The sequence below is a fragment of the Embleya hyalina genome, from assembly GCF_003967355.1.
In the GTDB taxonomy this organism is placed as follows: Bacteria; Actinomycetota; Actinomycetes; order Streptomycetales; family Streptomycetaceae; genus Embleya; species Embleya hyalina.
Genome location: NZ_BIFH01000016.1, coordinates 350881 through 408551, shown reverse-complemented (window position 1 = coordinate 408551; position 57671 = coordinate 350881). Strand labels below are relative to the sequence as shown.

Here is a 57671-nt window from a genome sequence, read left to right as displayed (position 1 = left end):
ACGTCCTTGCCGTAGAAGGACAGCCCGCCCAGCGCGATCCCGCACATCGTCAGCCCGACCACCAGCGGTACCCGCGGCCCGATCCGGCCCGCCACCCGCCCGGAGATCGGCGCCGCGATCATGATCGCCAGGGTCGACGGGAACGACGCGAACCCGGCCTCCGTCGGCGTGTACCCGAGCACGTCCTGGAGGTAGAGGCCGAGGAAGAAGAACGCGCCGAACATCCCGAAGCTGACCGCGAATCCGACCCACACGGCGGCGCCGATCACCCGGTCCCGGAGGAATCCGACATCGAGCATCGGTTGGGCGGCGCGCAGTTCGACCCCGACGAAGCCGATCAGCGCGACCACGGCCAGTGCGCCGGCGCCGAGCACGCGGGCCGAGGTCCAGCCCTGGGCCGGGCCCTCGATCAGCGCGAACACCAGCGCGCCGACGGCGGGTACGCCCAGGAGCACGCCCGGTACGTCGAAGCGCCCGCGACGCTCGGCGAACTCCGGGAGCACGAGGGCGCCGATCACGATCCCGGCGACGCCGATCGGCACATTGATCCAGAACACGCTCGCCCAGCCGAACGTGTCCACCAACGGACCGCCGATCGCCGGGCCGAGCGCCAGCCCCGCGCCGGAGACCCCCGACCAGACGCCGATCGCCCGGGCCCGCTCCCGGTCGTCGGTGAACACGTGCCGGATGATCGACATGCTGCCCGGCAACAACAGCGCGCCGCCGACGCCCTGGACCGCGCGACCGGCGATCAGCGCCGCCAACGACCCGGCCAGGGCGCAGGCCACCGATCCCGCCGTGAAGATGCCGAGGCCGATCAGGAACACCCGGCGTCGGCCGTACCGGTCGCCCAGCGTGCCGCCGGTGAGCAGCAGCGCGGCGAAGACGAGGCTGTAGCCCTCCATCACCCACTGGAGCCCGCTGACCCCGGCGTCGAGGTCGCGGTCGATGCTCGGCAGCGCGTTGGACACCACGACGTTGTCGAGCATCGCCACGAACAGCGCCACACACAGCGTGGCCAGGATCAGCCCCTTACGCGGCGCGCCGGCCCGATCCGACCCGGATATCGGCCCCGCCCCCGACTCGTGCGACATGACTCTCCCTAACAGCGTTAGTCGATCCCTAATGGTGTTAGATTGCATTGCGTCGCCCCCCGGCGCAAGAGGATTGATCCGAACCCGCGCCCGAAGTTCGCGGCGCGACCGGAATGCGGAAGGGAATCGACCTGATTCCGAGGGAGGATCGACCGAACGAGGTCGACGACAATGCCCTCGGCGGAGTCGACGACGAGGAGTGGGTATGACGGGCAAGGGCCGGGCGCGACCGGACGGCACGCGCAAGCGGCCGGCGGTGACCCTCGACGCGCTGGTCGAGGCGGGCCTGGCCGTGCTCGAACGCGACGGCCTCGACGCGCTGTCGATGCGCTCGGTGGCGGCCGAACTCGAGGTACGGGCACCGTCGTTGTACTGGCACGTGCGGGACAAGGAGGAATTGCTGGACCTGCTCGCCGACGGCCTGCTCGGCCGCGGCGCCCGCGAACTGCCGCCGACGCTCGGCGACTGGCGCGTGGATCTGCGCGAACTCGCCTGGGCCTTCCGGAGGTTCCTCAAGAACAACCGGGATTCGACGCGGGTCCTGATGGGTCGTTTCCCGTCCGGACCCGGGATGGCGGCGGTGATGGAGCATCAGCTCGCCATGCTGCACGAGGCGGGCTTCGGCCGGCAGGACGCGGCCTACATCACCTACGGCCTGAGCCTGCTGGTGAGCGGATTCGTGTACAGCGAACAGCGGCCGATCACCGCGGCCGTGGCCGCCGGGGTGCCCGTCGGCGACGCGGTGTCCGCGATCGGCGACACCATCGCGGCGTTCCCCGCGGACACCTACCCGCACCTGGTCGCGGCGGCTCGCGAACTCACCGGCCCGGACATCGACGAGCGCTTCACCTTCGTCCTGGAACGTTTCCTGGACGGCCTGGTCGCGCTGCCCCGCCGACCGAAAGCGGAGCCGACGGCGGCCCCCGACGCATGACCGATGGCGACCCCATCCGTCCGCTGCGTCACGATTCGCCCGTCGATCAGCCCCGCCGATTCGACGAGTTCACCAGCTATTAACCCGCCCTGTGCCCAACTGGGCGGTATTCGGTGGACGGTGGGGCAGTCCGTCCAGGACAATCCGCCGTCGGACCGCCGGCAAGCGATGAGTTTCGGGGCGCCGGACGGTCCGAATCTCGGTATGGCACACAGCAATAACAGCACCGCACGGTTGGCTACGCGTGGTGCTGCGGACAGCCTTGGTCGCGTGTTCTCGAACCCGGCACAGAGCTGAATCCGTGAAGTCGATCGACCGCTGCTTCCGTTCGGAATCAGCCCATCAGCTGGGGGATACATGAACCGGATCAAGGCGCTTGCGGCGTTGCCGTGCGGGCGCCGATCCAAGTGGGTCGTGCTGGCTCTGTGGGTGGTGCTGCTCGTTGCGGCGGCGCCCCTGGCGAGCAAGCTGACCGACGCACAGAACAACGAGGTCTCGTCGTGGCTACCCGCCGAGGCCGAGTCCACGAAGGTGATCAACGAGCAGAAGGACTTCCGTCCCGACACCACGGTGCCCGCCGTGGTGGTCTACGAACGTTCGTCGGGCCTGACCCAGGCGGACAAGGACGCGATCGTCGCCGACCGCACGATGTTCGGCACGGCCAAGGGCGTGACCGGCAAGGTCGAGGACACGACCTTCGACAAGGATCAGAAGGCCGCCCAGATCCTGGTCCCGATCAGCGTCAAGGACGGCGGCTGGAACGATCTCGGTGACGCGGTCGACCAGCTCAAGGAAGCCCTGAAGGACAACCCGACGGGCCTGAAGTCGTACGTCACCGGCCCCGCCGGGCTCGGCGCCGACCAGGCCGAGTCGTTCGAGGGCATCGACGGCACGCTGCTCTACGCCACCCTCGGCGTGGTGGTGCTGATCCTGCTGTTCACCTACCGCAGTCCCGTCCTGTGGCTGCTCCCGGTGATCTCGGCGGTGGGGGCGCTGTTCAGCGCCCAGGCCGTGGTGTACCTGTTCACCAAGGCCGGCCTGGTCGTCAACGGGCAGAGCGCGGCCATCCTGACCGTGTTGATCTTCGGTGCCGGAACCGACTACGCGCTGCTGCTGATCGCGCGCTATCGCGAGGAGTTGCACCGGTACGAGGACCGGCACGAGGCCATGGCGGCGGCGATGTTCCGCGCCGGACCGGCGATCGTGGCCAGCGCCGCCACGGTCGGCGTCGGCATGTTGTGCCTGATGGCCGCCGAGATGCAGTCCACCAAGGGCCTGGGCCCGGTCTGCGCGCTCGGTGTCCTGGTCGGCCTGATCGCGATGACCACGCTGCTGCCCGCGCTGCTCGTGATCGTCGGCCGCTGGGTGTTCTGGCCGGTGCGTCCGCAGTTCGAGCCGGACGCGATCACGCACGACGAGAAGGGTGTCTGGGCCCGGGTCGGCCGGAAGATCTCCGGTGGTCCCCGCGTGGTCTGGATCATCACCGCGGTCATCCTCGGCGTGATGACCATCGGCCTGACCAACCTCAACGGCGACGGCATCGCCAACAAGGACTCCTTCACCAACAAGCCGCAGTCGATCCACGGCCAGGAGGTGTCGGAGCGCTACTTCCCCGCAGGCTCCGGCGACCCGATCGTGGTGATCGGCAAGGAGTCCGCCGCGGCGGCGCTGATCCAGGCGATCCAGGGCACCCCCGGGATCGCTCCCGGCCAGGTGCACCAGACCGGTGCGGTGGGCGGCCGGGTCCAGATCGAGGCGACGATGATCGCGTCGCCCGACTCGAAGGCGGCCAACGGCACCGTCGAGCGGGTACGCGACTCGGTGCACGGGGTCCCGGACGCCGCGGCCAAGGTGGGCGGCGGTACCGCGACCCGCATGGACATCACCTCGGCGTCCGAACACGACGACAAGGTGATCATTCCGCTGATCCTGCTCGTGGTGCTGATCGTGCTCGGCCTGCTGCTGCGCGCGGTGGTGGCGCCGCTGGTGCTGATCGCCACCGTGGTGCTGTCGTTCGCCGCGGCCCTCGGGATCAGCGTGTTCACCTTCGAGCACCTGCTCGGCTTCAAGGGCACGGACGTCGGCTTCCCGCTCTTCGTGTTCGTGTTCCTGGTGGCGCTCGGCATCGACTACAACGTGTTCCTGATGAGTCGGGTCCACGAGGAGTCGAAGCGACACGGCACCCGACGCGGCATGCAGATCGGCCTGGCCGCGACCGGTGGCGTGATCACCTCGGCCGGCCTGGTGCTGGCCAGCACGTTCGCGGTGCTCGGCACATTGCCGATCGTCGCGTTCGCCGAGATGGGCTTCACCGTCGCGCTCGGCGTGCTCCTGGACACCTTCATCGTGCGCTCGGTCCTGGTCACCGCACTGACCCTGGACATCGGGCAGAAGATCTGGTGGCCGAGCAAGCTGGCCCGACACCCGGACGAGGACGACCCGGAGCCGGGCGGCGACGACGCCCGCGAGAGCGTACTGGTCGGCTGATCCGGTAGCACCCGACCGGAGGGTGGCGGGCGGATCTCCTCCGCCCGCCACCCTCTTCGCGTTTCTCGGATCGGGTCACGGGATCGGCTCGTCGAGGCACGAATACTTGTCGACGGTCGAGGCGATCGGCTTGTAGTTGCTGATCCAGCCCGGGGCCTGGATCGGTATCTGGGGCAGCGACACCCGGATGGCCTCGATCCAGGCGCTGCTCTCCACGTACTCCTTGATGATCCCCTTCAGCCGTCGGCAATCGTCGCGATGGCCCTTCGGGAGCCCGATGCCGTAGTGCTGCGGTGCCCCGATGGTCAGGTCGGGGACCACCCGAAATCCGGCCGCGGCGTTCAGGTTCGCGTAGCCGTACAGGATGGTCTGATCCGTCGAGACCGCGGCCACCCGACCGCTTTTCAGGTCCGCCATGCACGTCGTCGCATCGGCCTCGATCAGCATGTCCACCTTTTGCGTCCGCAACTGTTCCAGCGCGTTCTCCGACGTGGTTCCCTCCCACGTACACACACGCTTGCCGTTGAGGTCCGCGAGCACCTTGATGTTCGCGTCGTCCGGGCCGACCAGGAATCCCTGTCGGGTGGTGAGGTAGGGACCGACGAAATCGATCTGCCTCATGCGTTCGGGGGTGATGGAAAAGGATCCGACCACCAGGTCGACCTGGCCGGAGCGCAGCTTGGTGATCCGGTCCTTGGAGGACACCTCCGTGGGGGAGATCTCGACCTTCAGTTTCGTCTTGAGCATCGTGGTGAGCAGCACATCGGTACCGGATCGCTGGTAGTTCTCCAGGAGCGAGACACCCGGGAGGTCGTTGTGCATGCCGACGACGAGCAGGGACTTGCCGAAGAATCGCCGGTCGGTGGAATCGTTCGTGCAGGCGACGGGCGCCAGTGCGACGAGCAGCAGGCACGCGACCCGGCGTCGAAGGGCCTTCGTGTTCATCCGGTTCGTTCGTCTCCCTCGGTCGTGCGGGATCAGTCGTGCAGGATCGCGGTCGTCACGGACACGTTCATCGCACAGCCCGGGTCGGTGTGCACCGTCACCGTGGCCTCGACGGTGCTGCGGGAGCCGCCGAGCGCGAGATCGACGGCGGTGCCTCCGGGGATGCCGTCCACCGCGACGGGCCGCCCCGGGCCGGTCAGGACCAGGTCGAGCCTGGTCTGCGGGACACACGCCTGGGCTCGTTCGTCGGCGTCCCGGACCGCGAGGGTCAGGCGCAGATGGGTACGGTCGGGCACGCCCACGACCTTGATGTCGACGCGACCGCCGTCCGGAACCGACATCGCGTGCGCGACCTCGACCCGCCCGGTGACGTCGACCTCGCCGTGCACGCGCAGGTATTCGGTCCACACGAAGGCGGCCATCACGCAGATGAGGGAGACCACGGTGATCGACACCCGGCCCCGCTCGGAGCCCACGAGCGCCAACGCGCGTAGCACGGTGGCCGGAAGGGCGATGCCCATCAGTACGTAGATCCCGACGAACTGGTCCTCCGGGCCGCCGGGATTGCGAAGCAGGGCCGTGGTCACCAGCGCGATGACCACGCAGAAGAGCGGCAGGCGCCACCTTCGGGAGTCGTCGGCAAAGATGCTGACGATGACGTTGCCCACCACCTGGGCGATGGCGATGGCGCCGCGGCTCTTGGGCTCGGCCGACAACCGATCCGGGGGGTCGCCTTCGCCGATCGTCGGTTCCGGCGCGGCATGCCTGCCGCGTTTCGCGTCCGGGGTTTCGTCGGCGTCGGATCTCGCGTTCACGGGCCCTGGACCGGTCCCGGTCGGTATCCGCCGTGGACATCGCCCACGACCCGACCGCGGTGCGCGGCACCGTCGGCGAGCCGCTCCCGGGTCGACGCGAGTACCTGCATTCCCATCGTGGCCGCGGCGGCGGTGACATGGGGGACGATCCGGGCCGCCGCGGTCGGCAGTTCCGTCATCGGGCACTCCGATTCTTGGACGCGATCGCGCGCCCGGAAACGCCCTCCCGGGTCGGGAGGGGATGAGGCTGCTTCCCGTACCGGGATCCGACGGCTTTTTTTGCTGGAACTCGCCCGATTCCCTCACCATGCGTCGATCGCGCACGTCGCCGTGGCGGGTCGTGCGTAAACCGGCTCGTCACCCGTGGTGTCGAGTGTGCTGCATGCCGCGATCCGCGGGGTGAAAACGGGGAAATTACCCGCGCGAAAAGGAAGTTGCCCGATCGCCGAGATCGTGAGCCGGACCGCCGAACCGGATTCCCCGGGGGCGGACCATGTCCGCCCCCGGGCGTGGGTCTACCCCCGGGCGCGAAGGGCCTTCGTGAACCAGGTGAAGATCGGGGCCGCGCTGGGCCATGTGGGCCAGGCGTTGATGACGCCGAGCAGGGCCCAGTAGCGTTCCGCGCGTGGGTCGCCGCCCACCTCCATCCGCTCCACCAGTGACGCGACGAAGGCCGCGTCGGCCGGGCGGCCGAAGGCCGTCGCGTAGGCCGCGACCAGCTCGGTGACCACCGGCTCCGCCGCCGCCGAGGTCGGCTCGATCCCGGCCGCGCGGGCCGCCTCGACCCGCTCCCGGGTGAGTTCGGACAGCCGCTCGTAGGTGCCCCGGGGGAGGTCGTTCGGACGGTCGCGCGCCTGGTACTCCGCCATCCGCCGGATCGACGCGCGGAAGTCGGGGTCGGTGACCAGTTCGCCGAGGTCGACCCACGCCTCCAACTGCTCCTGGGTCGGATCGTCCGGCAGGCTCGGCAGCCCGCAGCGCATCCTGGCCAGGAAGTCCGGATCCACCTCCAGGTCGGCGAAGGTCGCGTCGAGGAAGTCGGTGATCAACTTCCGACGTTCCTCGTCGGACAGTCGGGCGAGTTTGTGCATCAGGTTCGTCTCCTCGGGACTCGAACCCCGCCCGGCCACCGCGCGCAGCACGGCCCGACGCAACCGCAGCGTCTCGATCCGCGTGTCCAGCGCCCGCGCGTGCGCGTCGGCGACCTCGGCGACGGTGACCTCGCGGGCCAACACCCGTTGGATGGTCGCCAGGTCGATGTCGAGGTCGCGCAGCGTGCGCACGAGTTCGAGACGGGCCAGTGCGTCGACGTCGTACAGCCGGTAGCCGGCGGGACTTCGTCGGGTGGGCGGCACGACCCCCGCGTCCGCGTAGAACCGGATCGTGCGGACCGACAGACCGGTCCGCCGGGCCAGGTCGCCGATCGAATACAGGGGCGCGCCGTCCATGTCCCTCACCGTGCCGTCTCCACCCGGTGGAGACTCAAGTCCGAACCCCGAGGGTACGGCCGCCGAGGCTTGGGCCGGATCGGCACCCGGGCCCCGGCCCGGATCAGCCCTTGAGCCCGATCCGGTCCATCAGCACCATGCCGTCGTTGCTCAACACCATGCCCACCACCGTCGACCGGTGGAACGCGGTGACCACCGACGACTGGTACGTCCACAGCGGCGCGTCCTGCTTCAACTGCGCGGCGACCGCGGTGTAGGCGGCCTTGCGCTGCGCCGGGTCGTTGGTCGTCCGGGCCCTGTCCAGGTTCTGGTCGACGGTGGGGTTCGTGTACAGCAGGTAGTTGTTCGGGCTGGTGCTGTAGAGGTTCACGTACAGCCCGGGTTCGGCGTCCGAGAGGTAGTAACTGAACATCGCGGCCTGGTAGTTCTTGTTGATCACGATGTCGGTCTGGAACGCGGCGATCGGCATCGGCGCGATCTTGACCGAGATGTTCCGCAGCGCGCGGAGCGAGGTCATGATGTATTCGGCGGTCCGCTGCGCGTTGGCGTTCTGCGGGATGGAGTAGGTGAAGTCGAGCGGCTTGCCCGCCGCGGCCAACTCGTCCAGCAGCCGCTGCGCCTCCGCACGGTCGGTGCGCTGGACGGTCTCGGTGCCCGCGTCCACGAGCGGGCTCTCCGGCGGGAAGATGCTGCGCGTAGGCGTGCCGTTGCCGCTGAACGAGATCTTGTTCACCTCGTCCGCGTCGAGCGCGAGTTGCACCGCGCGCCGGGCGCGCACGTCGTCGAACGGCGCGCGCTTGTTGTTGAAGTAGATCGACTCGCCGCCGATGATCGTGACGATCTTGGTCTCCAGGCCCTTTTGCTTGGCCTTGACCGGGTCCTCGGCGTTGACCGAGACCTTCATGTCGGCGCCGCCGGAGTAGACCGTCTCCAGGCCCTGGGTGCTGTCCTGGATGATCTTGAACACCACCGTGTCGGCGTACGGCTTGGCCGCGCCCTGCCAGTAGCCGCGGTTCTTGACGAAGGTCATGTGGTCGCCGGTGGTCCACTCCTTGAAGGTGTACGGGCCGGCGCCGACGGGGTTGCGGGCGAAGCCGGCCGGGTCCTTGCGGTACGCGGTCGGGGAGACGATGAACGACAGGTTCGAGGCCACGATGTGGTCGAAGTTGGCGTTCGGGCCGGTCAGGGTGATCTTCAGGGTGGTGGGATCGACCACCTCGGTCGCCTTGACCGCCGCGATGGTGCCCGCCTGATACGACTTGCGCGCCGGCGCGGCGTGCTCGTCCCAGGTGAACTTGACCGCCGCCGCGTCGTAGGGGGTGCCGTCGGAGAACTTGACGTTCGGCTTGAGCTTGAGCGTCCAGGACGCGTTGCCCGGGTCCGGGGTCAGGCTCTCGCCGACCTGCGGCATCACCTTGCCGGTCTTGGCCTCGTGCCAGAACAGCGAGTCGTAGACCGCGTTGAGTCGGCTGTTGTCGGTGTACGAATTGCTCAGCGCGCCGAACGGGTCCATCGAGCGCATGTCGCTCGCCATCGCCACGGTCAGCGTGCCACCGGACTTGGGCGCCACCGTGGAGGTGTCCGCGTCCTTGCCCGCCGCCGCGTCGTCGCCGCCACCGCACGCGCCGAGCACCAGACAGGCGGCTACGGCGGGCACCACGGTGCGCACGATTCGCCCGACGGGTACGCCCGCTCGGGCGCCGGGGCGGGTGGGGCCGGGATGCTCACGTGTGATGTCCATGCGTGCGCCTCGTTTCGCTCGGTGCCTCGACCCCTTAGGGGCGGTCGGAGGCGGAGCGTAATCGAAGCGGCGAACGATCTTTGTCGCGCTTTTTCGGGTAGTGATGGACGTTTCGCCGTATGCATGGCGCCAGTTGCCCGCCGGACGGGAGTCCTCGTCGGCCGACGAGGACTCCCGTGACGGTGTGTCAGCAGTGTGAACTGACGGTGCGTCAGCGAGTCGGGCGCAGGGTCTTGCTCCACAGGACGGTGGACGCGGCGTCCCGCAGGTTGACCGTCAGGTTGCCCGACGGGCCGTCGATCTCGACCTCGCCGAAGTGCTGGAAACCCTCCAGCGGCGAGAAGTTCGCGCGCGGCGGGGCGTGTACGAACTCGGCCTTGGGGCCGAAGGTGCCGTCCAGCGCGTTGGGGCCGAACGCGCCCGCGTTCAGCGGTCCCGAGACGAACTCCCAGAACGGGTCGAAGTCCTGGAACGCGGCCCGCGACGGGTCGTAGTGGTGCGCCGCGGTGTAGTGCACGTCGGCGGTCAGGAACACGATGCCCCGGACACCGCGACGCTGCGCGGTGCGCAGGACCGTCGCGAACTCCATCTCCCGACCCAGCGGCTTGCCGGGGTCGCCCTGCGCGACACCCTCCTGCGCGTTGGCGCCGTCCGGCACCACCAGGCCCAGCGGCAGGTCGTTGGCGATCACCTTCCACGTGGCCCGACTGCGCGAAAGACCCTCGATCAGCCACTCGCGCTGCCGGTCGCCGAGCATGCCGCGCTTGGGGTCGGCGTAGCGGTTGTCGTCGTTGCGGTCCTTGTAGGTGCGCATGTCCAGGACGAACACGTCCAGGTGCCGGCCGAAGGACAACTTGCGGTACACCCGGTCGTCGCCGATCGGCACCCACTCGCGGAACGCCTGCTTGGCCCGCGCGGCGAGCACGTCGATGCGCTTCTCGGTGTAGCGCGCGTCGTCGAGGATCTGGCCCGGGTACCAGTTGTTGCGCACCTCGTGGTCGTCCCACTGGTTGATCTGGGCGACCTCGGCGGTGAACGCGCGGTAGTTGCGGTCGAGCAGGTTGTACGCGAACTGGCCTCGGTACTCGGTCAGCGACTCGGCGACCTTGGACTTCTCCGGGGTGACCACGTTGCGCCAGATCCGGCCGTCGGGCAGCGTGACGCTCTCCACGAGCGGGCCGTCGGAGTAGACGGTGTCGCCGCTGTGCAGGAAGAAGTCCGGGCGCAGTCGGCGCATCTGCTCGAATATGGTCATCCCGCCCAGGTCGGGGTTGCTGCCCCAGCCCTGGCCGACACAGTCGCCCGACCACAGGAAGCGCACATCGGAGCGGCTGTGCTCGTGCGGCGCGGTGACCAGCGAGCCGGTGATCGGCTCACCGGCCGCGCCGCGCTCGCCCTCGACCCGGACCCGGTAGTGGATCCGCCTGCCCGCCGGCAGGTCGCGCAGCCGGACCCGGCCGGTCAGGTCGCCGTCGGGGGTCAGCCACGGCCCGCGGACACGGCAGGCGTCGCGCAGGTCGGGCCGGGTGCCGTACTCGACGATCAGTCGACCGAGCCGGTCGGCGCGGCCCCACACGATCGCGGAGGACGCGGTGACGTCGCCGCTCTGCACGCCGTGGCTCAGCGCGGGCCGGCCGGACGCGACGAACGCGGGCGCGTCCGACGTCGAGGCCGAGGCGGAGCCGGCGCCCAGGACGGGGGCGATCGCCAGGCCGGCTCCGACGACGGAGCCGGTGCGCAGGAGGGTCCTTCTGTCCACTGATGTCATGGATACGTGTGTAGTGGCGCCGGGCGACGTGGGGGCGAACGCCGGTTTGACGGTTCGTCAAGACTGGTCGGCGGGCCGGGGGTGGATCCGCCCGCCGACCTGCGGTCGAGGGGGCGGCGGATGTGCGGGGCGGCGGCCCGCCGGGGTACGCGCCGACCTGCGGCCGAGGAGGCGGCCGGTGTGCGGACGGCGGGCGGCCCCGGTCCTTCGGAGGGGTGATCGTGGTCAAGTCGGGCGGCTGGGCGGCCGATACCTCCGACGACGTGCCCACGTTCCGGAGGAGACCCACCCGTGCCCTCGCTCGCCCGTGTCGCCGCCCCCCTCGCCGCCGCCGGCCTCGTGCTCGGCGGGCTCGCCGCGCCCACCGCGCATTCGGCGCCGGCCGCGCCGACGTCGAGCTACGCGGCGCTGGGCGATTCGTACAGTTCGGGGGTGGGCGCGGGCGACTACCTGCCCGACGGCGGCGACTGCAAGCGCAGCGCCAACGCCTACCCCTCGCTGTGGCACCGGGCGCACCCGGCGGCGGAGTTCGCCTTCGCCGCCTGCTCCGGCGCGACCACCGCGCAGGTGCTGGGCGGGCAGACGTCCGTGTTGAACGCCGACACCACGCTCGTGACGATCAGCGTCGGTGGCAACGACGTCGGCTTCGCCGACACGATCCGCACGTGTGTACTCGGGGACGACAGGGACTGCGCGGACGCGGTGGCGACGGGGACGGCGTATGCGCGCGACCGGCTGCCGGCCGATCTGGACGCCACCTACGCACGGATCCGGCTGCTCGCGCCGCGTGCGCGGCTGGTGGTGCTCGGGTATCCGCGCCTGTTCGAGCCGGGCGGTTGCCTGTTCGGGCTGAGCGAGGCCAAGCGGCGGGTGCTGGACGAGGCGGCCGACATCCTGGACGAGACCACGGCCGGGCGCGCGGCGGCGGCCGGCGCGGACTTCGCGGACGTACGGGAGCGGTTCGCCGGCCACGGGGTCTGCGGGGCCGACGAGTGGCTGCACGGGGTGACGTTGCCCCTGGACGAGTCGTACCACCCGACGGCGACGGGGCAGGCGAAGGGGTATCTGCCGGGGTTGGTCGCGGTGGTGGGGTGAGCGGGGCCGCGCGGGGGCGGGGTGCGTGGCGGGTCGCGCGTGGTTCAGGTCGGGCCCTCGGTCAACACCTCGCCGAGCGCGGTGCGTTGGTAGCGCACCGAGCGGCCCACGCGCAGGCCGGTGACCAGCCGGGCGCGGCGCAGTACGGCCAGGTGGTCGCCGACGGTGCCCAGGGGTAGGTTCAGCCGGGCGGCGAGTTGTGTGGTGGTGGCCGGGATGTGCAACGCGCGCAGGATCAGCGCGCGTGTGCCGCCGAGCAGGTCGGCCAGCGCCGCGTCGTCGGAGGGAGCCGGGGCGCCCATGAGTTCGGCCACGCCTCGGGCCGGATAGACGATGGCGTACGGCCACGGCGGTTCCACGTAGACGATGCTCGCCCCGAACGCCGAGGGCACGAACAACAACCCCGCGCCGCCGAGCACGATCGTGCCGGTGTCCTGGTGGCCGGCCACCTCGATCGCGCCCTCGTCGTGCCAGCGCAGCCGGGGCGACAGATCGCTCAGCGCGGCGCCCCAGCCGTAGGTGGTCAACCGCCCGGCGGTGCGCACCAGATCGTGCTGCAACACCGCGTGCAGCGCCGGCCACTCCGGCTCCAGGAGCGCCGTCCAGGCCGCCTCGATCGCGTCCGCGAGCCGCGCGACCACGTCGGGCGCCTCGAACAGCGCGCGCGCCGCCGCCGACGGCGGGCGCAGCCCGGCCAGATTGCGCGCCAACTCGCCCCGGGCCCGGTCGAGCGGGGTGGCCCGTACCGCCGCGAGTTCGTCCCCGATGCCGGTCGGTATCCCCGCCGGCGGCGGATGCAGGAAGTCGGCGTTGTAGCCGCCGCGCCGATACAGCGAGGTCATCGCGGCGACCGCCGGCATCTCCCGACGCAGCCGCTCGTACGCGGGCCGCAGCCGCTCGATCCACGGCCGCAGCGGCCCGGCGTGATGACTGCCCGAAAGGGTCCGCAGCACCAACACGGCCTCGCCCAGCGGGGAGATCGCGAACCTGCTGCGCGCCACGTCGGCCGGCCCGACCTGGATCCTGAGCACCCGACACCTCCCGCCCGCAGCCTGCCAGGTTTCGGTCTGTGCCGAAAGTTTGGCCCGCGTCCGGCGCGCCTCGGCAGGCTCGCCGCATGATCGGTGACGACGTCAGACCGGCGACCTATCGCGAGATCTTCGCGGTGGGCGCCTTCCGGGTGCTCTTCGGTTCCTACGTACTCCTGCTGGTCGGCGACACCGTGCGGATGCTCGCGCTCGCGGTGCTCGTCTACGAACGCACCGGGTCCCCGGCGCTGTCCGCGCTCGCGTACGTGGCGGGCTTCGTGCCGCAGGCGTTCGGCGGGGCGCTGCTGCTCTCGCTCACCGACCGGCTGCCGGTACGGGCGGCGATGGTGGGCTACGACCTGATCCGCTGTGTCATGGCGCTGGTGCTCGCGGTCGACGTGCTGCCCGTGTGGGCGGTGTTGGTGCTGCTCGCGAGCGTCGGCCTGGTCAGCCCGGTCGCGGGTGCGGCCCGGCAGCGCACCCTGCCCGAACTGCTGCACGGTGACGCCTATGTGCTGGGCCGCTCGGTGTTCGGGGTGACCGCCGGGGCGATGCAGGTACTCGGGTACGCGGTCGGCGGGGTGCTGCTCGCGCTGGTCGGGCCGGGCGGTGCGCTGGTGTTCGCCGGGGTCGTGGCCCTGGTGTCGGCGCTGGTGGTGCGCCTCGGACTGGCGCGCGGGACGCCGGCGGAGGGGGTCGCGTCGGGTGGCGGGGCCGAAGTGGGCGGCCGGGGCGAAGCCGGCGGCGGGGCCGAGGCGGGTGGCGGGGCCGAGGTGGATGGCGGGGCCGGGGCGGGCCCTCGGCCCGAAGGCACGATACGGGCGACGTGGCGGGTCAATCGCGAACTGCTCGGCGATCCGGTCGTGCGCGGCCTGCTGCTGGCCCAGTGGGTGCCGGCGAACCTGACCGTGGCCGCCGAGGGGGTGATCGTGCCGTACGCGCCCGATCACGCGGGGCTGTTGTACGGCTCGACCGCCGCAGGGATGTTGCTCGGCAATCTGCTCGTGGGGCGCTTCGTCCGGCCGACCCGACGGGAGCGGCTGGTGCCGTGGCTGGCGCTCCAACTCGGTATCCCGCTGCTGTTCGTCGCCGCGAGCCCGCCGGTGGGGGTGACGGCCGCGCTGTTCGTGCTCTCCGGCGCGGGCTTCGCCTACCAACTCGGCCTGCAACGCCGATTCCTGGCCGCCGTCCCGAAGGCGGGCACCGGGCAGGCGATGGGGCTGGCGATGACCGGGACGATGACCCTCCAGGGCGTGAGCATGGCCGGGGCCGGCGCACTGGCCGGAGTGTTCGACCCCGGGCATGTGATCGCACTGTCCGGCGTGGCCACGATCATCGGGACGGCCATGGTGTGGCGGATGTTGCGGCCCGGAGGCGTGCCGACGCCGGAGGCCGCGGTGGTGTGAGCGGGAGTGCCGGCGCCGTCGTGGCTCCCGAGGTTGTGCCGATCGGGCTCGAAGTGGCCGTCCTGTAGCGGGTGTTCCGCGACGGATGACGTGGCGGGCGGGCCGGGTCGGTTCGGTGGTGAGGCAATTGGTGCTCGACGTGTACCCGATCCGGTTCGTCCCGACCGTCGACGCGGGGGTGATCACGGGCCGCACGTGTTCTCGGTCGGTGAACTCCGGTGCCGGCGCGCGGCGTCGGTCCGAAATCGTGGGCGGGTCGGCGTGGCTGAACTGCGAGCACGTGTCCGGGAATCGACTGTCGGAGGGTGAGTGGGCGGGGCTACGGTGGCAGGGGCCCGAACCGGCATCGTGGCTGGTCCGATCCGGTGTACAGGCAACTCCCCCCGGCCCCGAACGCGATCGCGGCACCGTGCCGGCCGATCCGGCGGGGTTCGGCCCGAACCGGATTGAATAGCCCCGCGGAACGCCTTTGGGGAGGCCCCTCCGTGGCGCGGCGGGCGAGGCGGAACGCGGCGGACCCCCGCGCTCCGCCTCGTCGGGGCGACGAGCAGGGGTCTCGCACCGGTGCGGGCGAGTTGTGCGTGGGTCGTGCGTGGGTGGTGAGCGGGTCGGTCGCAACCCGCCTGCATAATTGTCGCTTTCGGGACATCGGCGTCCGAACTCCTGTTCCCTTCCCTGCCTGTCGCGGCCCTTCCAGGCCCCTCATCTGCGGGGCTTCGGCGGAAAACGCCCCATCGCCCTCGCCGGGGGCGCTACCTTCGCCATAAGGACCCGATGCCCACAAGTTCGATCCGTCCACGCTGCCGACCCCCGGGCGGCGGGTCCCGGACACCCGTCAGGAAAGGCCGATCGCCGTGCCGCACCCATTGCTCGACGCCGTCGACACCCCGCAGGATCCCGCCGCTTTCCTGCGCTCGATCGGAACCGTGCACACGACCTTCGGTGACCAGGACTCGGGTGCGGTCTCCTACGGAGTGCACGCCGAGGGGAACTGGTTCGTCAAGACCGGCCCCAACCCCGCGTCCGCGCTCAGCCTGCGTCGTGCGATCGACCTGCACGCGCACGTCCGCCACCCGGCGATCGTGCCCGTGCTGCACACCTTCACCGCCGGCGGTGTGCCCGTGACGGTGGGGCCGTGGCGGTCCGGCGAGGTGTTGTACCACGCGACCGTCAAACGTTCGGGCAAGCTGCTGCGCACCGGCGCGGCCTCGCCGCTGGCCCGCTTTCGGGCGCTGCCGCTGGACGACGTACACGCGGCCCTGGACGCGATCCTCGACGCGCACCGGCTGATCGACGCGGCCGGCTACGTCGGGGTGGACTGGTACGACGGCTGCGTGCTCTACGACTTCCCCGCGCGTCGGGTGCACCTGATCGACCTGGACGAATACCGCGGCGCGCCGTTCGTGCTCGACTGCGCCCGGCTGTCCGGGTCCACCCGCTACATGCCGCCCGAGCACAGTCGGCGCGGCGCGCTGGTCACCCGGGCCGGCACGGTGTTCCTGCTCGGCCGCACGCTGCGCCTGCTCCTGGACGCGGGCGACGAGGAGCGCGCGTGGCGCGGCACCCTGGCGCAACTCGCGGTGGTCGAACGGGCGACCCGGCGCGACCCGGCGGAGCGCTATTCGAACGTCACCGAACTCTTCGACGCGTGGAACGCGGTGGCGCCGGCGGGCATGCTCTCGGGTACGTATCGGGCGTGATCCGGGACGCGCGCCGATCGGGCGTCGCGTCGGGTCCCGCGTCGGGTCCCACGTCGGGTCCCACGTCGGGTCCCGCTTGCGGCCCGGCTTCGGGCGTGGCTGCGCGCCCGGCGGCGGGTCCGGGTGGGCTCAGCGTCGTGGACTGCCGAACAGGTCGTCGCGGGCGTCGTCGAGGGCGGTCAGGACCGCCCCGTCCAGGATCGCGCTGCCCGGGACGGTCCCCGCGAGTACCCGGGTGGCCAGGGGCGTCAGCTCGGCGAGTCGCGACTCGACCCGCCCGGCGAGCGCCGCGCCGCCGGCCCGCCCGGTCTCCCCGCCCAGCACCACGCAGCCCGGGTCGAGGATGACGGCGAGCGCGGCGGCGGCGAGTGCCACCCGGTCGGCGAGTTCGTCGAGGAACGCGGCCCCGGCCCCGGTGTCCCGCTCCACCGCGGCCCGTACGCAGTCCTCGGCGGTGCCGGTGAGGCCGTGTCGGGCGGCCAACTCCTCCACGGCGGCGCCCGACGCCAGGCTCTGGAAGCCGCCCTCGCAATCCGCCCGCGACGGCAGCCGACCCGTCCCCGGGACCGGCAGGAAGCCCAACTCGCCGCTGCCGCCCGACATGCCGCGACGCAGTCGGCCGTCCAGCATCACGCAGGCGCCGATCCCCTGGCCCAGCCACACCAGGACGAACGTGTCCAGGCCGAGAGCCGCGCCGAAGCGCTGTTCGGCGATGCCGGCGAGGTTGGCCTCGTTCTCCAGGACCACCCGGCCGCGGTCGCGGAGCGCGGCCGGCAGGAGCGCGTGCCAGGCCGGGAGGAAGTCCTCCACCCCCAGGTTGCCGGTGACGGGGTCGATCAGGCCGGGCGCGCCGACACCGAACGTGTGCAGCGTCTCGGCACCGGCGCGGGCGGCGGTGTCGTCGACGAGGGCCAGGACGTCGGCGATGGCGCGGGTCGGCTCCCGGTTCGCCGGTATCGCGAGCGAGCCGGACGCGGCGATCCGGCCGGTCAGGTCGGCGACGACGACCTCGACGCCGCCCAGGCGGACATCCAGTCCGGCGATGTAGGCGCGCTCCGCGACGATCCCGTACAGCCGCGCGTTCGGGCCGCGTTGGCGGGTGCCGGACTCGCCGGCCAGGTGGATCAGTCCCGCGCTGCCCAGACGGTCGACCAGGTCCGCCACGGTCGGGCGGGAGAGCCCGGTCAGCGTCTTGAGCTGGGCGGCGGTGAGGGGGCCGTGCTCGATCAGCAGATCGAGGGCCAGGCGGTCGTTGATCGCACGACACGTGCTCGGCGTGGCGGTACGGGCGGTGACTGTCATGGGAACCGATCCTACGCAAAGTCTTTCTTTCAGGAACCCTGCCTGATAATTTTCCCGCCATGACCGACACGAACACCCGAGACACCCCGCCCATCCCGAGACCCCCCACCACAACGCCCCCGGGCCACCCGCCATCGCCGCCGCGAACCGCCGGCGGGAACGACGCACACGAGCCGCCGGACACGGCCCGGGTGGACGGTGCGGCCGAGCGAGCGGATGCGGGCGGGCCGGGTGGTGGGCGCCCGGTGGCCGGTGCGGTGGGCGATGTGGGCACGGACGGGGAGGCCGGGCGGGCTCGGGTCGCGGCTTGTCTGATCTTCGCGGTGCATGGGTCCGTGGGGGGTGGGTTCGCGGCTCGGTTGCCGTGGTTGCAGGGGCATCTGGATTTGAGCGCGGGGCAGTTGGGGGTCGCGCTCGCGGCGCCCGCCGTCGGGGCGTCCCTGGCCATGCCGTTGGCTGCTTCGCTGGTGCATCGGCACGGGGGGCGGACCGCGCTGCGGTGCCTGATCGCGGTGTGGTGCGCGGTGCCGCTGTTGCCCCTGTCCGCACCCGGGTTGGGCTGGTTGTGCGCGGCGCTGCTGGTGTTCGGCGTCGGGGCCGGGATGTCCGACGTGGCGATGAACACGCAGGGTCTCGTGGTCGAGCAGCGGGTCAAGCGCTCGACGTTGCCCCTGCTGCACGGGATGTGGAGCGCCGGCGCGCTGTTCGGCGCGGGCGTGGGCGCGGCGGCGGCGTTCGCCGGACTGGACGCCCGCCTGCACATGGCGGGCCTGGCCGTACTGCTCGCGGTCACGGGCTGGTTCGCCGGCCGCAACCTGCTGGACGCGCGGCCGACCGCCGCCGTCGGCGACGGCGCCGAGGCCCCACCACGTTTCGCGCTGCCGTCCAAGGCCGTGCTCGCGATCGGCGCCGTCGGCTTCTGCGGGGTGTTCGCCGAGGGCGCCGGGGCGAACTGGAGCGCGGTCCACCTGAAGGAGGTGGCCGGCGCCTCCCCCGGCGTCGCGGCCCTCGCGTTCACCGGATTCGCCTGCACGATGGCCGTCGCCCGACTGCTCTCCGGGCTGGTGGTGGACCGCTTCGGGGTGACCCGTACGATCCGCGCCGGGGCGGCCCTGAGCACCGTCGGCGCCGTCGTCGTCGCCGCCTCGCACACCCCCCTGCCCGCCGCGCTCGGCTTCGCGCTGCTCGGCGTCGGCGTGGCCGCGGTGCTGCCGCTGACCTTCGCGGCGGCGGGCCGGGTCGGCGACAATCCGAGCCGGTCCATCGCCGGCGTGGCCACGGTGACCTATACGTCCGGCCTGATCGCCCCCGCGATCGTCGGCGCCATCGCCGACCACGCCTCGCTCAACACCTCGTTCGCCGTGGTCGCCGTCCTCACCGCGGTCCTGATCCCGACCGCGCGGCTGCTCAACCCCTCGGCGCCGCCCCCCGTCGGCGACCGTCCCGCCGCACCCGAGGCCGCGCCGCCCGCGGCCGCGCCGTTCGAAACCGCCGCGCCGCCGGCGCCCGGGCCCGCCTCGGGTTCGGTCCGGATCGGTACCTCCACGTCGGGCGCCGCCACCACCGTGGTGTTCCCGCCGCCGGAGCGCTGACGGGTGCGGACGCGGACCGCACCGCCCGGCCCGGGGCGCCCCCACGCCGCGGGCCGGGCCACGCGGGCCGAGGTCAGCCCAGGGCCTTGACGATCTCCCGGGCGAGCGGGGCCGCCGAGGACGGGTTCTGGCCGGTGTACAGGTTGTCGTCGACGACCACGTTCGGCGCCCACGGCCCACCCTCGCGGAAGTCGACGCCCAGGTCGATCAGCCGGTCCTGGAGCAGCCAGCGGGCCCGCTCGCCGAAGCCCGCCTGGGTCTCCTCGGCATTGGTGAACGCGGTCACCCGACGGCCGGCGAACGGCGACGCGCCGTCCGCGTCCGCCGTGGCCAGCAGCGCCGCCGGCCCGTGGCAGACCACGCCCAGCGGCTTGCCCGAGGCCAGTGCCGCGACGAGCAGCGCGCCGGAGGTCGCGTCGACCGCCAGGTCCTCCATCGGCCCGTGCCCGCCCGGGTAGAACACGGCCGCGTAGTCGGCGAGTTCGACCTCGGCCAGGTCCAGCGGCGCACGCAGCGCGACGAACCGGTCCAGGCCCGCGGCGACCTCCGCCGCCCCGTCCGGACCGCCGTTCACATCCGGAGCCAGGCTCGCCGCGTCGACGGTGGGCACCACCCCGCCGGGCGTGGCCACCACGACCTCGTGACCGGCCGCGGTGAACGCCTCGAACGGGGCGACCGCCTCGTCCGCCCAGAAGCCGGTCGGGTGCCGGGTACCGTCGGCCAGCGTCCAGTGGTCGGACCCGGTGAGCACGAACAGGATCTTCGCCATCTGTCATCTCTCCATTCGGGGCGGCCGAGCGGGGTGGGCCCGGGCGTCCTCGTGCGATCGGCCGGCACACCCTCGCGCCGTCGCGTTCGAACGTAGATCGCCCACCCATCAGGGTTCAAATAGGCTCTCCATCATGAGTCATGCGAATTCCGATGGGTCGGCGGGCGTGGAGCGGCCATCCGTTCCGACGCCGACGCCGACGTCCGCGATACCGGACGTGCGCGGCCCGTTGGACCTGAGCCTGCTGCACACCTTCCTGGCCGTGCACCGGGCCGGCTCGTTCACCGGTGGCGCCCGGGTCCTGGGCCTGTCCCAGCCCACGGTCACCACCCGGATCCGGGCGCTGGAGCGGCGACTGGGTCGCACGCTGTTCGAGCGGCTGCCCCGGGGCGTGGCGGCCACGCCCGTCGCCGACGACCTGGCGGTGCGGGTCGCGGCGCCGCTGGACGCGCTCGCCGAGGTCACCGAGCCGGACCGGTTCGGCGTCGACCCGCCGGCCGAGCCGGTGCACCTGGCCGGTCCCGCCGACATCCTGTGCACGCTCGTCCTGCCCGCGCTGGTGCCGCTGATCGAGCGCGGGGTGCTGCTGCGCATCGCCACCGGGTTGACCGACGAGCTCCTCGAGGGGCTGCGCGCGGGTCGGCACGACCTCGTGCTCGCCACGATCCGGCCGCGCGGTCGCACGCTGGCCGCCGTACCGCTGATGGACGAGGAGTTCGTGCTGGTCGCGGCGCCGGTGTGGGCGCGGCGGGTCGACCCGGCGCGGATCGCCGCCGAGGGCCCCGCGGCGCTGCGCGAGATCCCGCTGGTCAGCTACGCCGAGGACCTGCCGATCGCGCGCCGCTACTGGCGACACGTGTTCGGCACCCGGCTCACCGAACGTGCCGCGATCACCGTCCCGGATCTGCGCGGCGTACTGGCCGCGGTGGTCGCCGGCGCGGGCCTGACCGTCCTGCCGCGCTATCTGTGCGCGGCCGAGTTGGCGACCGGCGCGCTGGTGCCGCTGCTCACCCCCGACGACCCGCCGATCAACACCGGCTTTCTGGTACGCCGCGCGGGCGCGGCGCAACATCCGCATCTGGGCCTGGTGGAGCAGCGGTTGATCCGGGCGGCGCGGGGGTGGTGAGGCGGTCGCGGTCATCCGGCCGCGGCGACCGCCGCCGCGAGCCACCGCCGATCAGGCCGCCGCGACCGCCCGGGTGAGTTCGGCGAGGAGGTCCGTGCCGCTCCAGTGGCGGGATTCGCCCGGCGGGGCGGCCTCGGCCTCGCGGATCAGTTCGATCAGGCGCGCGTTGGCGGGGGCGGTCAGGCCGTTGCGCCGGGCGATGGCCAGGACCTCGCCCTGGACGCTGTCTATCTCGGTGGGCCGGCCGCGTTCCAGGTCCTCCCACATCGAGGAGCGCGCCTGCGCGTCCACCCGCAGGGTCGAACTCGCCAACCGGCGGAACAGCGGGTCGGGCAGCGAGAGCAGTCGTCGGGTACGCGCGGCGGAGGCCGGGCCGAGCTTGGCCGGGCGGATGCCCTCGGCCCGGAACGCGGCCAGCGCCTCGCCCTGGCACAGCGCGAGGCAGGCCCGGTAGTCGCGCCGGCCGAGTTGGTCGCGCAGCGGCAGGCCGGACAGCGCGTTGATCGCGTTGTTCAGGTTCATCAGCAGCTTGGCGTGTTGGACCTCGGGCATGTCCTCGCGGACCTGGATCGGTACGCCCGCCTCGACCAGTACGTCGACCAGCGGCAGCGCCCGGGGGTTCGCGTCGATCATCAGCGCGCCCGACGTGCCCTGGTGGAACACGGCGGGCTCGGTGCGTACGACGTTGAACGGGACCATGCCGGCCAACACGGTGTGCGCGGGCAACGCGGCGCGCAACACGGCGGGATTGTGTACCCCGTTCTGCAGGCTGACCACGAGCGCGGCCGGGCTCAGCCGTCCCGCCAGTTCCCGGCCGGCCTCGGCGGTCGCCGCCGACTTGACGGTGACCAGCACGAAATCGGCGCCGGCGACCGCGTCGGGCGTGGTGGCCACGGTCAGCCGCTCCGGCGCGACCACCGTCGGGGGCCGGCCCGCCCCCGACACCGTCAACCCGTCCCGGAGCGCGTCGGCGAGCGCCGGTCGGCCGACGAGCGTGACGTCGGCGAACGCGGCGAGCCGACCGCCCAGGTAGCCGCCGACGCTGCCGGCGCCGAAGATCGCGATCCGGGTGCGGGGCCGCGAACGGGGAGCGGGTTGGGACATCTACAGCCTCCGCCTACGGGTGGGACGAGCCGGTGGGGCCGGCCGGGGACCAATCCGCAAGGGTACGTCCCCGCACCGCACCCGTGTTCGAGGTGTCCGGGTCGGGTCGCTCACGTGCCGCCCGGGCCGATTCGGGCTTGACCCTGCCGTTGGCGGCAGGGTCGGAGCATCGCCGCATGGACACCACCGAAACCCCCGTCGCCGACCCCCGCATCGTGCTGATCACCGGCGCCGGCACCGGCATCGGCCGGGCCGCGGCGCGCGCGTACGCCGCCGAGGGCGCCCACGTGATCGCCGTCGGCCGCCGCCCCGCACCGCTCGCCGAGACCGCCGAGGGCCACGACCGGATCACCCCGCTCACCGCCGACATCACCGCCGAGGGCGAGCCCGAGCGCATCGTCCGCACCGTCGCCGAGGCGCACGGGCGGCTCGATGTGCTGGTCAACAACGCCGGCATCGTCGGCACCGGCGGGCTGGGCGCCTACACCCGCACCACGATCGACCCGCTGCTCGCCACCAACCTGATCGCCCCGCTCCTGCTCACCCAGGCCGCGCTCCCCCTCCTGGAGCGCGCCGGCGGCGTGATCGTCAACATCACCACCTCGGTCGGCCAACGCGCGTGGCCGGGCAACTCGCTCTACGCCGCGACCAAGACCGCGCTCGAACTGCTCACCCGCAGCTGGGCGGTCGAGTTGGCGCCGCGCGGCGTACGGGTGGTCGCGGTCGCCCCCGGCGCGGTCGGCACCCCGATCGCCGACCACAACGGGGTGAGCCCCGAGCGGCAGGCCGCCGTCCGCGCCTGGCAACTGGCCCACACCCCGCTCGGCCGCATCGGCGCGCCGGAGGAGATCGCGTGGGCGATCACGGCCCTGACCGCTCCGGGCGCCTCCTTCGTCACGGGCGTCGTGCTCCCGGTCGACGGCGGCGCGGTCGTGGGTTAGGTCCCGGCCGGCTCGGCGGGGGTTCGACCGGTTCGCCCCGTAACCGCCGTGCGAGGATCGTGTGGATCGGGCCGGGGTGCCGACCCGTGCGGGCGGGCCGGGAGGGTACGGGGTGCGGATCGGGGAGCTGGCGGACGCGACCGGGGCCACCCCGCGCGCGTTGCGGCACTACGAGCAGGCGGGGCTGATCGAGTCGGCGCGGGCGGCGAACGGCTACCGGGAGTACGACGCGCGGGTGGTGGCCCGGGTCCGGTCGATCCGGGACCTGCTCGCCGTCGGGCTGACCCTGGACGACGTACGGGCGTTCCTGCCCTGCCTGGACGCCGGGGTCGACGTCGCCGCCCGACCGCCGTCGGACACCGCCCTGCGCATCGCCCTCGACCGGCTGGCCGTACTGGACGCCCGGATCGCCGCGCAGACCGCGGCTCGGGACAACCTGGCGGCGGCCCTGCGCCGCGCGGGCGTCGAGCGGATCCGCAGCGCGTAGAACGGGCCCCGGGCCGGTCCGCGCCGGCCACCGCCCGGAACCGCGATGTCACACCCGGCGGGGCTGGTTCGGCGAACCCACCCATCCACAAGCGCCTCGTTCCGCATCGGAGCGAGGCGCTTGCGCCGGCCCTCGTCCTGACCTACGCGGCTGCCTGTGTCCTCTGACTCTATCTGGCTGGCCTGCACCGCCGAGACGACCGACGAGGTTCCCTACTGGGGGCAGGTGATCATTCTGGGCGTCCCCGGTTTGTTCGCCGTCATGCGCAGGCTTCGTGCCACCGGGCAATCCGTCGGTTCGAAGCCCGGAAGCGTCCCCGTCACGCGGAGGCAGGCGCCCGAACTCTGGCGCACGGTCACGGATTTGGCCGAACGTATCGGCACCGCGCCCCCGTCGCGGATCCGGCTGACCATGGAAACGAACGCCGCCGTGGTCGACGACTCCGCCTTCGGGGAACAACGCGGAACGCGAAGAATGTACATCGGACTTCCGCTCCTGGCCGGACTCGGGGCCGACCGGCTTCGCGCGGTGCCGGCGCACGAACTCGCCCACTACGCCCGCGGCCACACCTGGATTGCGGCGATGACGCACCGGGGTTCGGTTCTCGTCCACAGCGCCCGCCACGACCGGATCGGCTGGAAAGTGAACTCCTTCGCCATCCCGCGCTTCGCCCTGTCCGTGTACGGCCGATGCTACGACCTGCTCTCGCTCGCCATCCGGCGCCGCCAGGAGTTCGAAGCGGACGCCGTCGCGGCGCGGATCGTGGGGCGCGACGCCCTCGCGGAGGCACTCGCCATGACGCCCGAAATCGACCTGGCCTGGCGGGACTTCCAGGATCGGTTCCTGACGCCGATGTGCGCCGAGGGCCGGGCGCCGGACGACCCGCTCCGGGTGTTCGCGAACATGCTCGCCGATCCCGAATACCGCGACCGCCTCGAATCACGAAGTGCGAACCACCCCGAGTCGGCCGGGTCCCGCCACGATTCGCATCCGCCGCTCGGCGACCGCCTCGCGGCCCTGGCCGAAATGCCTTGCGAACCTGCGGGTGCCGACCGGGAGCCGACACCCGTCCTCCTCGAGGCGACCGGCACCCTGCCGGCGACGGTCTGGCCGGCGCTCGCCCGACTCCGAACCGGGCGGGCACAGGTCTCCCGGCCGTGGGCCACCTGGCTCCGCGAGGCCACGCGCCTGGAGACGACCCGGGCTCTGCGCGAACTCGCCACGCCCGTCGGCCTCATCGCCACATCCCGGGCGCGCTCGCGGTCGGGCGTCTCGTCGGCCGACGTTCTGGACCTCCTGGAGGCCGGCCGCGGCCGGGAACTGTCCGCGGCTCTGCGCGCCACCGCATGGGGCCAACGCCGATGGGAACTCGCCGATGAGGACCAACTCCCCATTGCTCTGGGCAGCTTGGTCGGCCACGAGCTGGTCGCGGCGAAGCGGGGCACCTGGCAGGTCAACTGGGTCGGTCCGGGTGTCTTCCGCCCTGCCGACGCGGAAGCCGGCGCCGCCCATGCCCTGGTGGGCGGCGCCGCATCGGACCCCGCGACCGCACACGAACTGCGCACCCGCCTCGACGCATGCGGCGTGGACGTCACCCGCCCCGTGGCGGCGCCGAGCGAGAGCGATGTCCGCGGGCGACGTGGCGGGGCGGCGACCGCGCGCGAAGCGGCGGACCCGTCGACGACGGCGCGGTCGACGACATCCGAGCAGCGAACGAAGGCCGCGGTCGTCCTGGTGGGCGCCGTCCTCCTGTCCGTCCTGACGCGGACGTTCGCGCGGATCCACGACACTCCCCCGCCATTTCGTCCGTCGATCCCGGTGGGCTCGTACGCGGGGTACCCGACGCGCGTCGCACCGACGTTCGGTTCCGCGTTCGATGCCTCGGCCCGGCCGACGGCCCTGCCCTCGCACCGATTCCCGATCGACGACTGGTATCCCCTGCCATCGCTCACGCTGCGACCGCGTGAGTGGACGATTCCACGCACCGGCTCGACCGGGAGGCCATAGGGGCGGCCGGAAAGCGGCCGTGTCGAAGTTCCGGGCGGGCAAGGGGATTTGGTCCCGGGGGGACGGCCCGGGTGTGGTGCGGGTGCGCGCGTTCGAGCGGTACCGGTCGGGGCCGCTACCGGTCGGGGCCGGGTGGCCGTGCCGGTGTCGGTGGGGTCAGGAGGCCGTTGTCGATTCCAGGGGGCGGTCGTCGGTGCGGACCGCGTCCAGGTATTCGGCGATCGCGTCCCGGTTGCGGATCAGGCAGTTGACGCGTTCGGTCATCCGGTCGCGCTCGTGTTCGAGCGTGGCGATCATCTCCGGTGTCGCGTCGGGGAAGTGGATGATCCTCGGCTTGTCGAGGCAGGGGAGGATCTGCCGGATGATCCGGGTCGGCAACCCGGCGTCGAGCAGTCCTCTGATCTGCATCACCCGGTCCACGAAGAACTCGTCGTAGTCCCGGTAGCCGTTCGCCGAACGATCGGCGACGATCAGGCCCTGTTCCTCGTAGTAGCGCAGCAGTCGTCGGGGGGTACCGGTGCGCTCCGACAACTCTCCGATACGCATGTGATCCACCTCACGTCTCGTCGCTTGACCTTCACATCAATGTGAGGGTTCGAGCATACGCAGCATGAGCAACGACATCACCGCACAATCACCTTCCCACACCACGATCGCCCACCGAAAGCTGCCGATGGGCGCGCTGTTGGCACTGGCCACCGCCGTGTTCACGACCAGCCTGACCGAGACGTTGCCGGCCGGGGTGCTGCCGGCGATGGGTTCCGACCTCGGGGTCGGCGAATCCGCGATGGGCCAATCCGTGACGATCTACGCGATCGGTACCGCGCTGACCGCGATCCCGCTGTCGACCGCCACCGCCGGTTGGCGCCGCAAACGGCTGTTGCTGACCGCGATGGGCGGCTTCGCGGCGGCCAACACGGTCACCGCCGTCTCGGCGAACTACCCGCTCACCATGGTCGCCCGCTTCGTGGCCGGGGTGGCCGCGGGCGTGGCCTGGGCGCTGCTGGCCGGATACGCCCGCCGCCTGGCGCCCCCGCACCTTCAGGGCCGCGCGATCGCCATCGTGATGGCCGGCATTCCGGTCGCGCTGTCCCTCGGGGTACCGGCCGGCACCTTCCTCGGCGACGCGTTCGGCTGGCGCACCACGTTCTGGATCATGACCGCGCTGGCCGTGGTGCTGATCGGCTGGATCGTCGCGCTCGTCCCCGACCATCCCGGCCGACGCCCGGACGAACGCAAGCCCCTGCTGCGCACGGTGGCCATTCCCGGGGTGGGCCCCGTCCTGTTCGTCACGCTGGTGTTCGTCCTGGCGCACACCATCCTCTACACCTACATCGCCTCCTACCTCGACCACGTCGACATGGACGGCTCCACCGACCTGGTCCTGCTCGTGTTCGGCGGCGCGTCGCTCGTCGGCATCTGGATCGTCGGCGCGCGGATCCACGGTCGGCTGCGCGCGCTCACCATCGCCGCCACGCTGTTGTTCGCCGCCGGTGCCGGTGTGCTCGCGGTGCTCTCCGACAGCCACGCCATGGTCTATCTCGCGGCGATCCTGTGGGGCCTGGGCTGGGGCGGCTCACCCACCCTGCTCCAGACCGCCGTCGGCGAGGCGGGTGGCGAGGACGCGGACGCGGCGCAGGCCATGCTCGTCACGCTGTGGAACGTGGCGATGGCCGGCGGCGGTGTGGTCGGCGCGATCCTGCTCGACGTGCTCGGCGCCGCGTCCTTCCCGTGGAGCGTGTCGGTGCTGCTCGTCCCGGTCCTGGCCGTGGTGATCGGCGCCCGTTCGCACGGCTTTCCGGCTCGGCGCGGCGCCTCCGGCGAGTGATCCGGGGCGCCGGGCGACACCCCGACGACACCTCCGACGACCCGGCTCGGCCCCCGCCTTCGCGACGGGGGTCGGGTCACTAGGGTGCAGACATGAGCGTGCAGGGATACCTCTCCGAACTGTTCTCGCTGGACGGCCGGGTCGCCGTGGTGACCGGAGGCAGCTCCGGTATCGGCCGGGCCATCGCCGGGGCACTCGCCCGGGCCGGCGCCAGTGTGGTGGTCCTCGCCCGACGGGAGGCCGAACTGGCGGCCACCGTCGACGAGTTGACCGGCCATGGGGCCAGGGCCGCCTGGGTGAGCGCGGACCTGGGCAGTCGCGCCGGGGTGCGGACCGCGGCGGACGCGGCGGCCGAGATCTTCGGTGAGCCCGACATCCTGGTCAACAGCGCCGGGATCAACCTGCGCCCGCCGATGGGCGACATCGACGACGACGTGTGGGACCGCACGATGGCGGTGAACCTGGAGGCGCCCTACCTGCTCGGGCAGCGGTTCGGCCCCGGCATGGCCGAGCGCGGCTACGGCCGGCTCATCCACGTCTCCTCGCAGCAGGCACACCGCGCGTTCGTGCAGAGCGGCGTCTACGGCGTGTCCAAGGGCGGGTTGGAGTCGCTGGCCCGCTCCCAGGCCGAGGCCTGGTCGCCGCACGGCGTCACCGCCAACACGCTGGTGCCGGGGTTCGTGATGACCCCGCTCAACGCCCGACTGTCGGCCGACCCGGAGCGGGTCGCCGCGCTGGCCGCCCGCACCATGGTCGGACGCAACGGCGTGGCCGAGGACTTCGCCGCCGCCGCGGTGTTCCTGGCGAGTGCCGGTTCGGCGTACGTCACCGGCCGGTCGATCTTCGTCGACGGCGGCCTCTCGGTGCACTGAGCCCTTCGGGCTCGGCGGGGTGCGGGAGCGGCGGGCGATGCGGGAGCGGCCCGTCGCCGCGACGGCGGCCCGCCCCCGAGGGCGGGCGAGAGTCGGGGCGCGGGCGGCCCGCGTCCGAACGGGCGGTTACGGCGGGGGTATCGGGAAATGCGGTGGACGGCCGGTCCACCGTCGCCGATGATCCGCTGGTGAACAATCCCGATGACACCTCCCGGCCCCCGTCCACCACCCCCGAGCGGCAGGTTCGCTGGATCCCGCTGGTCGGCCGGCCGCTGACCGCCCTGCTGGCCGGCGACCTGGCCGAGGCCCGCGAGCAGACCGGCTTCGACCTGCCCGAGTTCTTCGTGTCCGAACAGGCGCGCCGGTTGTGGCGTTACCGCTTCGACCAGGTCACCGCCGACCCGGCGAGCGCCCCGTGGCTGGTTCGGGCGGCGGTCTCCGAACCGGACGGCGCGGTGGTCGGCTACGCCGGCTATCACGGGCCGCCGGACGGGAACGGCATGGTGGAGATCGGCTACACCGTGGTGCCGGAGGCGCGCCGCGGCGGCTACGCGCGGGCGATGCTGAGGTCGCTGCTCGTGCGCGCGGCCGAGGAACCCGAGGTGCGGGTCGTCCGGGTGACCATCTCCCCCGACAACGCCGCGTCGCTCGCGACCATCCGGGGCTTCGGCTTCGTCGAGACGGGCGAGCAGATGGACGAGGTGGACGGCCTCGAGATCATCTACGAGGTGCCGGCCGATCGGATCCTGTCGGCCTGACCGGCACCGTTCCGGGCGGTGCGGCCGACCCGTCCGTGGTCAGCGCGCGCCGGCCCGGGTGCGCTCGGCGGCCGAATCCGGCTCCGCCGCCCGGTCGCCGTCGCCGCTCCCCGCGCGCCGGAAGTTCAGCGCGACCAGCGCGGCCGCCCCCGCGCCGACGGCCGCGCCGAACACCGCGACGCGCAGGCCGTGTGCGGTCGCCACCCGCAGCGCCTCGCCGCTCCGGCCGCCGCCCGTCCCGGAGTTGGCCAGCGCGACCAGTACGGCCAGGCCCATCGCGCCGCCGACCTGTTGCCCCGTGGACGCCATCCCCGACGCGACGCCCTGCTCCGGGGCCGGCACGCCGGTCGCGGTGGCGGCGAACATCGTGGTGTAGACGACGCCTTGGCCGAGCCCGAAGACCAGCAGGCCGGGAATCAGGTCGGGATAGGCGCCGTGCGCGGAGATACCCAGGCCGATCGCGACCAGGCCGAGCGCGCTCGCGGCCAGACTGGCGAGCAGCGTGGACCGTACGCCGAACCGGGTCGCCGCCCGGCCCCCGAGCAGCGAGCCGAGGAAGCCTCCGCCCAGCGGGATCAGGAACGCGAAGCCGGTGCGCAGCGCGCCGTACCCGTGCACGACGTGAAAGTGGACGGTCAGGAAGTAGGGCAGGGTGCCGAGCGTGGCCATGAACAGGAACGTCACCGCCATCCCGGTGCCCAGGTTGCGGTTGCGCAGCAGGTGCGGCGGCATCAGCGGGTCGGCGGTGCGCCTCTCGATCAGCGCGAACCCGGCGAGGGCGGCGATCCCGGCCGCGCCGGCGGCGAGTACGCGCGGTGCGGTCCAGCCCTGCTCGGGGCCCTGCACGAGGGCGAACACGACCGACGTGGAGCCGGCCGTCGCGGTCAGCGCGCCGGGCACGTCGAAGCGGCGGCCGACGGTGCGGGCCGGATCGGCCGGCAGTACGACGAACGCGAGCAGCGCGGCGCAGCCGGCCAGGGGCACGTTGACGAAGAACACCGCCTCCCAGCCCAGCGCCTGGGTGAGTACGCCGCCGAGCAGCGAACCGAGGATCAGCCCGCCGGAGCCGGTCGCGGCCCATACGGACAGCGCCCGATTGCGCGCCCGGCCCTCCGCGAACGTGGTGTTGACCAGGGACAACGTGGCGGGGAAGAGGAGGGCGGCGCCCAGGCCCTGCCCGGCGCGGGCCGCGATCAGCGCCGCGGGGACGCCGGCCAGACCGCCCGCGAGGGAGGCGACCGCGAACAGGCCCAGGCCGAGCACGAACATCCGCCGCCGGCCCAGCAGATCGGCCATCCGGCCGCCGAGCAGCAGGAACGCGCCGAAGGCGACCGCGTACGCGCTCACCACCCACTGGAGGGTCTGCGTGGAGAAGCCGACGCCCGCGCCGATGTCGGGCAGCGCGACATAGACGATGTTGTAGTCGAGCGAGGTGATCAGACTCGCGAAGGCGAGCAACGCGAGGGCGGCGCCGGGCCGGCGGAGGGCGGGAGCGGTACCGGATGCGGGCATGGCGAAGCCTTCCGGACAGAGGTGGGGGGATCGCCGGTGTCCGTCCCGAAGGCGCCGGCGGCGACCCCCCGAACGCTGCCACGACCACGCTCCGGGCAGCAGTGGAGCGCCCACCCTGGGATCCCCGGTCCCTGGATGTCCGGGTCTCTGCCGGCCGGTCGCCCGGCCGTCGAGGATCGGGGGAACACGGCGCGGCCGGCCCCCGACGCGCCGCCCAGCCGAGGAGTCGAGATGCCGGTACAGCTCAACCACACCATCGTCGTCGCCACCGACAAGCGCCGCTCCGCCGCCTTCCTGGCGCATGTCCTGGGCCTGACCGTCGGCGCACCCTACGGCCCGTTCCTCCCGGTCGGCACGGCGAACGGGGTCACCCTCGACTTCTGGGACGCGCCCGAGGAGCGGGTGACCCCGCAGCACTACGCGTTCCTGGTCGAGGAGGCCGAGTTCGACGCGATCGTGGACCGGCTGCGCGGCGCCGAGGTGACCGTGTACGCCGACCCGGACCGGCGCGTCGCCGGACGGATCAACACGTGGAACGGCGGCCGAGGCGCGTTCTTCGCCGACCCGGACGGCCACAACATGGAGATCATCACCCGGCCGTACACCTGACGGTGGCGATCGGTGGGCGCGACTGGGGGGCGGGGCAGGGGTGCTTCCGAGGCATGTCCCCCGGTCGGGCGGGCCCGGGGCGGGCCCTCAGGCGTGCTCGGTGTAGGCCCGGCGCAGCCGCTCCACGCCCTCGACGAGCCGCTCCGGGCCTTCGGCGTAGGCGTAACCCACGCGCAGGTACGGGGCCGGGGGCTCGGCCGTGAAGTAGCCCGGTCCGGGTGTGACCGCGACGCCGGCGCGCAACGCGGCCGAGGTCAGCGCCCGGACGTCCCGACCGTCGGGCAGCCGCAGCCAGAAGTGGTAGCCGCCGTACGGCAGTCGGGCGGGCAGCAGTTCGGGCAGCAGCCGGGTGAGCGCGTCGACCATGACCCGGCGTCGATCGCGCAGCGCGACGCCCAGCGCGCGCAGGTGTCGCGGCCAGCCCGGGGCGCCGACCAGTTGCAGGGCGGTTTCCTGGAGCACGCGCGGCACGAAGAAGCTGTCCACCGCCTGGACCGCGCGCAGCCGCTCGAACGCCGGTCCACGCGCGGCCAGCGCGGCGACCCGCAGGCTGGGCGAGCCGGCCTTGGTCAGCGAACGGATGTGCACCACCACGCCGTTCGGGTCGTCGGCGGCCAACGGCGCGGGCAGCGGGGGCGCGTCGCCGTGCACCAGGCGGCGGGCGTAGTCGTCCTCCAGGACGAACGCGCCCGCCGCGTGCGCGATACGCACCACCTCCGCGCGCCGCTCGGGGGCGAGCACCGTACCGGTGGGGTTCTGGAACAGCGGCTGGCAGACGAACGCGCGGGCGCGGGTGGCCGCGAACGCGTCGGCGAGCAGATCGGTACGCACCCCGTCGGCGTCCACCGGCACCGGCACCGGACGCAGCCCGGCGGCCTGGGCGACGGCCAGTATCCCGGGGTAGGTCGGCGATTCGACCAGCACCGGCGACCCGGGCGCGACCAGCGAACGCAGCGCCGTGGTCAGCGCGTTCTGCCCGCCGGCGGTGATCAGCACGTCCGAGGTCGCGACCGCGCCGCCGATGTCCCGGGCGAACCAGGCGCGCAGCTCGGTCAGGCCCTCGATGGGCGGCCGCTCCCACGCGCCGGGACGCCGGCCGGCCCGGGTCAGCGCCGTGGCCAGGGCGCGCTCGGGTTGCAGCGACGGGTGCAGGTAGCCGCTGTTGAGGTCGATCACCTCGGGCGGGGCCACCGCGAGCGCGGACAACACGCCGGTCGCGTCCGGGCTGCGCCGGGGCGGGAGGCCGGGTTCGGCGCTGAGCGCGACCTCCTGCCAGGAGGTGTCGCCGGTGGCCGGCACCGGGCGGGTCGGGTCGGCGCGGTAGACGCCGGCGCCGGGGCGGGAGACGACCAGGCCCTCGGCGGCGAGTGTGGCCATCGCGCGGGAGACGGTCACCGGGCTGACCCGATGGCGGTCGACGAGCGAGCGACTGGACGGCAGCTTCTCGCCGACCGAGTAGCGGTCCAACTCACTGCGCAGGATCGCGACCAGATCGACGGTACCGCTACTGTTGTGCATGACAGCACAGAATAGCGCTATTCGTCCGGCGCCGATAGCGGTCGGCGGAACGGCTCTCGCCGCACTGGCGATCCTGGCCTTCTCGCTCAGCTTCCCGGCCACCGTCTGGGCCCTGGCGGGCTTCGGCCCGTGGAGCGTCACGGGCCTGCGCGGTCTGCTCGCCGCGCTGTTCGCCGGGGCGGCGCTGCTCGCCGTTCGCGCGCCGCTGCCCGCTCGGGGGGACCGGCTCGGCCTGGTCGTGGTCGCCGTCGGCTGCGTCCTCGGCTTCCCGCTGCTCACCACGCTCGCGCTGCAGACCTCGTCGACCGCGCACTCCGCGGTGGTGATCGGCCTGCTGCCGATGGCCACCACGGTGTGCTCGGTGCTGCGCACCGGCGAGCGGCCGAGCCGGACCTTTTGGGCGGCGGCGCTCGCGGGGGCCGCGGTGGTCCTGGGCTTCGCGCTCACCCGGGGCAGCGGCGGCATCGGCCTGGCGGACGGATACCTGTTCGCGGCCCTGGTGTTGTGCGCGGCCGGCTACGCCGAGGGTGGCCGACTGGCCGGACACCTCCCGGGTTGGCGGGTGATCGCGTGGGGCGTGGTGGCGGCCGCGCCGATCACGGCGGCGACCGCCGCGGCGGGCCTGGCCACCGAGCCGGTCCACCTCGACGGCCACGGCGTCGCCGGCGTGCTGTACCTCGCGGCCGTCTCGCAGTTCCTCGGCTTCGTGGTCCTGTACCGGGGCATGGCCCGCATCGGCGTCCCGGCCGCCAGCCAGCTGCAACTGGCCCAACCGCTGCTGACGTTGCTCTGGGCGGTACTGATCCTGAACGAGTCCCTGACCCCCTCGATGCCCGTCACCGCCGTCGCCGTCCTGGCCTGCATCGTCCTCACCCAACGCACGAGATCGACACCGCCCGGGACGTCGAACGGCTGACGAAGCGAACAATCGCGCACCCCGGCGCCGGAACGGACCGGGGCCGGGCGGGCGGCGCCGAGGCCGGGGTCGGAACCGGGTGGAAATGGGTGGCCGCGCGGGTTGTTTCGGGGTCAGGATGCCGGGATGACTCATACGTTGTTGGCGTTTCTCGGTGCCTGTGCGTTGATCGCGGCCAGTCCGGGGCCGAGTTCGATATTGATCATTCGGCATTCGTTGCGCAGTCGGCGGGCCGGGTTCGCGGCCGTGCTCGGGAACGAGAGCGGGGTGTTCGTCTGGGGGCTCGCGGCGGCCTTCGGGCTGACCGGGTTGTTGGCGGCGTCGCAGCTGGCCTACGACATCATGCGCATCGTCGGGGCCGTCGTGCTGGTCGGGTTCGGGGTGCAGGCCATCCGGGCGGCGCGACGCGACGGGCTGACCGGGTTCACCGCCGCGGCCGAGGGCGCGACGAGCGAGGAGGAGTCCGGCGGCGGGTGGCGGGCCTATCGGGCGGCGTTGACGCTGAACCTGGCCAACCCGAAGGCGGCGGTGTTCGCGATGTCGTTCCTGCCCCAGTTCGTCCCGAGCGGTTCGCCGCAACTGCCCACGATGATCGTGCTGGCCGCGATCTGGGCCTGCTTCGAGATCGGCTTCTACGGCCTGTACGTGTGGTTCGTCGGCCGCATGCGCACCGTGCTCGGCCGGGCCGAGGTGCGGCGCCGGCTGGAGCAGACGTCCGGCGGGGTGATGGTCGCCCTGGGCATCCGGATGGCCGTGGAGTCGTAGGCGGGACGGGCCCGGAGGAATCGCCGCCCGCCGTGGCCGGGGCGGGGGGCCGGAGACACGACTAGAGCCCGAACGCGTCGCGGCGGTCCTCCGGGACCAGGTCGGTGTACTCCGGGTGCTTGGCGATCCAGTCGCGGATGAACGAGCAGTAGGGCAGCACCGCCAGGCCCCGCTCGTGCACCGCGTCCAGCGCCGCGTGGGTCAACCGCCCGCCGAGGCCCCGGCCGCCGAAGCGCGGTTCGATCTCGGTGTGCGTGAACGCGACCTCGTCGCCGCTGACGAAGTATTCGGCGAAGCCCGCGAGTTCGCCGGCCCGCAGCGGCGGCGCGACCGGGCCCGACGCGCCCTCCGCGGCGTTGTCGGCCGCGATGAATATCTCGTAGCGGGACTTCGCCGGGTTGTCGACGACGCGCGTTTCCATACCGCTGCCTCCTGGCTCACGATCGAACGATCGGGTCGGCGGCCCGGGGATCCGGGCCCACGCGCACGCCCCTCGGTCGCACCGATCGCCGCTCGCGAGCCCCAACCGTATCGACCCGGCGAGCGGGTCCGCGGGCCGCTCCACGGGATCCGGTCGCGGGTTCCACGCGCGATGTCGCGGCCCGACTCCCGACGTGCCCCGCTCGGACACCCTCCCTCGGGGCGGCTCAGTCGGCGAACGTGGTGGCGCGGGCCCGGTTGTCCCAGGTGTCGATCCCGGCCCGGACCACGTCCGGGTGCCCGACGATCGCGTCGAGCGCCGCGGTGATCACCGCGGCGGCCTCGGCCGGGTCGCCCCGGAGGGTGTGCGGTCAGGTGGGGTCGACCAGTTCGGTCCGGTCCGTGCCGCCCGATCTGACCTCGAAGACGGTGAAGCCGTGCGGCCCGGCCAGCACCTGGTGGACGCAGCCGGACGGGATGAACACGACGTCGCCCACCCGCATGTGCACGCCGCCGCTCAGCCCGTCGCCGGAGAAGACGTCGCAACTGCCGGCGGTGAGCAGCACGACGGTCTCCTCCCCCGCGTGGTGGTGCACGGCCGTACGCTCGCCCGGTCCGAGCGTGGCGAAGAATCCGCACAGGCGTCCGGAACCCACCGTCGCGGTGGATACCCGTTCGCTGATCCGGGTGCCCTGCGCACCGACGAGGTCGGCGCCGGCGGGCACGAGAACGGCTTTGGTCATCGGTTCACGGTCGGCCATGGGTTCAGGGTCGACGCCGGTCGAAGCCCGGAAACACGCCGCACACCGAACCACACCGAATGGGCGAGTGCCGACCGGCCCCGCCCCGCCGCCGGGCTATCGGGCGATCCGCTTCTCCACCTCCGTCGTGACCCGTTCCACCCCTCGGGCCAGGTCCCGCACGAGACCGTTGACCCGCAGTGCCAGCGCCGACGCCATCGTGCCGGCCGCACCGACGATGTCGCCGGAGACCGCCGCTGGCACCGCTGCCGCCGCCGCGCCGCGCACCCCCGCCGGCGCGGCGGGCAACGGCAGCGGCAACGGCCCCGCCTCCGAGCGCAGGTCGGAGAGTACGCCGCTCGCCAGCGCCAGCAGCGCGTCCGCGCCGGACACGTGTGCCTCGCAGTGGCCGTATCCCTTCAGCGCCGCGTGCAGGAAGGCGGTCGCGTACACGTTGGTGATCGCGTGCTGCTCGGCGAAGGTGATCCCGGGCTCGCCGTCCCGGGGCAGGCCGGGCAGGTGGATGTCCACGTCGGACGGGTCGAGGAACTGCACGTGGTTGCCGCCGGAGATCTCCACGTACGCCTTGTAGCCGCGTGGGACCAGGTCGAGGTAGTGCACCCCCGATCCGGGGGAGATCCGGTCGTTCTGCCCGGACACGATCAGCGTGGGCGTGGCCACCGTGCGGATCTCGACGTCGATGCCCGCGTACAACTCGGCCTGCTTCACGTTGCGGCCCGGGGCGAAGCCCAGTACCGCGCGGACGCGCTTGTCCCGTGCCGCCGCGAGCAGCGCGCCGGCCCCGCCCAGGGACACCCCGACCGCCGCGAACGCGTCCCTCCTGATCAGGCCGCGCAGCGGGTTGAACCGGTCGTCGTCGATGTCGATCAGCTTGTCGATGGCGTCGCCGATGGTGTCGGCGTGGATGTGCGGGTCGAGCGCGAGGATGTTCTCCGGGAAGTAGCGGAAGACGATGTAGCCGTGCCGAACCACGTAGTCGGTGAACCAGTCGTACATGTTCGAACCGGTCCAGGTCGCGGGCGCCACGACCACTGACGGATACGAACCCTCGGACGTGTCGGCCGGAGCCATCCAGCCGTCGTATTCGGCCGGGTAGCTGATCTTGGCGAGGGTGAACCCCGGCCCACCGGTCCAGAACGGGAACTCGATGGTGCCGATGTGGAAGGGCCCCGGCAGGTCCGGCCGAACCGGATCCCCGGGGACGAATGAGGATGCCATACCGGGAGTCAATCGTCCCGAACTCGCTTCGACGCAAAGAAGATTGGTCAAAGTATGGTGACTCTGCCCACACCCGGCGGGGCCGGCCCCGGGGTCAGTGGTGCACCATCAGCAGCACCGCCCGGTTGTGCTCGTCCAGCCCCCGGTACACGTGCGGCCGGGCCGCGTCGAAGCGGATCGAGTCGCCCGCCGCCAACTCCCGCGGATCCGCGGCCGGTCCGGTCTCCACCCGGCCCTCGGTGACCAGCAGGCACTCCTCCACGCCGGGCCGGTGCGGTTCGGACACCTGCTCGGCGGCGTCCACGTCGAGTTCGTACAGCTCGACCCAGCCGCGCACGTGCACCCGGTGCAGCAGGCGGCCCCGGACCGCGTCGCCGCGCACCGTCGGGCCCTGGTCGGCCCGGACCACCGTGACGGCCGACGCGCCGCCGTCGAGCAGGCCGCCCAGCGGCACGTCCAGCGCGGCGGCGAGCGCCCACAGCGTGCTGAGCGTCGGGTTGGCCTCGCCCTGTTCGATGCCGTGCAGCGTGGTCTTGCTCAGCCCGGCGCTCGCGGCGAGGTCGGCGAGCGAGTGGCCGGCCGCCTCGCGGAGGACGCGAATGTTGTTGCCGATGTCGCGCGCGATGGTCATGCGGATTCCCTTGCGATGGTCATGGCGTTCATTATGCTGGACCGGCGTACCAGTTTACCGGCACATGCGAGGGAGATCGGGATCATGGTCACTCGGGTAACCCGCCTCCGGCACATCCCGGGCATCGGTGTGGACAGGGTCGGCGACGCGGCCGACGCCGCGCACGACCCGGAGCTGTTGCGCCTGGAGAACCTGGACACCGACATCCGCCCACCGGCCGTGGCGCTGGCCGCCACCCGGGCCGCGATCGACGACGACGCCGCCAACAGCTACCTGCCGTTCCACGGCTCGGCGCGGCTGCGGGCGGCCGTCGCCGCGCACGTGGGCCGGATCGCGGGGCGCGCGTACGACCCGGACACCGAGGTGGTCAACGCGGCCGGCGGCCTCAACGGCGTGCTCGACGTGCTGCTCGCCACCGTCGAACCCGGGCGCGAGGTGGTGATCGCCGACCCCATCTACGCCGGCCTGGTCAACCGGATCCGCCTCGCCGGCGGCGTCCCGCGCCATGTGCCGTGCACGCCGAGCACCGCCGGCTGGCACACCGACCCGGACGAACTCGCCGCCGCCGTCGGCCCGAACACCGCCGCCGTGCTGGTGATGGCCCCGGCGATGCCCACCGGCGCGCTGCTCGACGCCGGCCACTGGGACGCGCTGGCCCGGGCGGTCGCGGAGCACGACTGCTGGGTGATCCACGACGCCGCGATGGAGCGCATCCGCTTCGACGGCAGGGCCCCCGAGCACCCCGCCGCGCATCCGGGCCTGGCCCACCGCACCGTCACGTGCGGCACGGCCTCCAAAGAACTGCGGATGATCGGCTGGCGAGTCGGCTGGGTGGTCGGCCCCGCCGAGTTGATGGCCGACGTCAAACTCGTCGGCCTGAGCAATGTGGTCTGCCCGGTCGGCATCGCCCAGGAGGCGGTCGCCGCCGCGCTGTCCGCGCCGGACGCCGACGCCGACGTCGCCGCCGCGACGGCGATCTGGCGGGGCCGCTGCGCGACGATCCTCGACCGGCTCGCCGACTACCCGTGCATCCCCCCGCACGGCGGCTGGTCGCTGCTGATCGACACCGCCGCGATGGGCCTGCCGCCCGAAGTCGCCGCCGAACGGCTGTTCCGACTCGGCCGGGTCGCGGCCACGCCGATGAACGGGTGGGGCCCGGCGGGCGACACGTATCTGCGCCTGGTGTTCGCCAACGAGCCGGCCGAGCGGCTGGACGACCTGCGCACACGGTTCGTGGCCGCGTTCGGCTGAGCGGGCGGGGCGGGTGCGGCAGGCACGGCGCGCGCGCTCCTCAGCGGCCCGAATCCCCCGACACCAGGCGCAGGATCGGCCTGCCGGACTCGGTGCGGCGCAGGTCGTCGGCGCCGAAGCCGAGGTTCGGGTCGGCGTCGTTGAGGATGCGGCACATCGCCTCCCTGGACTGGTTGCCCTCGGCCAGCAGCCGCCGTATCAGCGGCTCGTCCTCCGGCCGGTCGGCCCGCTCCGGGTCGGCGCTGCCCTCGTACAGCCGCTGCACCAGGTCGAGCAGCGCGTGGTCCTCCGGCCGGAGCCCGCCGGGGCGTCGACTCCGGCCCGCCGGGTGGTTGCGCCGCAGCGCGGCGCCCGCGGCCACCGCCCGGACCGAACTCACGTCCCGCATCGCGGCGACGGCCCGCGCGGCCCATGCGCGCGGGCTCTGCCGACGTCGGTATTCGAGCCGGTGTTCGGGCGGCGCGATGCCGCGCCGGCCGGCCCGTACGGCGGCCACGTGGGCGCGCATCCGGTCCACCGTGGGCCCGTCGACCCACTCCAGGCCCCAGGCCGCGAATCCGTCCACGACGAGTCGGACCTCGACACCCGCGACACGTGCCAACTCCCCGTCGAGGCCGTACTCCCGGATCCCGCGATCGCTCACTGGTGTTCCTCTCCGATCGCGTGATCTTCGTCCGGCCACTGCACCGGATCATGCCCATGCCCGGATACTCGAACACACTTTGAATCCGCAGGCCAAATCGGCGCCTCGGGGCGCGGGCGCCGCCCGGTTTCGGATCAGCGAAGCGGCAGTTCGCGGTGCATCCGGAGCAGGAAGTCGTGCAGGAGCGCACGTTCCTCGGCGTCCAGGGGGGCCAGGATCTCCTCCTGTACGGCGCGCGCCGCCGCCTCCTGCTCGGCCAGCGCGGCGCGCCCGGCCGGGGTGAGCGTGACCCGCACCCGGCGGCGGTCGGCGGGATCGCGCGCGCGCTCCACCCAGCCGGCGGCGGTCAGTTCGTCGAGCACCTTGACCACGTCGCTGGCATGGATCCCGAGGCGTGCGGCGAGGTCGCGCTGGGCGTGCGCGCCGAAGTCGGCCAGCGCGGCGAGCACGGCCGTGTGCCACAACCGCAGCCCCCGCGGCGCCAGTTGCTCGCCGAGCCGGTTCCGGGCCGCCTTGCCGACGCGGGACAGCAGGTAGGTGCTGAGCGCGGTCAGCGTCGGGGGTGTGGTCTCGTCCATGACGCTATTGTAGGGTCACACCAATCATTGGTGCACACCTATGAATAGGAGATCCGATGGACGCCCTCCACCCACGCCTCCTCGTCGACCGGTTCGCCGAGTGTTTCCGCTTCTACGACGCGGTACTGCCCGAGCTGATCGGCGCCACCCGGGCCCGGGGCGACGAGAACGGCCCGTACGCGAGCTGGGACGTGGGCACCGAGGGCGCGCTGGTCCTGTTCGACCGGGCGATGCTCGCCTCCGTGGTCGGCACCGAGCACCTGCCGGCCGCCGCCCCGGATCCGACACAGGACCGCGCCATGCTGGTCAGCCGGGTCACCGACCTGGACGCGGGCTACGCCCTGTGCCTGGCGCACGGCGCCCGCTCCGTCACGCCGCCCACCCACCGCCCGGCCTGGGGCGCGAGCCTGCACAGCGCCCACGTCCGCGACCCCGACGGCAACCTCCTCGAACTCCAGGTCTACTAGCGCGGGTCTGCAAACGCCCGCCGGGTTCGGCGCCGAGTCGGGTCGGGCGTCGGGGGTGATCCGGGCGGTCTACCGCGCGGTGCCACGCGCATCCGCCAAAGATCCCGGAACCGCGAAACCGCCCGACGACCGGTGGTCGCGGGCGGCAGGGGGTGGGGCGGCGCGGGTCACGGCCGGCGCGGTCGCGCGGACACGCGCCCGGTCGGGGATGCCTCCCCCGGCCGGGCGCGTGCGGGTCATGCCGTCATCGAGCGGGCACCACTACGGGCACACGCTCGTGCACGCCGTGCCGAACGCCGAGGCCGGCGCCAGCGGGATGGTGACCGACGACGGGTTGGCGGGACCGGACTTGAGCTGCCAGATGCCGGCCAGCAGGCCCGGCGTCTGGGTCAGCGTGGCGGACAGGTGCGGGGTGTCCGCGGTGGTCACGTTCACCCGGATCCGGTGACCGGGGGCGATCGAGGCGAAGGTCGGGAAGACCTCCACGTCGTAGCGCACGACCTGGTTCGTCGGCACGGACGAGGTGGTCGCCTGGGTCGACGGGTGGTACGGCATCAGCATGCTGCCGTCCGGGGCGTACCAGGACTTGGCCGGGTCGATCGCGCGGTGCGAGCCGGCCAGGGCGCCCGAACTGAGCGGCACCGACGAGCCGTCGGGGGCGACGTCGGTGACGGTGACCACCCAGTGCGTCTCGGGGGTGTTGGACTGGGCGTACAGGGTCGCGCCGATCGGGCCGGCGAGCACCTTGGTCTCGGTCATCGGGGCCGTGGTGTAGACGAGCGAGCCGGTCCCGGTCTCCCGCGCGGTGTTGCTGTCGGTACAGGCCGGGTCCTTGATGAAGCCGCCGAGCCACTGGGCGGTCGAGCGGGTGCACGGGCTGTTGTTGGCGGTCCAGCTGATCCACTCGCTGCCGTTGGCGGTGGGCGCGGTCGTGCTCAGCCCGCCGTCGTTGGCCGAGGCCGGGGCGCTGCCGGTGCGGCCCTTGTCCAGGTACAGGCGGGTGGGGTCGGCGCCGGTGAACGGGTAGGCGCGGGTGTCCAGCCAGCGGTTGGTGCCCAGTTCCTTGACGTGCAGCGGGTTGGGGTTCGCGGCGCCGGTGATGCCGGTGTCGATGCCCTTCAGCCACTTGTCATACCAGCGCAGGTGCAGCGCGGGCAGGTCGAGCGTCGGGTCCTGGCGCGGGTCGTGGTACCAGGGGCCCATCAGGAGCTGGTAGCGGTCGGTGACCGGCTGGTCGGCGGTCATCGGCGCGCCGACCGGGCGACCGGCCCACGCGTTCTGCAGTCCGGCGTAGTTCATCAACGCGCCGCGCTGGAACAGGTCGTACCAGCCGCCGACCAGGAACGCCGGCACGCCGTTGGCGACCACGCTCGCCAGCATGTCGGCGGGGCGCCGCTGCTGCCAGAAGGTGCCGTCGTAGGCCTGCGCGCCGCCGCCGAGAAGGCCGGTGAGGATCGGCAGGTTGGATTGGGCGACGCCGCCGAGGTGCTGGATCTCCAGGGTGAGGGTGTCCAGGATGTTCTGGGTCGAGCCCTCGCGCAGTGCCTCGGCCAGCGGCGCGGTCATGTGCGAGATGCCGGTGTAGGTGAGCCAGAAGGACATGAACTGGGAGTCGGGGATGCCGCCCATGGTGACCAGTTCGCGGTACAGGTCGTTGCCCGCCACGAGCGGGAAGATCGCCTTGATCGGCGAGTTCGGGCCGACGGCCGCGGCGGTCATGATCTGGTTGATGCCGGCGTACGAGCCGCCGTAGAGGCCGACCTTGCCGTCGGCGTGCGGCAGCGCGGCGGCCCAGTTCGCGAGCGCGGCGCCGTCCTGGCCCTCGATCGGCGCCCACGGCGACCAGGATCCGGCCGAGGTGCCGGTGCCGCGCACGTCGGCGCTGACGGTGATGTAGCCGCGCTGGGTGAACCAGGACAGTTCGGCCTCGACCCCGCCCCGGCCGTAGGGGGTCTGGGTCAGCAGCACCGGGAACGAGCCGGTGGCCGGGGTGGTGGTGCCGGCAGTGGCGGGCGTGCGGACGTCGGCCCGAAGCACGGTTCCGTCGGCCATCGTGACGGGGACGTTGAGCTGCGTGGCGACGCCGTACTGCGCGACGCTGCCCTGCACGAGCGGCGTCGCGGCGGCGGGCGTCGAGCCGGCCGGGACCGCGCCGAACAGCGCGGCGACGAGGGCGAGGACCGAGCCGAGGGACACGACGAGGCGGCGTCTGGCCGCGGCTTGCCGAGTGGCCCGCTGTCTGCGGATGTGGACGGACACCCTGACCTCCAAAGGTCGCGCGAGGGTGAAAATGAACAAAAATGGATGAAACGGGCGAAGATGGCGCGTGTTTCGTCGGGGACGGTGGATCGGGGTGGATGGGGGTGGTGTTACGGGGGTGGATCCGACCGGGGCGTGGCTTCGGTCGTCCGGCGGAGGACCGAAGCCACGCCCCGGGGTCAGGGGGCGAGCGTGCCGGCGAGGGCGCGGCGCACCGACGCCGCGCGCAGGTCGCCCACGAGGGCGTGCGTGACGGTGCCGGGGATGACCCAGCCGCCGTGCAGATGGGCCAGGACGCGGAAGGCGGCGGCGGGCACACCCGCCTCGTGCAGCCGGGTCAGGTAGCGCTCGCCCTGGTCGCGCAGCGGGTCGTGCTCGGCGATGGTGATCACCGCCGGGGGCAGACCGCTCAGGTCCGGCTCGAACAGCGGGGACACGCGCGGGTCGCGCGGGTCGACGCCCTCGGGCAGGTACAGGTCGAAGAACTCGTTGCAGGCCTCGGGGGTCAGGCCGCCGAGGTCCGCGGTCGCCTCCGGGCCGGCCGAGGGTTCCATCCGGGTCAGATCCACCCCGGGTACGTCCAGCAACTGCGCGACCGGCATGGGCAGTTGTCGATCACGGGCGACCAGGCACAGCAGCGCGGCGAGGTTGCCGCCCGCACTGCACCCGCCGACCGCGATCCGGTTCGGGTCCAGGTCCAGCTCGGCGTGGTGCGCGTGCAGCCACGCGTAACCCGCGACGCAGTCCTCCAGCGGTGTCGGGTAGGGGTGTTCGGGCGCGAGCCGGTAGTCGACCAGCGCCACCGCGCAGGCCACCTGCGCGGTGATCGGCCCCAACTCCACCTCGGCGGTGTCCAGGTCGCCCTGGAACCAGCCGCCGCCGTGGATGAAGTAGAACGCCGGTGCGGCGGAGGGCAGTCCGGCCGGGCGCAGGATGCGCACGGTGATCTCGCCGCCCGGGACCGGTATCCGGTGGTCGGTCGCGGTGACGTCGTCGGGGCGACCGGTGAAGGCGAGCCGCATCGTGGCGTTGGCGAGTTCGCGCCGCTCGGCCAACGTACCCGGAGGCGGGTCGGCGGAACGGTGGTCGGCGAGCAGGTCGATGATGCGTTGGATCGGCGGGTCCAGGGGCATGGGTCAGCTCTCCGGCGCGGGATCGGCCGCGGGGTGCGGCGGGGCGGGAACGGAAACGGGGACGGGGGCGGAAACGGAAACGGGTCGCGGCGCGACGGGGGCGTCGGCGCCGAGGGCTCCGGAGCGGTCGATGGCGCGGGTGTCGGTGCCGAGGTAGCCGGCGATCACCGCCGGGTCGGAGCGCACCTCCTCCGGCGTGCCCTCGCTGATGACGCGGCCCGCGCCCAGGCAGTACAGCCGGTCGCTGATCGACATCATGAACGGCATGTCGTGCTCGATCACGATCATCGCGGCACGCAACTCCCGGCGCAGCCGCAGCAGCAGGGGACCCAGTGCCTCGGTCTCGCGCTGGGCGACGCCGGCAGTCGGCTCGTCCAGGCACAACACCCGTGCGTCGAGCGCGATCAGGTTGGCCAACTCGACGATGCGCCGGGTCCCGGTGGACAGTCGGGCCACCGGGGTGTCGGCGTAGCGGCCCAGGCCGACCAGGTCGATCAGGTCGGCGGCCTCGGCCCGCCGCCGGCGTTCGGCCCGCGTGGCGGCGGGCAGGAACAGCGCGGTGCCGCCGAGCCCGGATCGACCGCGCGCCTCCAACGCGACCAACACCGTCTCCCGCACCGTGAGTTCGGGGAACAGGCGGGCCGCCTGGAAGGTGCGGCCCAGGCCGAGCGCGGCCCGCCGGGCCGGAGCCAGGCGCGAGACGTCGCGGCCGAGCAGTTCGACCGAACCGGTGGCCGGCGCGAAGCCGCCGATCGCGTTGAGCAGGGTGGACTTGCCCGCGCCGTTGGTGCCGATCAGGCCCAGGATCTCGCCGGGGCGCAACTCGATGGACACCTTGTCGACGGCGGTGTTGCCGCCGTAGCGCACGGACACGTCGCGGGTGACCAGCACGGGCGCGGCGGACGCGGCGTCGGCGGCGGACGCCTCGGCGGCGGCCCGCTCCCGAACACGCATGGGGCGTTCCGGTTTCGGCGCACGCGTCGGCGCCGGCGCCGCACTCGGTTCGGGGAGCCGCCTCTCGGCCCAGTCCAGCAGCGCGGCGCGCGCCGCGTTGCCGATCTGGGCGAGCCCGCCGGGGAAGTACAGGAGCAGGACGAGCAGCCCGATGCTGGAGGCGAACAGCGGCACCAGCGCGTTGCCCGGGAAGAAGGCCGGCAGGCCGACCACCCACACCGCGCCGATCACCGGACCGATCGTGGAGCCGAGGCCGCCGATCACCACGATCGCCACCAGGGTCAACGAGTCCGACACCTGGAAGAACCGTTCGGTCAGCGGCACGCTCTGCACGCTGCCCGCGAGCAGCGCGCCGCCGAGGCCGGCGATCGCGCCGGACAGCGCGAACGCGGTGACCTTGGTGCGCAGCGGCGGCACGGTGCAGGCCGCGGCGGCCTCCGGGTTGTCCCGGACCGCGATCGTACGCCGCCCGACGCCGTGTGCACGCAGTCGGGCGAGCAGCGCCAGGACCACGATCAGTACGACCAACAGCACGTAGTAGTAGGTGCGTTCGTCGGCCAGGTCCAGACCGAGCAGGTCACCCCTGGGCATCGGCACGGAGGAGGCGTTGCCGTCGGTCAGGAACGGCCGCCGGTACAGGTAGGCCGCCGCGGCGACGCCGAGCGCGAAGGTGCTGACGGCGAGCAGCATGCCGTCCACCCGCAGCGCCCCGACACCGACGATCGCGGCCAGCGCGGCGGTGACCAGCGCGGCCACCAGCACGGAGGGCGCGAACGGCAGCGCCTGGAAGGCGATGGTGCGGTCGCCGCCGATGTCGATCGACAGACCGCGCGTCAGCGCGGCGGCGGTGAGCGCGCCCAGTCCGGCGAACGCCATCTGGCCGAGCGAGAGTTGCCCGGCCCAGCCGGTGAGCACGGTGAGCGAACACGCGCAGATCGCGAACGCGAGGATCGTGCCGTAGAGCAGGTGCCGGGAGGCCTGGGTGACCACCAGCGGCAGCAGTACGGCGATCAGCAGCGGCACGATCAGCGCGAGCTTGTTCATGTGCCGGATCCACCACACCCCGCGCAGCCGCTCCGGGATCGGGGCCGGTCGCGGTCCGGTGGCGAACGCCCGGGTCCCGGCCCGCTGGTCGGTGCGCGCGTCGCGCCGGGCGCGCACCCACACCGCGGTGACCACGGCGCACAGCAGCAGGAAGTCGACCAGGCCGGTCTGTTCCACGAAGTTGAACCGAACGGCCGCCTGGAGCACGCCGATCAGCACGCCCGCGAGCATCGACCAGCGGAACGAGGTGAGCCCGGCGATCACCGCGGCGGCCATCGCCCGCACCATGGTGTTGGGGCCCAGGTCGGCGGTGGCCGAGACCCGGCCCGACTGGCCGGCGATGAGGATCATCGCGAGGGTGGACAGCAGGCCGGCGATGGTCCACACCACGGTGGACACGATCTTGGGGCTGATCCCGACGGTGCGGGCCAGGTCGGGGTTCTCCGCACAGGCGGTGACCGCCCGGCCCCGGGTGGTGCGGCCGAGGAACCAGGTCAGCGCGCCGGCCACGACCGGCACCACGACCAGGACGCACACCTGGGCGCCGGTGACCCGCACGCCCGCGATCTGCCATTGGGCGTCGATGGCCACCGGGTAGCTCGCCCGGACCGCGCCGTCCACGTCGGGCAACGAGCGCACCGCGGCCACGCACGCCTGGGCCACCCCGATGGTGGCGATCAGCACGGTGACCCGGGCGGAGTGGAACAGGCGGCGGATCACCGCGAGTTCGACGATGGTGCCGGCGAGTGTACCGACCAGGAGCGCGCCGAGCAGCGCGGCCCAGAACGGCACGCCGTAGTTGATCACGGCCAGCGGCAGCAGCGCGGCGCCGATCACGCCGAGGTTGCCGACCGCGAAGTTGATCACCCGGCTCGATCGGTACACCAGCACCACGCCGAGCGCGATCAGGCCGATCGCCAGGCCGTTGACCAGACCGTCGAAGGCGATCTGGCGGGTCATCAGGTCAGCCATGGTCGACGCTCTTTCCGGATGCGCTGCGCTCGTCCGAGGTGTCCGCTCCCGCGTCGCCGCCCAGGAACACCGCCCGGACGAAGTCGCGTTCGGCCAGGTCGGCCGCCGCGCCCTCGAACCGGATGCGGCCCTTCTCCAGGAACAGCGCCCGGTCGGCGATCGACATCGCCACGTTCAGGGACTGCTCGACCACGATCATCGCCAGTCCCTCGGCCCGGAGCCGTTCGATCACTTCCAGGAGTTCGCCGACCATCGCCGGGGCGAGCCCGAGCGAGAGTTCGTCGATCAGCAACACCTCGGGGTCGTGCAGCAGCGCCATCGCCAACGCGAGCATCTGCTGCTGGCCGCCCGACAGCGCCGAGGCGGGCTCGTCGGCCCGCTCGACCAGCCGCGGGAACAGCGCGAGCGAGCGCTCGATGCGCTCGCGCACCAGGTCGGGGTCGGCGCGGTGGATGTACGCGCCCATCTCCAGGTTCTCCCGCACGCTCATCCCCGGGAACACCCCCGCCCCGCCCGCCAGCGACACGATGCCCATCCGCACCCGCTGTTCGGGGGCGACGAAGGTGACGGTGCGTCCGTTCAGTCGGATCACCCCGCGTTCGGGCGTGGTCAGGCCCGCGATCAGCCGCAGGATGGTCGACTTGCCCGCGCCGTTGGTGCCGAGCAGGGCCAGCACCTCGCCGCGGCGCACCTCGAAGCCGACGTCGTACAGGACCTGCACCTGGCCGTAGGAGAAGTCCACGTGGTTGACCTGGAGCACCGGCAACCGGTCCGGTTCGGCCTGCCGGCGCGCGTGTTCGGCCTGTTCCTCGTGCAGTTCGGCGACGATCAGCGCGAGGTCGCCGTGCACGTGCTCGGCGCCGCGCATGATCAGCAGGCCGCCGATGATCGTGGCCGGGACCAGCGTGATCAGCACCGCGGTGCGCGGGCCGAAGCCGTCGATCAGCGGCGCGGAGACCAGGCCGCCGCCGGTGGCGCCGATGAAGAACACGTAGATCGACGCCATCGCGGTGCCCAGACCGCGCAGCCGATACGGCACGATCGTCTGCATCAGCGGGCCCATCAGCGCGAACGCGCAGGACAGCAGCACCACCTGCGGCACCCCGAAGACGGCGAACAACACCGGGTTCGGGGCGAAGAACTGGAGCGGCGCGAACAGTGCCGAGGGCACGATGAGCAGCCCGATCAACCGCAGCGCCCGGGCCGGGTCCTCCTGGAACCGCCGGTCGTAGTAGCGGCCGACGAACGGCAGCACGAGCAACCCGGCGACCCCGCCCGCGGTGCCGACCATGCCGCGCTCGAACGCGTCCAGGCCGTACTCCTGTTCCAGGAACAGATTGCCGAGCACGGGGGTGGTGAACAGGCCGAAGCCCATCGCGGCGAAGGCGAGGATGACCGTCTTGAGGGTGCGGATCCGGCCGAGTCGGGCGAACGCCGCCTCGATCGAGATCGGCGGCGGGTCCTCGTCCTCGATCACCTCGCCGAGCACGTCGGTCTTCTCCCACTGCCCGCGAGGGGGTTCGGGCAGGAAGAAGGCGAACGCGGCGAAGATCACCACGGGCAGGCCGAGCAGGTAGTAGGCCCATCGCCAGCCGTCGGGCCCGCCGACGGCCGCCGCGATCCCGCCGACCACCAGCGGGCTGAGCACCGCGCAGAGCCGGCCGCTGACCCCGATCGAGGCGCCGAGCCGGCCGCGGATCCCGATCGGGTAGGTGTCCGCGAGCAACGATCCCTGCACGGGACCGCTGTTGGACTTGGCCACCCCCGCGCCGAAGCGGGTCCAGAAGAACATGAACGCGTTCATCGCGAAACCCGACAGGAACACCATCACCGCGAAGAACGCGGTCGACGCGCCGATCACCGGGCCGCGTCGGAAGCGGTCCGCGATCCAGCCCATCGGCACCGCGCCGAGCACGGTGAACGCGCCCGCCGCGACGCCGAGGAAGACGATCGTGCCGTTGCCCACGCCCAGGCTGTCCCGGATGTCGGGGGCGAGCACCGCCAGTGCGGCGCCCTCCAGTTCGTCGAGCGCGGTCAGGATCAGCAGCACGGTGAACACCGAGGTGCCGCCGCGACGCAGCCCCTGCCGCAGGGTCGGGCTCTCGGCGGGGGGTTTGCCGGCCGGGTCGGCGCCGGCGGAGCCGACACCGGGGACGGCGGTGTCGGCTGTGCCGGCGGACCGCCGGGTCCGGCCCGACGGCCGTCGCGCGGCCGTCGGGGGTGATTCGTCCAGGACCGCACCGGCGAGGTCGGCCAGATCGCCGCGCTCGCCTCCGGTGCCGTCCCGCTGGGGTGCGGCGGTGCCGCCGTCCATGTGCTCGGCCTTTCTCGGAATTTCGCGTGCCGTCACGGGCTCACTTGACGGCGGAGATCGGCGGTCCCGCCGGGAGCATCTGGCTCTGTGCCGCGTCCCAGCGGAACACGCCGACGGCGTCGCCCGCGCTGTGCTTGCCGGCGCCGAGCGAGGCGAGCGGCATGCCCGGCAGGGTGAGCTTGGTCAACGATTCGGCGCCGCGCTGCCAGGAGGCGGCGGTCAGGTCGCGGCCGGCGGCGTCGCTCGCCTGGACGAACAGCCGGAACGCGGCGCACGAGTTGGCCACCGCGCTCAGCGCCTCGCGGCTCGCCGCGGCCGCGTCGAACCGGTCGCCGGTGCCGCCCGCGTTGTACTCCTCGACACACGCGGTCAGCCCGGGATCGGCCAGCAGTTCGGCCTTGGTCGGGATGTACGGCGCGGCCACCGTCACCCGCTGCATGGTGGCGGGCTTGATCCCGGTGGTCTTGACCACGGCCGGGCTCAGCGCCTGGGCCGAGGTGGCGTACACCTGCTCGGGCAGCCAGTTCGCACGTTGCAGCGCGATCATCAGGTTGGAGAAGTTGGACGTGTTGAGGATGGTGTCCGCGCCCGCCGAGCGCATCTTCTGCACCAGCGTGTCCAACGCCTGGTCGCCGGCGGCCTGGTCCTTGCCGTAGTCGTCGAGCGGGGTCTGCACGACCACGTCGACGCCGGCCGCGTCGAGCAGCGGCTTCACGGTGTTCTTGGTGACGGCCGCGTCCTGGGCCTCCCAGTAGAGCGCGACCTTCTTGCCCTGCAACAACTTCTGGTCGAGCAACGCCTGCACGGCGGCGGCGCGTTGCCGGTCGTCGGCCATCTCCAGGGCGACGAACGGGGCCTTCGAGCGGCGGTCGCGCTCGGCGGACTGGCCCCACTGGCCCAGGTAGGGGGTGCCGTGCGTCTCGGTGAAGCACAGCGGGGTGTCCCCGGTGAGGATGCCGATGGCCAGGAACACCTTCTTGTCCTCGCTCAGTTCCACGCACGCGGCCTGCGCCTCGGCCGGGCCGGTGGGCAGGAACGGGCGGAAGGCGAGTTCGATGGTGCGGCCCTGGACGCCGCCGCGCTTGTTCTGCGCGGCGACCCAGGCGGCGTACAGGTCCTTGCTCGCCGGGCCCTCACTGGGCACGCCGAAGGCCTTGAGCTGGGCGGGGTCGGTGGCGGCGACGCCGAGCTTGACGGTGGTGTCGGTGACGCCTCGGGCCGGGCCGCTCGGGGCGGCGGCCGGGCCCGAGGGCTTCTCGGCGTCCGACGTCTTCTCGACCGAGCAGCCGGCCGCGGCGGTCAGGCCGAAGGCGGCGAGCAGGACGCCTACAGCGATACGTCGCGCGGGAGCGGGTCCGTCTCCTCGGAGCAACACAACGGCTCACCTGTCCTTCAAAGGAAGCAATGGATCAACGGTGGTTCGATCCCGGGTTCGGATCGTGGGTTCGGATGATGGGGGCGGAGGCGGGGGTGGAGGTGGGGGCGATGCCGGGGAGCACCGACGTCCGATGGCGGATCGGGAGTCGAGACGGTGGGCGCGAGGTCCGGGCCGTCGGGAATCCGGGGGATTTGTGTGTCACATCACGACGGCGGGACGCTAACATCGAATACATGCCAGATGGAAGGCTTTCGTGGACGGCATCATCCCGACTCCTCGCCGGCGGTACCCGCGGCGAGGCCCGAGCGCATCACCTCGACCCACCCCGTTCGCCCTGGTCGGCGGCCGATCTGCGGTACCGCGACCTGCCCTCGGCCGACCCCGGATCGGGTGCGGCACCGCTCCTGTTGCTGCACGGATTCGCGGGCAGCGCGGCCGACTGGGACGGCGTGGCGCCGCTGCTCGCCCATGATCGTCGAGTGCTCGCGTACGACCACCGCGGGCACGGCGACAGCGACAAATTCGGCGAGCGGTCGGCCTACACCTTCGACCACCTCTCGGCCGACCTGGAGTCGTTCACCGAGCGCGTGCTGCCCGAGCCGTTCGACCTGCTCGGCCACTCGATGGGCGGTGTGCTGGCGCTGCGGTACACGCTGGCCCACCCGGATCGGGTGCGCTCGCTGGTGCTGATGGACACCGCCGCCGAACCCACCTCGACCCCGGTCCAGCGGGTGCTGAGCCGGGGCCTGAACGCGGTGGTCGGCCGATGGGGCCTCAAGCCGCTGCTCACCCTGCTCAAGCCGTTGACGCGCGCGCCCGCCGACGCCTCGCCCGAGGACCTGGCCCGCCGCGAGCGGCAGTCGCGGGCGCTGGCCGGGATGGACCGCGCCGCGTTCGTCGGCTGCGCGCAGGCGCTCGGCACGTACCCGTCGCTGGTCGGCCGGCTGGCCGAGGTCTCCTGCCCGGTCACCGTGGTGGTCGGCGAACACGACCGGCGCCTGCGCGGCGCGGCGGAACAGTTCGCGGCGGGCATCCCCGGCGCCCGGCTGCGGGTGATCGCCGGCGCCAAACACAGCCCGCAGACCGAACGGCCACAGGACTGGCTGGCGGCGGTTCGCGGGCACCTGGCCCGCTAGGACCCCTCCGGCGGCCCCGGGCGGCACCGCGCCGCCGGATCGGCCCCAGGACCCCGCCCCGGGCGTACGAGTGCCCAGGGCGTACGGGTGCGCCGCGCTCGCCTCCCCGACCCGGCCGCACCCACTTCCCCGACACGAAGGAACGATCGCGTGATCGCCGATATCGACTTTCCGCCCGGACGCTGGCGGGCCCGATGGATCTGGGCCGAGTCGCCGGACGGCCCGCCCCCCGGGCGGCACACCGTCGCGCTGCGGGCCGTCCTGGAACTCGACCGGGTCCCCGAGCGGGTGCCCACGCGCGTGGTCGCCCTGTCCGGCTACGCGCTGGCCGTCAACGGGGTCGAGGTGGCCCGCGGGCCGGTGCGCGCGAACCCGCGCATGCGGCCGTACGACGACCTCGACCTGGCCCCGGCCCTGCGCCCGGGCACCAACGTCGTCACGGCGCTCGCCTGGGTACACGACGGCCCCACGGCGTGGTGGCTGCCGCCGTCGCCGTTCGCCAACGACCTCGTGCACGGCGCCTTCGTGCTCGAGGCCCGGCTCGGCCCGGACACCTGGTTCCACACCGACGAGCGCTGGCAGGGCCGGGTCCTGTCCGGCTGGACCGCCACCCCCGGCGGCGGCAGCGTCTCCGGACGCGGCCGCGAACTGCTCGACGCCCGCGCGCTGCCCGCCGACTGGCAGCGCCCCGACCGCGACCCCGGCTGGCCCGCGGCGGTGCTGCGACGGGCGATGACCACCGGCGAACCCGGCCGGCCCGAGCCGCCCAGCTACCCCGGCGGCCCGTTCGGCGGCCGGCCGATCACCTGGCCGCGACCGCGCCTGATCGCGCTGACCCCGGGCGAGGACGGCGCGTACACCGCCGACCGGGTGCTCTCCGGCACGCTCGTGGTCGACGCGACCGGCCCGGCGGGCGCCGAGGTCCTGGTACACACCGCCGAGTTCGCCGACCCGACCGGGCGGCCCGCACCCGGCGAACACGACGCGAGCCTGGCCTCGACCACCGACGGCACCCGCCGCACCCTCGAATCCGTCGACTCCTACGGGCTTCGCGGCGCACTCGTCGAGGCCCCCGACGGTGTCGTCGTACACGGCGTGGCCGTCCGCGAACGCACCTATCCGGTCACCGGCGACGCGTGGTTCGCCTGCTCGGACCCGCGCCTGGAGCAGATCTGGCGGATCGGCCGGCGCACCGTGACGCTGTGCTCGGCGGACGCCTACCTCGACTGCCCGACCCGCGAACAACGCGCCTGGACCGGCGACGCGGTGGTGCACCAGATGGTGGACCTGACCACCAACGCCGACTGGCGACTGGCCCGTTGGCATCCCCGGCTGGCCGCGTCGCCGCGCCCGGACGGCATGTTGCCGATGGCGGTGGCGGGCGACGCCGAGTGGGCCGACTTCACCGTCATCCCGGACTGGGCGCTGCACTGGGTGCATTCGGTGTGGAACCTGTACCGCTATGTCGGCGACCGCGAGGAGATCGCCGAGCTGCTGCCGGTGGTCGAGCGGGTGCTGCGCTGGTTCGTCCCGTTCCTGGACGAATCCGGCCTGCCCACCGACGTGTTCGGCTGGGTGATCATCGACTGGTCGGCCGTGCACACCGAGGGCGTCTCGGCCGCGCTGTGCGGGTTGTGGGGTCGGGCGCTGCTCGAATTCGCCGAACTGGCGTCCTGGCTCGGCGACCGTTCCCGCGCCGACTGGGCGCGCGCCACGCATGCCCGGTTGGCGGCCGGGTTCGAGCGGTTGTGGGACCCCGAACGCGAGCGCTACGCCGACTCGATCGCCGACGGCGAGCGGCGCCCGATGGCGTCCCAGCACGGGCAGGCCGCGGCGCTGGTCGGCGGCCTGGTCCCGGCCGCGCGGATCGATCGTCTGGTGCACGTGCTCACCGACGAACCCGCCCTCGTACACGCCGCGTTCAGCGCCCCGAAGGGTCCCGCCGAGCCCGGCTCGGACACCGAGGTCGGCGGCGCGCACCTGCGGGCGGGGCCGCCGGAACCCTGGTGGGACACCGACCGGCAGGTGGTCCGGGCCCAGCCGTTCTTCCGCTACGTCGTGCACGACGCGCTGGCCCTGGCCGGCCGGGCCGACCTGATCGCGGACCTGTGCCTGGACTGGCTCGTCCTGCTCGACCGCAGCGACACCTCGTGGAGCGAGACCTGGTACGGCGGCACGGTCAGCCACGGCTGGTCCTCGACGCCGACCCGGGACCTGATGACCCGGGTACTCGGCGTCGAGCCGGCCGAGCCCGGGTTCGCGGTGGCCCGGATCGAACCCGCGCTCGGGCGACTGACCCACGCCGAGGGAGCGGTGCCGAGCCCGGCCGGCCCGATCGGCGTGGTCGTGACGCCGACGGAACTGACCGTGGACAGCCCGCTGCCCTTCGTGCACGCGGGCCGGCCCTACCCGGCGGGCCGGCACACGATCGCGCGTTCGGGCGGCTGACCGCCCGGCTACCGCTGCGCCGTTCCGCCGTCCCCGGGCAGCGGAACGGCCAGCACGGCCAGGAAACGGTCCAGGAACTGCCCGTACGCGGCGACCATGTCCACCCGATCGGGTTCGAGCAGCCACTGCACCTGGAGGCCGTCCATCGCGGCCAGCATCAACTCCGCGCAGTGCTCGGCGTCCACGTCGGCGGCGATGTCGCCGTCGTCCCGGGCCTGGACCAGGTGCCGCGTGGCGATCTCCCGCGCGATCCGGTAGCGCTCGACGAAGTACGTGTGCGCCGGATGCGCGGGATCGGTGGCCTGCACCGACAACGTGGCGAACAGCCGGATCAGCAGCGGTTGCCGGGCGTTGAGCGCGACCACGTCCCGGCTCGCCCGCACCCAGGCGATCCCGGAGACGTCGACCGGCTCGTCCGGGGTGAGCGTCAACTCGTCCTTGTACCGCAGCACCGCCGTGAGCAGGTCCTCCTTCGACGCGAAATGGTGGCGCAGCCCGGTATGCGACAGGCCCACCTGGGCGGCGATCTCGCGCAGCGACACCGCGTCGTACCCGCGCGTGGCGAAGACCTCCAGGGCCGCGTGCACGATCTCCTGCCGCCGTGCGACCCCTCGCGCGTACGGGCCCCGCGCCCCCGTGCGATCCGACATCCGTCCGGCTCCCCTCGTGAAAGCATTCCAGCTGGAATGTATTGAATGTAGTGTGCCCCTCGTGTCGCAGGCCAACGGTCATGATGACCGCACCCACCCCATGCCCCCGGTCGCGACGGCGTACGGCGCCGCCGCGTCACCCGAAATCGACTCACCACCCCCGCCGCGCGTGCCGGATCAGCGTGGACCGGATCCCCGCGCGCCGGAAGCCCGGGCCCGGGAGTCGGACCCGCACGCGCGGATCGAGGCCGCGCTCGCGGAACTGGATCTGGAACGCAAGGTCCGACTGCTCACCGGTTCGGGATTCTGGCGCACCGCCGCCGAACCGGCGATCGGACTGCGCGAGATGGTGCTGTGCGACGGCCCGGCGGGCGTGCGCGGCGAACGTTTCGACGAGCGCGAGCCGTCCGCCTCGCTGCCCTGCCCGACCGCGCTCGCCGCCTCCTGGGACGAGGACCTGGTCGAGCGGGTCGGCGCGCTGCTCGCCGGCGAGGCGCGCCGCAAGGGGGTGGACGTCGTGCTCGGCCCGACCGTCAACCTCCAGCGCAGCCCGTACGCCGGGCGGCACTTCGAGTGCTACTCGGAGGACCCGCTGCTGTCCGGACGGATCGGCGCGGCACTGGTGCGCGGCGTGCAGTCGGGCGGCGTGGCGGCCACGGTCAAGCACTACACCGCCAACGACTCGGAGACGGAGCGCTACTCGGTCGACGTGCGGATGTCCGAGCGGGCGCTGCACGAGGTGCACCTGGCCGCGTTCGAGGAGATCGTGCGCGCGGGCGGGGTCTGGGCGCTGATGGCCGCGTACAACTCCGTCGACGGCGTGACGATGACGGAAAGCCCGCTCCTGGAGACCCCGTTGCGCACCGAGTGGGGCTTCGACGGGCTGGTCGTCTCGGACTGGTTCGCGACCCGCTCGACCGAGGGCGCCGGGCGGGCGGGCCTGGACCTGGCGATGCCGGGCCCGGGCCCGGACCAGCCCTGGGGCGCCGCCCTGGTGGCGGCGGTCCGGGACGGACGGGTGCCGGAGCGGGCCGTGGACGACAAGGTGCGGCACCTGCTGCTCCTCGCCTCCCGGGTCGGCGCGCTCGACGGCGTACCCCCGACCCCGCTCGCGCCCGCCCCCGCGCCGGAGCCGGCCGCGCTGCTGCGCGAGGCCGCCGCGGCCGGCATCGTACTGCTGCGCGACACGGGGACGGCGCTGCCGCTGGACCCGAACCGGCTGCGCCGCGTGGCGGTGCTCGGGCCCAACGCGGACACGCCGCGGATCCAGGGCGGCGGCAGCGCGACGGTGATCCCGCCGTACACGATCGGCCCGCTCGCGGGATTGCGGGCGGCGCTCGGCCCGGAGGTGCGGGTGGAGCACGCCGTCGGCGCGCGGATCCGTCACCGCCTGCCGGCGGTCACCGAGGCCGAGGTGCGCGACCCGGGGTCCGGCGCCCGCGGCCTGCGGGTGCGCTTCCTCGGCCCGGACGGCGACGTGCTGCACGAGGAACTGCGGGGCGGCGGGCGGCTGTTGTGGCTGGACGATCCGATCGTGGCGCAGGCCGTGGCGATCGAGGCGGTCGGCGTCCTGGAGGTCGGCGAGGACGGTCCGCATCGCATCGGGGTCGCCGGCGTGGGCCGCTTCCGACTGGCCGCGGACGACGTCGTGGTGGTGGACGAGGACCTGGTCACCGACGATCCGCTCGGCGGCATCCTGACCCCGCCCGAGCGCTGGGCCGAACTGGACCTGAAGGCCGGCCAGGAGGTCGAACTCCGGTTGCGCCACGAGTTCGCGTTGGAACGCCCGGGCACCGGCTTCGTCCTGGGCGTCGACCCGCCGGCGGCGCACGAGAACGAGGACCTGGCACACGCGGTCGCGGTCGCCGCCGACGCCGAAGTGGCGATCGTGGTCGTGGGCAGCACCGAGGAGAGCGACAGCGAGGGCCGCGACCGCATCCACCTGTCCCTGCCGGGCAGGCAGGACGAGTTGATCCGCCGGGTGGCCGAGGTCAACCCGAACACGATCGTGGTCCTCAACAGCGGCTCGCCCGTACTGCTGCCGTGGCGGTCGGAGGTCGCGGCGATCCTGGTCGGCTGGTTCCCCGGCCAGGAGTTCGGCGCGGCACTGGCCGACGTCCTGCTCGGGCGGGTCGAGCCGGGCGGCCGACTCCCGGTGACCTGGCCCGCGTACGAGGACGACCCGGCGGTGTTGACCACCACGCCGATCGCGGGCCGCCTCGACTACACCGAGGGCATCCACATCGGCCACCGCGGCTGGGCCCGAGCCGGCGCGACCCCGGCCTACCCGTTCGGACACGGCCTCGGCTGGACCACCTGGACTCACGCAGGCGTCGAAACACGCCCATCAGGCCCGGACTTCGTGGCCCGGGTAACGGTCCGCAACACCGGCACGCGCCCCGGCCGCCACCTCGTCCAGGCCTACCTGAGCCGCCCCGACAGCACCATCGAACGCCCGGTGTCCTGGCTGGCGTCCTACACCCACGCCACCGCCGACCCCGACACGGAAGCCACAGTCGACCTACACATCCCCGCCCGAGCCTTCCAACACTGGTCACCCGGCAAGGGCCCCCAAACCGAACCAGGCACATACACCCTGCACATAGGCAGCTCCAGCACCAACCTCCCCCTCACCACAACCCTGACAATCCCCACCCCCACGACCACCTGAGCAGACCCCCACCTCGAACGCCGGCCGAGCCAACCACGCAAACCACAACCCAGGCCCGTCCGGCGTTCGAGGACATCAAGCCCGGCCGGGCTCCGAAACACTCGAACCACAAAACCCAGCCCGTCCGGCGCTTGAGGACACCGGCCGAAGACCGAACCAACCCCAGCCCGGCCAGG

General features: G+C 72.9%; 47 protein-coding genes (1 of these 47 running past the window's edge). 21 read left to right on the top strand and 26 right to left on the bottom strand.

The window, feature by feature from the left end:
- Positions 1 to 1094 carry the 5' portion of an MFS transporter gene (locus EMA17_RS12495; protein ID WP_126637004.1) on the bottom strand. Its footprint begins 511 nt before the window's first position, so the window shows 1094 of its 1605 coding nt (coding positions 1-1094); its start codon is at positions 1092 to 1094; the stop codon falls past the left edge of the window.
- Positions 1095 to 1299: 205 nt separating this feature from the next.
- Between EMA17_RS12495 and EMA17_RS12490 the strand changes: the two genes are divergently transcribed.
- Entirely contained in the window at positions 1300 to 2028 is a 729-nt protein-coding gene (locus EMA17_RS12490; protein WP_160161386.1) for a TetR/AcrR family transcriptional regulator, read from the top strand.
- Positions 2029 to 2385: 357 nt separating this feature from the next.
- A complete protein-coding gene (locus EMA17_RS12485) occupies positions 2386 to 4515 on the top strand; it encodes an MMPL family transporter (protein WP_170222149.1) in 2130 nt (709 codons plus the stop codon).
- Positions 4516 to 4590: 75 nt separating this feature from the next.
- Here EMA17_RS12485 and EMA17_RS12480 read toward each other — a convergent pair whose 3' ends face one another.
- From EMA17_RS12480 to EMA17_RS12455, 6 genes are all read right to left on the bottom strand, one after another.
- Positions 4591 to 5460 (bottom strand): transporter substrate-binding domain-containing protein, encoded by an 870-nt coding sequence (locus EMA17_RS12480; protein ID WP_126637002.1) that lies wholly within the window; start codon positions 5458 to 5460, stop codon positions 4591 to 4593.
- A 32-nt stretch (positions 5461 to 5492) separates the two neighbouring features.
- Entirely contained in the window at positions 5493 to 6275 is a 783-nt protein-coding gene (locus EMA17_RS12475; RefSeq protein WP_126637001.1) for a hypothetical protein, read from the bottom strand.
- Complete coding sequence (locus tag EMA17_RS12470) at positions 6272 to 6454, bottom strand: hypothetical protein (protein WP_126637000.1); 183 nt, start codon at positions 6452 to 6454, stop codon at positions 6272 to 6274. Before EMA17_RS12470 ends, EMA17_RS12475 begins: the two co-directional genes overlap by 4 nt.
- Before the next feature lie 336 nt (positions 6455 to 6790).
- Positions 6791 to 7723: a MerR family transcriptional regulator gene (locus tag EMA17_RS12465; protein ID WP_126636999.1), complete on the bottom strand. Its 933-nt coding sequence runs from the start codon at positions 7721 to 7723 to the stop codon at positions 6791 to 6793.
- A gap of 103 nt (positions 7724 to 7826) precedes the next feature.
- Positions 7827 to 9464: an ABC transporter substrate-binding protein gene (locus tag EMA17_RS12460; protein ID WP_126636998.1), complete on the bottom strand. Its 1638-nt coding sequence runs from the start codon at positions 9462 to 9464 to the stop codon at positions 7827 to 7829.
- 211 nt (positions 9465 to 9675) lie between these two features.
- Entirely contained in the window at positions 9676 to 11232 is a 1557-nt protein-coding gene (locus EMA17_RS12455; protein WP_126636997.1) for an alkaline phosphatase D family protein, read from the bottom strand.
- A gap of 291 nt (positions 11233 to 11523) precedes the next feature.
- Between EMA17_RS12455 and EMA17_RS12450 the strand changes: the two genes are divergently transcribed.
- Positions 11524 to 12327, top strand: a complete 804-nt coding sequence (locus EMA17_RS12450) for an SGNH/GDSL hydrolase family protein (RefSeq protein ID WP_126636996.1) — start codon at positions 11524 to 11526, stop codon at positions 12325 to 12327.
- A gap of 44 nt (positions 12328 to 12371) precedes the next feature.
- Here the strand turns inward: EMA17_RS12450 and EMA17_RS12445 are convergent, their stop codons facing one another.
- Positions 12372 to 13358: an ArsR/SmtB family transcription factor gene (locus EMA17_RS12445; protein WP_126636995.1), complete on the bottom strand. Its 987-nt coding sequence runs from the start codon at positions 13356 to 13358 to the stop codon at positions 12372 to 12374.
- An 86-nt stretch (positions 13359 to 13444) separates the two neighbouring features.
- Between EMA17_RS12445 and EMA17_RS12440 the strand changes: the two genes are divergently transcribed.
- Entirely contained in the window at positions 13445 to 14761 is a 1317-nt protein-coding gene (locus EMA17_RS12440) for an MFS transporter (protein ID WP_126636994.1), read from the top strand.
- Positions 14762 to 15615: 854 nt separating this feature from the next.
- Complete coding sequence (locus EMA17_RS12435; RefSeq protein ID WP_126636993.1) at positions 15616 to 16461, top strand: serine/threonine-protein kinase; 846 nt, start codon at positions 15616 to 15618, stop codon at positions 16459 to 16461.
- A 129-nt stretch (positions 16462 to 16590) separates the two neighbouring features.
- On the opposite strand, the gene EMA17_RS12430 is transcribed toward EMA17_RS12435, so the two are convergent.
- The gene (locus EMA17_RS12430) at positions 16591 to 17763 is read right to left on the bottom strand and encodes an ROK family transcriptional regulator (protein WP_126636992.1); all 1173 of its coding nucleotides are present in this window, start codon (positions 17761 to 17763) and stop codon (positions 16591 to 16593) included.
- 323 nt (positions 17764 to 18086) lie between these two features.
- Between EMA17_RS12430 and EMA17_RS12425 the strand changes: the two genes are divergently transcribed.
- The gene (locus EMA17_RS12425) at positions 18087 to 19355 is read left to right on the top strand and encodes an MFS transporter (RefSeq protein WP_246126614.1); all 1269 of its coding nucleotides are present in this window, start codon (positions 18087 to 18089) and stop codon (positions 19353 to 19355) included.
- Between the two features lie 73 nt (positions 19356 to 19428).
- Here EMA17_RS12425 and EMA17_RS12420 read toward each other — a convergent pair whose 3' ends face one another.
- Positions 19429 to 20124, bottom strand: coding sequence for a type 1 glutamine amidotransferase domain-containing protein (locus tag EMA17_RS12420; protein WP_126636990.1), 696 nt, complete (start codon positions 20122 to 20124; stop codon positions 19429 to 19431).
- A 133-nt stretch (positions 20125 to 20257) separates the two neighbouring features.
- Between EMA17_RS12420 and EMA17_RS12415 the strand changes: the two genes are divergently transcribed.
- The gene (locus EMA17_RS12415; RefSeq protein ID WP_126636989.1) at positions 20258 to 21250 is read left to right on the top strand and encodes a LysR family transcriptional regulator; all 993 of its coding nucleotides are present in this window, start codon (positions 20258 to 20260) and stop codon (positions 21248 to 21250) included.
- Between the two features lie 51 nt (positions 21251 to 21301).
- On the opposite strand, the gene EMA17_RS12410 is transcribed toward EMA17_RS12415, so the two are convergent.
- Positions 21302 to 22354 (bottom strand): 2-dehydropantoate 2-reductase, encoded by a 1053-nt coding sequence (locus EMA17_RS12410; protein WP_174861349.1) that lies wholly within the window; start codon positions 22352 to 22354, stop codon positions 21302 to 21304.
- Positions 22355 to 22530: 176 nt separating this feature from the next.
- Between EMA17_RS12410 and EMA17_RS12405 the strand changes: the two genes are divergently transcribed.
- The 3 genes from EMA17_RS12405 (at position 22531) to EMA17_RS12395 (ending at position 25789) form a co-directional block, all read left to right on the top strand.
- Entirely contained in the window at positions 22531 to 23295 is a 765-nt protein-coding gene (locus EMA17_RS12405) for an SDR family NAD(P)-dependent oxidoreductase (protein ID WP_126636988.1), read from the top strand.
- Positions 23296 to 23407: 112 nt separating this feature from the next.
- Positions 23408 to 23782, top strand: a complete 375-nt coding sequence (locus tag EMA17_RS12400; RefSeq protein WP_126636987.1) for a MerR family transcriptional regulator — start codon at positions 23408 to 23410, stop codon at positions 23780 to 23782.
- A 156-nt stretch (positions 23783 to 23938) separates the two neighbouring features.
- Entirely contained in the window at positions 23939 to 25789 is a 1851-nt protein-coding gene (locus tag EMA17_RS12395; protein ID WP_126636986.1) for a M48 family metallopeptidase, read from the top strand.
- A 156-nt stretch (positions 25790 to 25945) separates the two neighbouring features.
- Here EMA17_RS12395 and EMA17_RS12390 read toward each other — a convergent pair whose 3' ends face one another.
- Positions 25946 to 26335 (bottom strand): MerR family transcriptional regulator, encoded by a 390-nt coding sequence (locus EMA17_RS12390; protein WP_126636985.1) that lies wholly within the window; start codon positions 26333 to 26335, stop codon positions 25946 to 25948.
- A 64-nt stretch (positions 26336 to 26399) separates the two neighbouring features.
- Here EMA17_RS12390 and EMA17_RS12385 point away from each other — a divergent pair, with 64 nt between their 5' ends.
- The 3 genes from EMA17_RS12385 to EMA17_RS12375 all read left to right on the top strand — a co-directional run bounded on the left by EMA17_RS12385 (position 26400) and on the right by EMA17_RS12375 (position 29247).
- A complete protein-coding gene (locus tag EMA17_RS12385; protein ID WP_126636984.1) occupies positions 26400 to 27617 on the top strand; it encodes an MFS transporter in 1218 nt (405 codons plus the stop codon).
- 92 nt (positions 27618 to 27709) lie between these two features.
- Positions 27710 to 28489 carry an SDR family NAD(P)-dependent oxidoreductase gene (locus EMA17_RS12380; RefSeq protein ID WP_126636983.1) on the top strand — a complete coding sequence of 260 codons (780 nt, stop codon included), beginning with the start codon at positions 27710 to 27712 and terminating at the stop codon, positions 28487 to 28489.
- Positions 28490 to 28677: 188 nt separating this feature from the next.
- Positions 28678 to 29247: a GNAT family N-acetyltransferase gene (locus EMA17_RS12375; RefSeq protein ID WP_246126613.1), complete on the top strand. Its 570-nt coding sequence runs from the start codon at positions 28678 to 28680 to the stop codon at positions 29245 to 29247.
- Positions 29248 to 29286: 39 nt separating this feature from the next.
- Here EMA17_RS12375 and EMA17_RS12370 read toward each other — a convergent pair whose 3' ends face one another.
- Positions 29287 to 30759: an MFS transporter gene (locus tag EMA17_RS12370; protein WP_126636982.1), complete on the bottom strand. Its 1473-nt coding sequence runs from the start codon at positions 30757 to 30759 to the stop codon at positions 29287 to 29289.
- Between the two features lie 231 nt (positions 30760 to 30990).
- On the opposite strand from EMA17_RS12370, the gene EMA17_RS12365 reads away from it, so the two are divergent.
- A complete protein-coding gene (locus tag EMA17_RS12365) occupies positions 30991 to 31368 on the top strand; it encodes a VOC family protein (RefSeq protein ID WP_126636981.1) in 378 nt (125 codons plus the stop codon).
- 87 nt (positions 31369 to 31455) lie between these two features.
- On the opposite strand, the gene EMA17_RS12360 is transcribed toward EMA17_RS12365, so the two are convergent.
- Entirely contained in the window at positions 31456 to 32886 is a 1431-nt protein-coding gene (locus EMA17_RS12360; RefSeq protein WP_126636980.1) for an aminotransferase-like domain-containing protein, read from the bottom strand.
- On the opposite strand from EMA17_RS12360, the gene EMA17_RS12355 reads away from it, so the two are divergent.
- Positions 32885 to 33802, top strand: coding sequence for a DMT family transporter (locus EMA17_RS12355; RefSeq protein ID WP_126636979.1), 918 nt, complete (start codon positions 32885 to 32887; stop codon positions 33800 to 33802). The genes EMA17_RS12360 and EMA17_RS12355 overlap by 2 nt on opposite strands.
- Before the next feature lie 126 nt (positions 33803 to 33928).
- The gene (locus EMA17_RS12350) at positions 33929 to 34567 is read left to right on the top strand and encodes a LysE family translocator (protein ID WP_126636978.1); all 639 of its coding nucleotides are present in this window, start codon (positions 33929 to 33931) and stop codon (positions 34565 to 34567) included.
- A 61-nt stretch (positions 34568 to 34628) separates the two neighbouring features.
- Here EMA17_RS12350 and EMA17_RS12345 read toward each other — a convergent pair whose 3' ends face one another.
- The 4 genes from EMA17_RS12345 to EMA17_RS12330 all read right to left on the bottom strand — a co-directional run bounded on the left by EMA17_RS12345 (position 34629) and on the right by EMA17_RS12330 (position 37597).
- Positions 34629 to 34988, bottom strand: a complete 360-nt coding sequence (locus tag EMA17_RS12345; RefSeq protein ID WP_126636977.1) for a GNAT family N-acetyltransferase — start codon at positions 34986 to 34988, stop codon at positions 34629 to 34631.
- 370 nt (positions 34989 to 35358) lie between these two features.
- The gene (locus EMA17_RS12340) at positions 35359 to 35730 is read right to left on the bottom strand and encodes a cupin domain-containing protein (protein WP_126636976.1); all 372 of its coding nucleotides are present in this window, start codon (positions 35728 to 35730) and stop codon (positions 35359 to 35361) included.
- A gap of 114 nt (positions 35731 to 35844) precedes the next feature.
- Complete coding sequence (locus EMA17_RS12335; protein ID WP_126636975.1) at positions 35845 to 36966, bottom strand: poly(ethylene terephthalate) hydrolase family protein; 1122 nt, start codon at positions 36964 to 36966, stop codon at positions 35845 to 35847.
- Positions 36967 to 37060: 94 nt separating this feature from the next.
- Positions 37061 to 37597, bottom strand: a complete 537-nt coding sequence (locus EMA17_RS12330; RefSeq protein WP_126636974.1) for a helix-turn-helix domain-containing protein — start codon at positions 37595 to 37597, stop codon at positions 37061 to 37063.
- Positions 37598 to 37681: 84 nt separating this feature from the next.
- Between EMA17_RS12330 and EMA17_RS12325 the strand changes: the two genes are divergently transcribed.
- The gene (locus EMA17_RS12325; RefSeq protein WP_126636973.1) at positions 37682 to 38848 is read left to right on the top strand and encodes a pyridoxal phosphate-dependent aminotransferase; all 1167 of its coding nucleotides are present in this window, start codon (positions 37682 to 37684) and stop codon (positions 38846 to 38848) included.
- Between the two features lie 40 nt (positions 38849 to 38888).
- Here EMA17_RS12325 and EMA17_RS12320 read toward each other — a convergent pair whose 3' ends face one another.
- The gene (locus tag EMA17_RS12320; protein WP_126636972.1) at positions 38889 to 39491 is read right to left on the bottom strand and encodes a hypothetical protein; all 603 of its coding nucleotides are present in this window, start codon (positions 39489 to 39491) and stop codon (positions 38889 to 38891) included.
- Between the two features lie 134 nt (positions 39492 to 39625).
- The gene (locus EMA17_RS12315; protein WP_126636971.1) at positions 39626 to 40069 is read right to left on the bottom strand and encodes a MarR family winged helix-turn-helix transcriptional regulator; all 444 of its coding nucleotides are present in this window, start codon (positions 40067 to 40069) and stop codon (positions 39626 to 39628) included.
- A gap of 56 nt (positions 40070 to 40125) precedes the next feature.
- Between EMA17_RS12315 and EMA17_RS12310 the strand changes: the two genes are divergently transcribed.
- Positions 40126 to 40536: a VOC family protein gene (locus tag EMA17_RS12310; protein ID WP_126636970.1), complete on the top strand. Its 411-nt coding sequence runs from the start codon at positions 40126 to 40128 to the stop codon at positions 40534 to 40536.
- Positions 40537 to 40797: 261 nt separating this feature from the next.
- On the opposite strand, the gene EMA17_RS12305 is transcribed toward EMA17_RS12310, so the two are convergent.
- The 5 genes from EMA17_RS12305 to EMA17_RS12285 all read right to left on the bottom strand — a co-directional run bounded on the left by EMA17_RS12305 (position 40798) and on the right by EMA17_RS12285 (position 50587).
- Positions 40798 to 42795 carry a CocE/NonD family hydrolase gene (locus EMA17_RS12305; protein ID WP_126636969.1) on the bottom strand — a complete coding sequence of 666 codons (1998 nt, stop codon included), beginning with the start codon at positions 42793 to 42795 and terminating at the stop codon, positions 40798 to 40800.
- A 179-nt stretch (positions 42796 to 42974) separates the two neighbouring features.
- The gene (locus tag EMA17_RS12300; protein ID WP_126636968.1) at positions 42975 to 43928 is read right to left on the bottom strand and encodes an alpha/beta hydrolase; all 954 of its coding nucleotides are present in this window, start codon (positions 43926 to 43928) and stop codon (positions 42975 to 42977) included.
- 3 nt (positions 43929 to 43931) lie between these two features.
- Complete coding sequence (locus EMA17_RS12295) at positions 43932 to 46898, bottom strand: branched-chain amino acid ABC transporter permease/ATP-binding protein (protein ID WP_126636967.1); 2967 nt, start codon at positions 46896 to 46898, stop codon at positions 43932 to 43934.
- Positions 46891 to 49248 (bottom strand): ATP-binding protein, encoded by a 2358-nt coding sequence (locus EMA17_RS12290; protein WP_246126612.1) that lies wholly within the window; start codon positions 49246 to 49248, stop codon positions 46891 to 46893. The genes EMA17_RS12295 and EMA17_RS12290 overlap by 8 nt, the downstream gene beginning before the upstream one ends.
- 4 nt (positions 49249 to 49252) lie before the next feature.
- Positions 49253 to 50587 carry a type 1 periplasmic-binding domain-containing protein gene (locus EMA17_RS12285; RefSeq protein WP_126636966.1) on the bottom strand — a complete coding sequence of 445 codons (1335 nt, stop codon included), beginning with the start codon at positions 50585 to 50587 and terminating at the stop codon, positions 49253 to 49255.
- Between the two features lie 236 nt (positions 50588 to 50823).
- Here EMA17_RS12285 and EMA17_RS12280 point away from each other — a divergent pair, with 236 nt between their 5' ends.
- A complete protein-coding gene (locus EMA17_RS12280) occupies positions 50824 to 51726 on the top strand; it encodes an alpha/beta fold hydrolase (protein ID WP_126636965.1) in 903 nt (300 codons plus the stop codon).
- A 150-nt stretch (positions 51727 to 51876) separates the two neighbouring features.
- On the top strand, positions 51877 to 54174 hold the full coding sequence (locus EMA17_RS12275; protein ID WP_126636964.1) for an alpha-L-rhamnosidase-related protein: 2298 nt from the start codon (positions 51877 to 51879) through the stop codon (positions 54172 to 54174).
- Between the two features lie 8 nt (positions 54175 to 54182).
- On the opposite strand, the gene EMA17_RS12270 is transcribed toward EMA17_RS12275, so the two are convergent.
- Positions 54183 to 54824: a TetR family transcriptional regulator gene (locus EMA17_RS12270; protein ID WP_126636963.1), complete on the bottom strand. Its 642-nt coding sequence runs from the start codon at positions 54822 to 54824 to the stop codon at positions 54183 to 54185.
- A gap of 61 nt (positions 54825 to 54885) precedes the next feature.
- Between EMA17_RS12270 and EMA17_RS12265 the strand changes: the two genes are divergently transcribed.
- The gene (locus tag EMA17_RS12265) at positions 54886 to 57495 is read left to right on the top strand and encodes a beta-glucosidase family protein (protein ID WP_246126611.1); all 2610 of its coding nucleotides are present in this window, start codon (positions 54886 to 54888) and stop codon (positions 57493 to 57495) included.
- The last annotated feature ends 176 nt before the right edge of the window (positions 57496 to 57671 follow it).

What these genes read in the sequence shown, in the direction of transcription:
- EMA17_RS12490 (WP_160161386.1), top strand. Translation starts at nt 1,300, where the DNA reads ATGACGGGCAAGGGCCGGGCGCGACCGGACGGCACGCGCAAGCGGCCG.
- EMA17_RS12485 (WP_170222149.1), top strand. Translation starts at nt 2,386, where the DNA reads ATGAACCGGATCAAGGCGCTTGCGGCGTTGCCGTGCGGGCGCCGATCC.
- EMA17_RS12480 (WP_126637002.1), bottom strand. Translation starts at nt 5,460, where the DNA reads ATGAACACGAAGGCCCTTCGACGCCGGGTCGCGTGCCTGCTGCTCGTC.
- EMA17_RS12470 (WP_126637000.1), bottom strand. Translation starts at nt 6,454, where the DNA reads ATGACGGAACTGCCGACCGCGGCGGCCCGGATCGTCCCCCATGTCACC.
- EMA17_RS12465 (WP_126636999.1), bottom strand. Translation starts at nt 7,723, where the DNA reads ATGGACGGCGCGCCCCTGTATTCGATCGGCGACCTGGCCCGGCGGACC.
- EMA17_RS12460 (WP_126636998.1), bottom strand. Translation starts at nt 9,464, where the DNA reads ATGGACATCACACGTGAGCATCCCGGCCCCACCCGCCCCGGCGCCCGA.
- EMA17_RS12455 (WP_126636997.1), bottom strand. Translation starts at nt 11,232, where the DNA reads ATGACATCAGTGGACAGAAGGACCCTCCTGCGCACCGGCTCCGTCGTC.
- EMA17_RS12440 (WP_126636994.1), top strand. Translation starts at nt 13,445, where the DNA reads ATGATCGGTGACGACGTCAGACCGGCGACCTATCGCGAGATCTTCGCG.
- EMA17_RS12430 (WP_126636992.1), bottom strand. Translation starts at nt 17,763, where the DNA reads ATGACAGTCACCGCCCGTACCGCCACGCCGAGCACGTGTCGTGCGATC.
- EMA17_RS12420 (WP_126636990.1), bottom strand. Translation starts at nt 20,124, where the DNA reads ATGGCGAAGATCCTGTTCGTGCTCACCGGGTCCGACCACTGGACGCTG.
- EMA17_RS12415 (WP_126636989.1), top strand. Translation starts at nt 20,258, where the DNA reads ATGAGTCATGCGAATTCCGATGGGTCGGCGGGCGTGGAGCGGCCATCC.
- EMA17_RS12410 (WP_174861349.1), bottom strand. Translation starts at nt 22,354, where the DNA reads ATGTCCCAACCCGCTCCCCGTTCGCGGCCCCGCACCCGGATCGCGATC.
- EMA17_RS12405 (WP_126636988.1), top strand. Translation starts at nt 22,531, where the DNA reads ATGGACACCACCGAAACCCCCGTCGCCGACCCCCGCATCGTGCTGATC.
- EMA17_RS12390 (WP_126636985.1), bottom strand. Translation starts at nt 26,335, where the DNA reads ATGCGTATCGGAGAGTTGTCGGAGCGCACCGGTACCCCCCGACGACTG.
- EMA17_RS12385 (WP_126636984.1), top strand. Translation starts at nt 26,400, where the DNA reads ATGAGCAACGACATCACCGCACAATCACCTTCCCACACCACGATCGCC.
- EMA17_RS12380 (WP_126636983.1), top strand. Translation starts at nt 27,710, where the DNA reads ATGAGCGTGCAGGGATACCTCTCCGAACTGTTCTCGCTGGACGGCCGG.
- EMA17_RS12370 (WP_126636982.1), bottom strand. Translation starts at nt 30,759, where the DNA reads ATGCCCGCATCCGGTACCGCTCCCGCCCTCCGCCGGCCCGGCGCCGCC.
- EMA17_RS12365 (WP_126636981.1), top strand. Translation starts at nt 30,991, where the DNA reads ATGCCGGTACAGCTCAACCACACCATCGTCGTCGCCACCGACAAGCGC.
- EMA17_RS12355 (WP_126636979.1), top strand. Translation starts at nt 32,885, where the DNA reads ATGACAGCACAGAATAGCGCTATTCGTCCGGCGCCGATAGCGGTCGGC.
- EMA17_RS12360 (WP_126636980.1), bottom strand. Translation starts at nt 32,886, where the DNA reads ATGCACAACAGTAGCGGTACCGTCGATCTGGTCGCGATCCTGCGCAGT.
- EMA17_RS12350 (WP_126636978.1), top strand. Translation starts at nt 33,929, where the DNA reads ATGACTCATACGTTGTTGGCGTTTCTCGGTGCCTGTGCGTTGATCGCG.
- EMA17_RS12345 (WP_126636977.1), bottom strand. Translation starts at nt 34,988, where the DNA reads ATGGAAACGCGCGTCGTCGACAACCCGGCGAAGTCCCGCTACGAGATA.
- EMA17_RS12340 (WP_126636976.1), bottom strand. Translation starts at nt 35,730, where the DNA reads ATGACCAAAGCCGTTCTCGTGCCCGCCGGCGCCGACCTCGTCGGTGCG.
- EMA17_RS12335 (WP_126636975.1), bottom strand. Translation starts at nt 36,966, where the DNA reads ATGGCATCCTCATTCGTCCCCGGGGATCCGGTTCGGCCGGACCTGCCG.
- EMA17_RS12330 (WP_126636974.1), bottom strand. Translation starts at nt 37,597, where the DNA reads ATGACCATCGCGCGCGACATCGGCAACAACATTCGCGTCCTCCGCGAG.
- EMA17_RS12325 (WP_126636973.1), top strand. Translation starts at nt 37,682, where the DNA reads ATGGTCACTCGGGTAACCCGCCTCCGGCACATCCCGGGCATCGGTGTG.
- EMA17_RS12315 (WP_126636971.1), bottom strand. Translation starts at nt 40,069, where the DNA reads ATGGACGAGACCACACCCCCGACGCTGACCGCGCTCAGCACCTACCTG.
- EMA17_RS12310 (WP_126636970.1), top strand. Translation starts at nt 40,126, where the DNA reads ATGGACGCCCTCCACCCACGCCTCCTCGTCGACCGGTTCGCCGAGTGT.
- EMA17_RS12300 (WP_126636968.1), bottom strand. Translation starts at nt 43,928, where the DNA reads ATGCCCCTGGACCCGCCGATCCAACGCATCATCGACCTGCTCGCCGAC.
- EMA17_RS12295 (WP_126636967.1), bottom strand. Translation starts at nt 46,898, where the DNA reads ATGGCTGACCTGATGACCCGCCAGATCGCCTTCGACGGTCTGGTCAAC.
- EMA17_RS12280 (WP_126636965.1), top strand. Translation starts at nt 50,824, where the DNA reads ATGCCAGATGGAAGGCTTTCGTGGACGGCATCATCCCGACTCCTCGCC.
- EMA17_RS12270 (WP_126636963.1), bottom strand. Translation starts at nt 54,824, where the DNA reads ATGTCGGATCGCACGGGGGCGCGGGGCCCGTACGCGCGAGGGGTCGCA.